This window comes from Caulobacter sp. SLTY (genome assembly GCF_009905535.1).
Classification (GTDB): Bacteria; Pseudomonadota; Alphaproteobacteria; order Caulobacterales; family Caulobacteraceae; genus Caulobacter.
On record NZ_JAAALA010000004.1, the window covers coordinates 109,154 to 163,803 of the forward strand.

Annotated in this window: 54 protein-coding genes and 1 tRNA gene (1 of these 55 cut by a window edge); 36 read left to right on the plus strand and 19 right to left on the minus strand. The window is 69.4% G+C overall.

What is annotated here, in order from left to right:
* Positions 1-335 carry the 5' portion of a helix-turn-helix domain-containing protein gene (locus GVN21_RS03535; protein ID WP_166573328.1) on the minus strand. Its footprint begins 319 nt before the window's first position, so 335 of the gene's 654 nt are visible here — the first part of the coding sequence; the start codon lies at positions 333-335; its stop codon lies beyond the left edge, outside the window.
* 201 nt (positions 336-536) lie between these two features.
* On the opposite strand from GVN21_RS03535, the gene GVN21_RS03540 reads away from it, so the two are divergent.
* From GVN21_RS03540 to GVN21_RS03550, 3 genes are read left to right on the plus strand one after another with little or no spacing between them, the layout of a single operon-like run.
* On the plus strand, positions 537-968 hold the full coding sequence (locus GVN21_RS03540; protein WP_276608479.1) for a host attachment protein: 432 nt from the start codon (positions 537-539) through the stop codon (positions 966-968).
* Positions 969-1,005: 37 nt separating this feature from the next.
* Positions 1,006-2,637 (plus strand): MBL fold metallo-hydrolase, encoded by a 1,632-nt coding sequence (locus GVN21_RS03545; protein ID WP_166573330.1) that lies wholly within the window; start codon positions 1,006-1,008, stop codon positions 2,635-2,637.
* Positions 2,638-2,666: 29 nt separating this feature from the next.
* Entirely contained in the window at positions 2,667-2,975 is a 309-nt protein-coding gene (locus GVN21_RS03550; RefSeq protein WP_166573331.1) for a hypothetical protein, read from the plus strand.
* 87 nt (positions 2,976-3,062) lie between these two features.
* On the opposite strand, the gene GVN21_RS03555 is transcribed toward GVN21_RS03550, so the two are convergent.
* Positions 3,063-4,136, minus strand: a complete 1,074-nt coding sequence (locus tag GVN21_RS03555; protein ID WP_166573332.1) for an NAD(P)-dependent alcohol dehydrogenase — start codon at positions 4,134-4,136, stop codon at positions 3,063-3,065.
* Positions 4,137-4,351: 215 nt separating this feature from the next.
* On the opposite strand from GVN21_RS03555, the gene GVN21_RS03560 reads away from it, so the two are divergent.
* The 4 genes from GVN21_RS03560 (at position 4,352) to GVN21_RS03575 (ending at position 6,654) form a co-directional block, all read left to right on the plus strand.
* Positions 4,352-4,717, plus strand: coding sequence for a c-type cytochrome (locus tag GVN21_RS03560; RefSeq protein WP_166573333.1), 366 nt, complete (start codon positions 4,352-4,354; stop codon positions 4,715-4,717).
* Positions 4,718-4,742: 25 nt separating this feature from the next.
* Entirely contained in the window at positions 4,743-5,579 is an 837-nt protein-coding gene (locus tag GVN21_RS03565; protein ID WP_166573334.1) for a universal stress protein, read from the plus strand.
* A gap of 9 nt (positions 5,580-5,588) precedes the next feature.
* Positions 5,589-6,170: an NAD(P)H-dependent oxidoreductase gene (locus GVN21_RS03570; protein WP_166573335.1), complete on the plus strand. Its 582-nt coding sequence runs from the start codon at positions 5,589-5,591 to the stop codon at positions 6,168-6,170.
* Between the two features lie 88 nt (positions 6,171-6,258).
* Positions 6,259-6,654 (plus strand): cupin domain-containing protein, encoded by a 396-nt coding sequence (locus GVN21_RS03575; RefSeq protein ID WP_166573336.1) that lies wholly within the window; start codon positions 6,259-6,261, stop codon positions 6,652-6,654.
* An 88-nt stretch (positions 6,655-6,742) separates the two neighbouring features.
* Here the strand turns inward: GVN21_RS03575 and GVN21_RS03580 are convergent, their stop codons facing one another.
* Complete coding sequence (locus GVN21_RS03580) at positions 6,743-6,991, minus strand: hypothetical protein (protein WP_166573337.1); 249 nt, start codon at positions 6,989-6,991, stop codon at positions 6,743-6,745.
* 116 nt (positions 6,992-7,107) lie between these two features.
* Here GVN21_RS03580 and ccoN point away from each other — a divergent pair, with 116 nt between their 5' ends.
* The 15 genes from ccoN (at position 7,108) to GVN21_RS03655 (ending at position 22,684) form a co-directional block, all read left to right on the plus strand.
* Entirely contained in the window at positions 7,108-8,760 is a 1,653-nt protein-coding gene (gene ccoN / locus GVN21_RS03585; RefSeq protein ID WP_166573338.1) for a cytochrome-c oxidase, cbb3-type subunit I, read from the plus strand.
* 14 nt (positions 8,761-8,774) lie between these two features.
* Entirely contained in the window at positions 8,775-9,518 is a 744-nt protein-coding gene (gene ccoO / locus GVN21_RS03590; protein ID WP_166573339.1) for a cytochrome-c oxidase, cbb3-type subunit II, read from the plus strand.
* 11 nt (positions 9,519-9,529) lie between these two features.
* On the plus strand, positions 9,530-9,685 hold the full coding sequence (locus tag GVN21_RS03595) for a cbb3-type cytochrome c oxidase subunit 3 (RefSeq protein ID WP_166573340.1): 156 nt from the start codon (positions 9,530-9,532) through the stop codon (positions 9,683-9,685).
* Positions 9,682-10,554: a cytochrome-c oxidase, cbb3-type subunit III gene (gene ccoP, locus GVN21_RS03600; RefSeq protein ID WP_166573341.1), complete on the plus strand. Its 873-nt coding sequence runs from the start codon at positions 9,682-9,684 to the stop codon at positions 10,552-10,554. Before GVN21_RS03595 ends, ccoP begins: the two co-directional genes overlap by 4 nt.
* Complete coding sequence (gene ccoG / locus GVN21_RS03605) at positions 10,551-12,071, plus strand: cytochrome c oxidase accessory protein CcoG (RefSeq protein ID WP_166573342.1); 1,521 nt, start codon at positions 10,551-10,553, stop codon at positions 12,069-12,071. Before ccoP ends, ccoG begins: the two co-directional genes overlap by 4 nt.
* Positions 12,058-12,549, plus strand: coding sequence for a FixH family protein (locus GVN21_RS03610; protein ID WP_166573343.1), 492 nt, complete (start codon positions 12,058-12,060; stop codon positions 12,547-12,549). The genes ccoG and GVN21_RS03610 overlap by 14 nt, the downstream gene beginning before the upstream one ends.
* The gene (locus GVN21_RS03615; RefSeq protein WP_166573344.1) at positions 12,546-14,720 is read left to right on the plus strand and encodes a heavy metal translocating P-type ATPase; all 2,175 of its coding nucleotides are present in this window, start codon (positions 12,546-12,548) and stop codon (positions 14,718-14,720) included. Before GVN21_RS03610 ends, GVN21_RS03615 begins: the two co-directional genes overlap by 4 nt.
* On the plus strand, positions 14,717-14,869 hold the full coding sequence (ccoS, locus tag GVN21_RS03620; protein WP_166573345.1) for a cbb3-type cytochrome oxidase assembly protein CcoS: 153 nt from the start codon (positions 14,717-14,719) through the stop codon (positions 14,867-14,869). The genes GVN21_RS03615 and ccoS overlap by 4 nt, the downstream gene beginning before the upstream one ends.
* 90 nt (positions 14,870-14,959) lie before the next feature.
* The gene (hemN, locus tag GVN21_RS03625; RefSeq protein WP_166573346.1) at positions 14,960-16,348 is read left to right on the plus strand and encodes an oxygen-independent coproporphyrinogen III oxidase; all 1,389 of its coding nucleotides are present in this window, start codon (positions 14,960-14,962) and stop codon (positions 16,346-16,348) included.
* Between the two features lie 91 nt (positions 16,349-16,439).
* Complete coding sequence (locus tag GVN21_RS03630) at positions 16,440-17,090, plus strand: OmpW family outer membrane protein (protein WP_166573347.1); 651 nt, start codon at positions 16,440-16,442, stop codon at positions 17,088-17,090.
* A gap of 202 nt (positions 17,091-17,292) precedes the next feature.
* Positions 17,293-18,342, plus strand: a complete 1,050-nt coding sequence (locus GVN21_RS03635) for a sugar phosphate isomerase/epimerase (RefSeq protein WP_166573348.1) — start codon at positions 17,293-17,295, stop codon at positions 18,340-18,342.
* Between the two features lies 1 nt (position 18,343).
* A complete protein-coding gene (locus GVN21_RS03640) occupies positions 18,344-19,492 on the plus strand; it encodes a Gfo/Idh/MocA family oxidoreductase (protein ID WP_205689908.1) in 1,149 nt (382 codons plus the stop codon).
* Positions 19,489-20,262, plus strand: coding sequence for a TIM barrel protein (locus GVN21_RS03645; protein ID WP_166573350.1), 774 nt, complete (start codon positions 19,489-19,491; stop codon positions 20,260-20,262). The genes GVN21_RS03640 and GVN21_RS03645 overlap by 4 nt, the downstream gene beginning before the upstream one ends.
* Positions 20,262-21,956: a GMC family oxidoreductase gene (locus GVN21_RS03650; RefSeq protein WP_166573351.1), complete on the plus strand. Its 1,695-nt coding sequence runs from the start codon at positions 20,262-20,264 to the stop codon at positions 21,954-21,956. The genes GVN21_RS03645 and GVN21_RS03650 overlap by 1 nt, the downstream gene beginning before the upstream one ends.
* On the plus strand, positions 21,956-22,684 hold the full coding sequence (locus GVN21_RS03655) for a sugar phosphate isomerase/epimerase (protein WP_166573352.1): 729 nt from the start codon (positions 21,956-21,958) through the stop codon (positions 22,682-22,684). Before GVN21_RS03650 ends, GVN21_RS03655 begins: the two co-directional genes overlap by 1 nt.
* A gap of 66 nt (positions 22,685-22,750) precedes the next feature.
* On the opposite strand, the gene GVN21_RS03660 is transcribed toward GVN21_RS03655, so the two are convergent.
* Together GVN21_RS03660 and GVN21_RS03665 are read right to left on the minus strand one after the other, a co-directional pair.
* Positions 22,751-24,739: a phytase gene (locus GVN21_RS03660; protein WP_166573353.1), complete on the minus strand. Its 1,989-nt coding sequence runs from the start codon at positions 24,737-24,739 to the stop codon at positions 22,751-22,753.
* A gap of 4 nt (positions 24,740-24,743) precedes the next feature.
* Positions 24,744-24,833: transfer RNA gene (locus tag GVN21_RS03665), tRNA-Ser, on the minus strand.
* Positions 24,834-25,001: 168 nt separating this feature from the next.
* Between GVN21_RS03665 and msrA the strand changes: the two genes are divergently transcribed.
* Together msrA and GVN21_RS03675 are read left to right on the plus strand one after the other, a co-directional pair.
* The gene (msrA, locus tag GVN21_RS03670; protein ID WP_166573354.1) at positions 25,002-25,655 is read left to right on the plus strand and encodes a peptide-methionine (S)-S-oxide reductase MsrA; all 654 of its coding nucleotides are present in this window, start codon (positions 25,002-25,004) and stop codon (positions 25,653-25,655) included.
* A complete protein-coding gene (locus tag GVN21_RS03675; protein ID WP_166573355.1) occupies positions 25,652-25,996 on the plus strand; it encodes an MmcQ/YjbR family DNA-binding protein in 345 nt (114 codons plus the stop codon). Before msrA ends, GVN21_RS03675 begins: the two co-directional genes overlap by 4 nt.
* Before the next feature lie 12 nt (positions 25,997-26,008).
* On the opposite strand, the gene GVN21_RS03680 is transcribed toward GVN21_RS03675, so the two are convergent.
* The 3 genes from GVN21_RS03680 to GVN21_RS03690 all read right to left on the minus strand — a co-directional run bounded on the left by GVN21_RS03680 (position 26,009) and on the right by GVN21_RS03690 (position 28,931).
* Positions 26,009-26,731 carry a DUF599 family protein gene (locus tag GVN21_RS03680; RefSeq protein WP_346764215.1) on the minus strand — a complete coding sequence of 241 codons (723 nt, stop codon included), beginning with the start codon at positions 26,729-26,731 and terminating at the stop codon, positions 26,009-26,011.
* 4 nt (positions 26,732-26,735) lie between these two features.
* Positions 26,736-28,073 (minus strand): MFS transporter, encoded by a 1,338-nt coding sequence (locus GVN21_RS03685; protein ID WP_166573356.1) that lies wholly within the window; start codon positions 28,071-28,073, stop codon positions 26,736-26,738.
* Between the two features lie 117 nt (positions 28,074-28,190).
* Positions 28,191-28,931 carry a hypothetical protein gene (locus tag GVN21_RS03690; protein WP_166573357.1) on the minus strand — a complete coding sequence of 247 codons (741 nt, stop codon included), beginning with the start codon at positions 28,929-28,931 and terminating at the stop codon, positions 28,191-28,193.
* 205 nt (positions 28,932-29,136) lie between these two features.
* Here GVN21_RS03690 and ptsP point away from each other — a divergent pair, with 205 nt between their 5' ends.
* Both ptsP and GVN21_RS03700 read left to right on the plus strand, forming a co-directional pair.
* Positions 29,137-31,401 (plus strand): phosphoenolpyruvate--protein phosphotransferase, encoded by a 2,265-nt coding sequence (ptsP, locus tag GVN21_RS03695; protein WP_166573358.1) that lies wholly within the window; start codon positions 29,137-29,139, stop codon positions 31,399-31,401.
* A 185-nt stretch (positions 31,402-31,586) separates the two neighbouring features.
* Positions 31,587-32,564 carry a RodZ domain-containing protein gene (locus GVN21_RS03700; protein WP_166573359.1) on the plus strand — a complete coding sequence of 326 codons (978 nt, stop codon included), beginning with the start codon at positions 31,587-31,589 and terminating at the stop codon, positions 32,562-32,564.
* Between the two features lie 3 nt (positions 32,565-32,567).
* On the opposite strand, the gene GVN21_RS03705 is transcribed toward GVN21_RS03700, so the two are convergent.
* Positions 32,568-33,359, minus strand: coding sequence for a folate-binding protein YgfZ (locus tag GVN21_RS03705; protein ID WP_166573360.1), 792 nt, complete (start codon positions 33,357-33,359; stop codon positions 32,568-32,570).
* 62 nt (positions 33,360-33,421) lie between these two features.
* Between GVN21_RS03705 and GVN21_RS03710 the strand changes: the two genes are divergently transcribed.
* Entirely contained in the window at positions 33,422-34,423 is a 1,002-nt protein-coding gene (locus GVN21_RS03710; protein WP_166573361.1) for a glycosyltransferase family 9 protein, read from the plus strand.
* Between the two features lie 139 nt (positions 34,424-34,562).
* On the opposite strand, the gene GVN21_RS03715 is transcribed toward GVN21_RS03710, so the two are convergent.
* Complete coding sequence (locus GVN21_RS03715; protein ID WP_166573362.1) at positions 34,563-36,050, minus strand: amidohydrolase family protein; 1,488 nt, start codon at positions 36,048-36,050, stop codon at positions 34,563-34,565.
* A gap of 268 nt (positions 36,051-36,318) precedes the next feature.
* Between GVN21_RS03715 and GVN21_RS03720 the strand changes: the two genes are divergently transcribed.
* From GVN21_RS03720 to GVN21_RS03735, 4 genes are all read left to right on the plus strand, one after another.
* Positions 36,319-36,669: a YciI family protein gene (locus GVN21_RS03720; protein WP_166573363.1), complete on the plus strand. Its 351-nt coding sequence runs from the start codon at positions 36,319-36,321 to the stop codon at positions 36,667-36,669.
* A gap of 3 nt (positions 36,670-36,672) precedes the next feature.
* Positions 36,673-37,881, plus strand: coding sequence for a DUF6596 domain-containing protein (locus tag GVN21_RS03725; RefSeq protein ID WP_166573364.1), 1,209 nt, complete (start codon positions 36,673-36,675; stop codon positions 37,879-37,881).
* 225 nt (positions 37,882-38,106) lie between these two features.
* Positions 38,107-39,891, plus strand: coding sequence for a feruloyl-CoA synthase (locus GVN21_RS03730; protein ID WP_166573365.1), 1,785 nt, complete (start codon positions 38,107-38,109; stop codon positions 39,889-39,891).
* Between the two features lie 98 nt (positions 39,892-39,989).
* Positions 39,990-40,685 carry a VIT family protein gene (locus GVN21_RS03735; protein ID WP_166573366.1) on the plus strand — a complete coding sequence of 232 codons (696 nt, stop codon included), beginning with the start codon at positions 39,990-39,992 and terminating at the stop codon, positions 40,683-40,685.
* Position 40,686: 1 nt separating this feature from the next.
* Here GVN21_RS03735 and GVN21_RS03740 read toward each other — a convergent pair whose 3' ends face one another.
* On the minus strand, positions 40,687-41,343 hold the full coding sequence (locus GVN21_RS03740) for a lysoplasmalogenase family protein (protein WP_166573367.1): 657 nt from the start codon (positions 41,341-41,343) through the stop codon (positions 40,687-40,689).
* The gene (locus tag GVN21_RS03745; RefSeq protein ID WP_166573368.1) at positions 41,340-42,029 is read right to left on the minus strand and encodes a hypothetical protein; all 690 of its coding nucleotides are present in this window, start codon (positions 42,027-42,029) and stop codon (positions 41,340-41,342) included. The genes GVN21_RS03740 and GVN21_RS03745 overlap by 4 nt, the downstream gene beginning before the upstream one ends.
* 59 nt (positions 42,030-42,088) lie before the next feature.
* Here GVN21_RS03745 and GVN21_RS03750 point away from each other — a divergent pair, with 59 nt between their 5' ends.
* On the plus strand, positions 42,089-43,627 hold the full coding sequence (locus tag GVN21_RS03750; RefSeq protein WP_166573390.1) for an acetolactate synthase large subunit: 1,539 nt from the start codon (positions 42,089-42,091) through the stop codon (positions 43,625-43,627).
* 136 nt (positions 43,628-43,763) lie between these two features.
* Here the strand turns inward: GVN21_RS03750 and GVN21_RS03755 are convergent, their stop codons facing one another.
* Complete coding sequence (locus GVN21_RS03755) at positions 43,764-45,620, minus strand: DEAD/DEAH box helicase (protein WP_166573369.1); 1,857 nt, start codon at positions 45,618-45,620, stop codon at positions 43,764-43,766.
* Between the two features lie 395 nt (positions 45,621-46,015).
* Between GVN21_RS03755 and GVN21_RS03760 the strand changes: the two genes are divergently transcribed.
* Positions 46,016-47,017 carry an LLM class flavin-dependent oxidoreductase gene (locus GVN21_RS03760; RefSeq protein WP_166573370.1) on the plus strand — a complete coding sequence of 334 codons (1,002 nt, stop codon included), beginning with the start codon at positions 46,016-46,018 and terminating at the stop codon, positions 47,015-47,017.
* A gap of 212 nt (positions 47,018-47,229) precedes the next feature.
* Here GVN21_RS03760 and GVN21_RS03765 read toward each other — a convergent pair whose 3' ends face one another.
* On the minus strand, positions 47,230-47,709 hold the full coding sequence (locus GVN21_RS03765) for an N-acetyltransferase (RefSeq protein ID WP_166573371.1): 480 nt from the start codon (positions 47,707-47,709) through the stop codon (positions 47,230-47,232).
* A 188-nt stretch (positions 47,710-47,897) separates the two neighbouring features.
* On the opposite strand from GVN21_RS03765, the gene GVN21_RS03770 reads away from it, so the two are divergent.
* The 3 genes from GVN21_RS03770 to GVN21_RS03780 all read left to right on the plus strand — a co-directional run bounded on the left by GVN21_RS03770 (position 47,898) and on the right by GVN21_RS03780 (position 51,366).
* Entirely contained in the window at positions 47,898-49,172 is a 1,275-nt protein-coding gene (locus GVN21_RS03770) for an MFS transporter (RefSeq protein ID WP_166573372.1), read from the plus strand.
* 67 nt (positions 49,173-49,239) lie between these two features.
* Positions 49,240-50,157 carry an SDR family NAD(P)-dependent oxidoreductase gene (locus GVN21_RS03775; protein WP_166573373.1) on the plus strand — a complete coding sequence of 306 codons (918 nt, stop codon included), beginning with the start codon at positions 49,240-49,242 and terminating at the stop codon, positions 50,155-50,157.
* Positions 50,158-50,166: 9 nt separating this feature from the next.
* Positions 50,167-51,366, plus strand: coding sequence for an acetyl-CoA C-acetyltransferase (locus GVN21_RS03780; protein WP_166573374.1), 1,200 nt, complete (start codon positions 50,167-50,169; stop codon positions 51,364-51,366).
* A gap of 16 nt (positions 51,367-51,382) precedes the next feature.
* On the opposite strand, the gene GVN21_RS03785 is transcribed toward GVN21_RS03780, so the two are convergent.
* The 5 genes from GVN21_RS03785 to GVN21_RS03805 form a co-directional block, all read right to left on the minus strand.
* Positions 51,383-51,664 carry a hypothetical protein gene (locus GVN21_RS03785; protein ID WP_166573375.1) on the minus strand — a complete coding sequence of 94 codons (282 nt, stop codon included), beginning with the start codon at positions 51,662-51,664 and terminating at the stop codon, positions 51,383-51,385.
* A gap of 35 nt (positions 51,665-51,699) precedes the next feature.
* Positions 51,700-52,005, minus strand: a complete 306-nt coding sequence (locus tag GVN21_RS03790; protein WP_166573376.1) for a hypothetical protein — start codon at positions 52,003-52,005, stop codon at positions 51,700-51,702.
* Positions 52,006-52,086: 81 nt separating this feature from the next.
* Positions 52,087-52,941 (minus strand): NAD(P)-dependent oxidoreductase, encoded by an 855-nt coding sequence (locus GVN21_RS03795; RefSeq protein ID WP_166573377.1) that lies wholly within the window; start codon positions 52,939-52,941, stop codon positions 52,087-52,089.
* Between the two features lie 207 nt (positions 52,942-53,148).
* Positions 53,149-54,114, minus strand: coding sequence for an SDR family NAD(P)-dependent oxidoreductase (locus GVN21_RS03800; protein ID WP_166573378.1), 966 nt, complete (start codon positions 54,112-54,114; stop codon positions 53,149-53,151).
* A 49-nt stretch (positions 54,115-54,163) separates the two neighbouring features.
* The coding region (locus GVN21_RS03805; protein WP_205689909.1) for an enoyl-CoA hydratase-related protein at positions 54,164-54,650 on the minus strand (487 nt) is incomplete at its 5' end.

Consider the following 54,650-nt stretch of genomic DNA (forward strand, 5'->3'; position numbering starts at 1 on the left):
CCTTCGTCGCCGTAAAGTTTGAGCGCCGACTTGCGGATCACCATGATCTCGCAATCGCCCAGGGATTCGGCGGAAAAGCGGTGGACCGGGCCAGCCTCCAGCCCCAGCAGATCCCCGCCGAAGTAGAAGTCGCCGATCTGGCGGCGCCCGTCGCTGAGCAGGCGGGTGGTCCGCACCGCGCCGCGCACGATCCGGTAGATCATGTCCGCTTCCTCATCCTGCACGTAGATCTCCTCGCCGGCGGCGAAGGTCATGCGGACGCCGATATGGCCGAAGGCGTCGGCGACAGGGGCGGCGGGTGCGGCGGAAGACGGGCTGAGGCTGGCGGCGGTCATCGGTGTTTCCCCTTGGCGATGGTCAATCGCTAAGGCCGATGTCGACGGGGTGATATTCGTGGCTTGCGCGTAAGGGGCGCTGCTTAAGGACAAGTACCTACGGCCCGGGCGCTCTGCGCGAGGGGACACCGCCCTCCTAACCCACGGCCCGAATCGGGGTTTTGATCTCGATCACAACGGCCAACGCGGCCTTGGCCAACATTGAGGCCAAGGAGCGAAACCATGATCCTCGATGGCAGAACCCTCATCCTCGTCGCCGACGGCCGCAAGGCCCGACTGTTCCAGGAAGCTCGCCTCGGCGGGCCGCTGACCGAGCATCCCGAGTGGGTCGCCGCCATGACGGCCGGCCCCGTTGGCGGCGTCCATGATCACACGGCCCACGCCGCGCGGCGCGACCAGGCCGCGACCGACTTCCTGACCGGCCTCGCAAGGCACATTTCGCAAGTCTTCAGCCACCATGGCTTCGACCAACTGATCCTGATTGCCGCGCCAAGGGCGCTGGGGGTGTTGCGACGTCATCTTCCCGAGGGACTCAAGCAGCGGCTGGTGCTGTCCGAGCCGCATGACCGGGTCTCGGCCGGCCTGGCGGATATCCAGCAGGCCGTGCGGGCCCTGCGCCGGATCAACGCCTGACCCCGCCCCGGGACGGCTTACCGAAAAGGGCTTGTGCATGACCCCGACGATCACCTTCCACGGCGCGGCCGGCTGCGTCACCGGCTTCTGCGCCGAGTTGCGAACGGAGAAGGCCCGGGTCCTGGTCGACTGCGGGATGTTCCAGGGATCAAAGACACTCAAGGCGCTGAACTACGACGACTTCCCCTTCGAGGCGTCCGGGATCGACGCGGTCCTGCTGACCCACGCCCACATCGACCATTCTGGCCTGCTGCCCAAGCTGATGAAGGCCGGGTTCACCGGTCCGATCTACACCACGGCGGCGACCCGCGATCTTTGCGAGATCATGCTGGCGGACTCCGGCGGCATCCAGGAGGGAGAGGTCAACGACCTCAACCGCCGCAACCAGCGCCGGGGGCGGCCCCTGGTTGAGCCGATCTACACGGCCCGGGACGCCAAGCGGCTGATGCCGCAGTTCAGGACCGTCAAGTTCGGCGAGCCCGATGTCATTGCCGGAGATCTACGGGCGACCTGGTGGCCGGCCGGCCACATCCTCGGGGCCGGCTCCATCGCGGTTGAGATCGACGGCGAGGATGGCCCCATGACGCTGCTGTTCTCCGGTGACCTTGGTCCCGGCGGAAGCGAGTTCGTCGCCGAACCGGAGGCGCCGGCCGGGTTCGACCACCTGATCATCGAATCCACCTACGGCGACCGCGACCGCATCGCCACCGACCCCGCCTCCCGCCGCCGCGCCCTGGCCACCGAGCTGCGCGAGGCCCACGCGGCCGGCGGCCCCCTGCTGATTCCCGCCTTCGCCGTTGAGCGCAGCCAGGAACTGCTGATGGACATCCTGGCGGTGATGGACAGCGGCGAGGCGCCGGCCGGAGACGTCTTCCTCGACTCGCCCCTGGCGATCCGGGCGACGGACGTCTTCCTGGAGCGCGGCTGGAACCGCACCACAGGGCTAAACCCCTTCGAGCCCCTGCGCCACTCACCGCACCTGCGCTTCCTGAACAAGCCCGCCGAAAGCGACACCCTGGACCGGCTGAAGGGCTGGCACATCATCATGGCGGCCAGCGGCATGTGCGACGCCGGCCGTATCCGCAAGCATCTCAAGCGGCTCCTGTGGCGGCGCGAATGCACCGTCCTGCTGAGCGGCTACCAGGCCGTCGGCTCGCTCGGCCGGCTCTTGGCCGAGGGCGCCGAGCGGGTCAGCATCCAGGGCGAGGAGGTGAGGGTCCGGGCGCGGGTGCGGATGTTCGACGCCTACTCCGGCCATGCCGACGCCACTGGCCTTGTCGCCTGGGCCAAGGCCCGCGAGCCGGTCAAGGGCGCAACCTTCATCGTCCATGGCGAGCCCCTCGCGGCCACGGGTTTGAGCGGACGGCTCGCGGCGGCAGGCTTCGCCGCCGACCGGCTGATCATCCCGGCGCTGGACGACAGCTATCGGCTGACGCGCGCCGGCGCTGAAACCGAGCAGGCCGGGTCCCGCCGCCTGGCGCCCGAGGCCGCTTCGCGTCTCGACTGGCACAACAACCGCGCGGGTTTCCTGCTGGCCCTCAACGCGGCACTGGAGCAGGCTCCGGATGACAAGGCGCGGGAGGCCCTGCTGAGCCGACTGGCTCAGGCGCTAGGGCAGGGGGCGGTTGACGCAGATCAAGGCGGGTCCCGCCCGGTTCCGGCAATCTGACGTCGCATCAGCGCAAGGAGATCCTGCAGATGAGCAAGTCGATCGCCAAGGAAGTCGCCCACGACATCGATGAAGTCTTCGACGACGTCGTCCACAATCTGAAAAAAATGGTCAAACACCTGAGCGAGGATGCGGGTGACGCGCTGTCGAAATCGGCGACCACTCTCGCCCATTCGGCGGTCGAACTGCTGGACGAGGCCAAGGCTCAGTCGAAAATCCTCGCCGAGAAGACCGGAAAGGAAGCGCGCGAGCATCCGGCCGCCACGGCCGGGATCGCCACAGCGATTGCCGCCGCCGCGCTGATCGGCCTGGCCGTGGCCCAGCGGCGCAAGGCCTGACGAGGTTCCGCCGGCCTCCCCACTCCCCCCAAGACCGGCCGGCGAAACGCCCCGAGGAGTTCACTCCTCGGGGCGAGCTCGTTGTTGCTAAGGGGTGATGGCCACCTTCAGCACACCATCCCGCTGGTGGCTGAACAGTTCGTAGGCCGCCTCGATATCGTCCAGCCGGAATCGGTGGGTGACCATGGCGCCCAGATCCACCCGACCGGAGGCGACGACGTCCATCAGCCGTCGCATCCGTTCCTTGCCGCCCGGACAGAGGGTCGTGACGATGGTGTGGTCGCCCAGCCCTGCCAGGAATGGACCCAGCGGCAGCGTCAGGTCCGATGAATAGACGCCCAGGCTGGACAGGGTTCCACCCGGCCGCAGGACGCGTAGGGCCGCCTCGAAAGTGGCCTGGGTTCCCAGGGCCTCGATCGCCACATCGACGCCCCGGCCGCCCGCCAGGGCCAGGATCGCCTCGACCGGGTCACCATCGGCCGCGTTCACCACGTGATCCGCGCCCATGAGCCGCGCCACGGCCAGGCGAGCCGGCAGCCGATCGACCGCGATGATGGTCGAAGCGCCCAGCAGCTTGGCCCCGGCGGTGGCGCAGAGGCCGATGGGCCCCTGGGCGAAGACGGCGACGCTGTCGCCGATCTTGATGCCGCCGCGCTCGGCTCCGCTGAAGCCGGTCGACATGATGTCCGGGCACATCAGCACCTGCTCGTCGGTCAGCCCGTCCGGAATCGGGGCGAGGTTGGTCATGGCGTCCGGGATCAGGACGTACTCGGCCTGGCAGCCATCGATGGTGTTGCCCAGTCGCCAGCCGCCCAGCGGCTTCCATCCGTGAGGCGAGTCCGGACCGTCCTGGCTGCAGCGCCCGCAAAGGCAGGCGTTAGAGTATCCGCTGGGGGTGATCGCCCCGGCGATCACCCGCTGGCCCTCGCGGTAGCCTCGTACGGACGAGCCCAGCTTCTCGATAACGCCGACAGGCTCATGGCCGACCGTCAGGCCTTTGGCGACGGGGTATTCGCCCTTGAGGATGTGGACGTCGGTGCCACAGATCGTCGTGGTCGTGACCCTCAGGAGGGCGTCCAGCGGACCGACGTCGGGCAGGGGTTTGTCCTGCAGGACGATCCGGCCCGGTTCGGCGAAGACGGCGGCCTTCATCATGGCCATGGCGTAACTCCCTTGGCCCGCGGAACACGGGCGACCGCAGTGTAGGAAGCCGCCGCGAGGCCGTCGTTGACCGGGATCAAGTCGGGACCTTGGGCCAGGAGGCCGCGCCGCTTAGCAGACCCGTTCATTGGAAGAATTGACGCGGATCAAGGCCGAGGCCGGCAATGGCGCGCCCCATGCCCAGAACGAGCACCCCCGCGCCACGGAGGCGACGAATGCGCAACGCCCGATACCTCGCCGTCCCGATGGGCCTGGCCGCCATGATCCTCGTGTCGGCCTGCGTCGCCGGGGGGCGAGCTGCGCCCGAACCCGACGTCGGGATCGGACCGGACGTCCGCACCGAAAGCGGCCTGGTCCTGGCGCGGCGGGAGTGCGCCGGCTGCCACGCCGTCGAGGCGAACGGGGACAGTCCGCGCCCGATGGCCCCGCCGTTCCGGCTGCTGGCCACGCGGCTCAGTGGGCCGAAATTGGATGAAAGCCTGACGATGGTCGCCGACCTGGGGCACGGCGAGATGCCGCCGGCGCGGCTCGACCAAGCCGAGCTGCGGGTTCTCGCCGCCTACATCGACAGCCTGGATTGATCGCTTCGAAACGGAGAACGACCCCATGACCTATCGTGACATCCTGGTGCAGGTGAACGAGGCGCCCGCCGCCCGGCCCCGCGCGGTGGCCGCCGCCGACCTCGCCCGCCGATCCGGCGGGATGGTGACCGGCGTCTTTTTGCGGTCCGATTTCCTCCACGACATGATGGCCACCGAGGCGCTCGCCTACATGTCTCCCCCGGACATCGAGGCTCTGCTGAAGTCCCATGCCAAGGCGGTCGAGACCGCCGCCGAAGCGGCGCGGGAGCTCTTCGAGTCGGCCGCGGCCGAGGCCGGGGTCGCTTCCAGCTGGCTGACAGTGGATGGAGACAGCGACACCGCGCTGGTGGCCTGCGCCCGTCGGGTCGACCTGGTGGTGCTGCCGCCCAGGGTCACCGTCACCATGGCGCGCTGGCGTTATGGTGCGGGGGATCTGGCCATGGCGACCGGCGGACCGGTGCTGGTCGTCGGCGACGAGGGCTGCGCGCCGGACTTCGGCCGCCGAGTGCTGGTGGCCTGGAATGGCTCGAGGGAGTCCGCCCGCGCCCTGCGCGATGCCTGGCCGTTGCTGATCGCGGCCGAGAAGGTCGATGTAGTCATCGTCTCGCCGAAGGGCGACGGCGGGCCCGATGGCCTGCTTCAGCGGCACCTGGAGCGCCATGGCTGCAAGGCCAATATCATCCTCGACCGCAGTCAGGACGACGCGGCCAGCGAGGTGCTGCGCCGCCAGGCGGCCGCGCTGAACTCCGACCTTCTGGTGATGGGGCTGTTTGGCCGGCCCCGTCTGGCGGAGCTGGTCCTCGGCGGTGTCAGCCGCGAGATGATCGAGACCCCGCCCATCCCCCTGCTGCTGTCTCACTAGGCCAGCCGCATGGACACGCGTCGTATCCTGATCATCAACGGCCACCCGGACGCGGCCCCCGCCCGGCTGTGCGCCGCCCTGTCAGAGGCCTACGCCAAGGGTGCGCTGGCCTGCGGGCACGAGGTGCGGCGGGTCTGCCTGGGCAGCCTGGACGTCCCCCTGCTGGCCTCGCAGGCCGAGTTCGACACGGCCCCGCCGGCCCACCTTGCCGCCCTGCAGGCGGAGCTCCACTGGGCCGAGCACCTTGTGCTGGTGTTTCCACTCTGGCTGGGCGGGGCGCCGGCCAAGCTGAAGGCGTTGCTCGAACAGTTGATGCGCGGCGGGTTCGGCTTCCAGACCGAGGCGAAGGGAATGTCCGCCAGACTGGGGGGCCGCTCGGCCCGGCTGATCGTCACCATGGGCATGCCCGCCGCCCTCTACCGGCTCTACTTCGGAGGGCAGGGGGTCATGAGCATCGAGCGCGGCATTCTTCGCCTGACCGGGATCAGCCCGGTGCGGGACACCTTCTTCGGCGGTGTCTCCACCGCCAGCCCCGCGCGACGCCGCGCCTGGCTGGACCGCGTCGAGACGCTGGGCGCCAAGGCTGCCTGAGATCGCGCCGCCCGGGGTTTGACGCTGATCAAGGCGGGGCCGGCGGTTGGTGACCAGATGGAGACGAACGGACAGGAAGGAGTGCGACGTGAAGGGGTTCGTCGACGACATCGAGGATCTCGCGGACGCCAACGAGGCCTTCCGCCGGGTGCTCTACACCGGCCGTTACCTGCAGCTGGTGATCATGCGCCTGCTACCGGGTGAGGAGATCGGGCTGGAGACGCATCTCGAGCACGACCAGTTCTTCCAGTTCATCGACGGCAGGGGGGCGGTCATCATCGACGGGATCCGCACGGCGGTCGAGGATGACCATGTGGTGCTGGCGCCGGCCGGCTCGCGGCACAACATCGTCAATACCGGCGACGAGCCGCTGAAGTTCTACACCCTCTACGGCCCGCCAGAGCATCGCGACGGCGTGGTGCACGATAGCCTTGCCGACGCGGCCCGCGCCCCTGAATCCTTCGATGGCCGTCGGTCCGAATAGGACCGCTCAGGGTGAGTAAGCCGCCGCGGCCAGGGACGGGCAGGGCGGACGCCCGCGGGAGTGGGGTTCACCGCCTGGAGGGTGTGGATCAGGCCGACAACCGCCGGCGCAGGAGCATCCCGCCGCTCATCAGGGCAGCCAGGGTGGCGAAGGCCGCAGGATAGCACAGCGGGCAATGGGCCAGCAGTCGCGGCGTCGTGGTGCAAAGCTCAGGCGCACCCTCCGTGACCATGTAGACCCAGGCCCACAACACCCCTGCCGTGATGGCGAACAGGCCGGTCGCCAGTTCCAGCATATCGCTGGCCGTGACCTGGGGGCGGGTGATGACGCGCGGCATGAGACTGTCCTCGTTTGTCGCCACTCTGCCGACGCCCACGCCGGTCGCCTTGATTCAGATCAAGGCGACCCCCTCCGCCAGGCCCGAAGAAGCCGCGAGCTTTCGGGGATTCTTCCATGTCCACTGCCCTTCTGGATCGCTACCGGCCCGCGCCGGGCGCCATGCTTCTCCTGGCCCTGCTGATCATCGGCGGGCTGATCATGGCCGTCGTCGCAGGCATGACGGACGATCCGCTGTTCCGCATACACAGTTTCATCTTCGTCGCGGCGGCGGTGCTGGGCGGCTTCGCCCTCACCGCCGGCATCAGCGGCGAGCAGCTGCGCGACGAGCCGGACCGCTACATGGACGGCGTCATCCGCGCCGGTGTCATAGCAACCATGTTCTGGGGGGCGGTCGGCATGCTGGTCGGGGTGGTCATCGCCGCCCAGCTCAGCTGGCCGACGATCTTCTACTTCCCGGAGGCCGGCTGGCTGAACTTCGGCCGCTTGCGGCCTCTGCATACCTCCGGGGTCATCTTCGCTTTCGGGGGCAACGCCCTGATCGCCACCAGCTTCTGGGTGGTCCAGCGCACCTGCAGGGCGCGGCTGGCCGGCGGCATCGCGCCCTGGTTCGTCTTCTGGGGCTACCAGCTGTTCATCGTCCTGGCGGCCACCGGCTACCTGGCCGGGGTCACCCAGTCGAAGGAGTACGCCGAACCCGAGTGGTACATCGACATCTGGCTGACCATCGTCTGGGTCGCCTACCTGCTGGTCTTCCTGGGGACGATCTGGAAGCGCAAGGAACCCCACATCTATGTGGCCAACTGGTTCTACCTGGCCTTCATCGTCACCGTGGCCCTGCTGCATGTGGTCAACAACCTCAGCCTGCCGATCGGCCTGCTGAACAGCCGCAGCTATTCGCTGTTCGCCGGGGTGCAGGACGCCCTGACCCAGTGGTGGTACGGCCACAACGCCGTCGGCTTCTTCCTGACCGCCGGTTTCCTGGGGATGATGTACTACTTCGTGCCCAAGCGGGTGGACCGGCCGGTCTACAGCTACCGCCTGTCGATCGTGCACTTCTGGTCGCTCATCTTCATCTACATCTGGGCCGGCCCGCACCACCTCCACTACACGGCGCTGCCGCAGTGGGCGCAGACCCTGGGCATGACCTTCTCGATCATGCTGTGGATGCCCAGCTGGGGTGGGATGATCAACGGGCTGATGACCCTGTCGGGGGCCTGGGACAAGCTGCGCACCGACCCGGTGGTCCGGATGATGGTCGTGGCCATCGCCTTCTACGGGATGAGCACCTTCGAGGGGCCGGTGATGTCGATCCGGGCGGTCAACGCCCTGTCGCACTACACCGACTGGACCATCGGCCATGTGCACAGCGGCGCGCTGGGCTGGGTCGGCTTCATCAGCTTCGGGGCGATCTACTGCCTGGTCCCCTGGCTGTGGAAGAAGGAGCGGTTGTTCTCCAACGCCCTGGTCGAGTGGCACTTCTGGATCGCGACCACCGGCATCGTTCTCTACATCTGCGCCATGTGGGTGTCGGGCATCATGGAAGGCCTGATGTGGCGCGCCTACACGCCTGAAGGCTACCTGGCCTACAGCTTCATCGAGACCGTCTCCGCCAAGCACATCGAGAACATCATCCGCACCGTCGGCGGCCTGATGTTCCTGAGCGGCACGCTGATCATGATCTACAACCTGTGGCGCACGGTTCGCATGCCGTCCGTCCAGGGCGCGGAGGCGACCCCGGCCGCGCTCCCCGCCCCCGTGGCCGCGTAAGGGGAGGGGCCGACATGAAACTCTGGAAACACCACGGCAAGTTCGAGCGTCACTCGCTCATCCTGGTCATCGGCATCCTGGTGGTCGTCTCGATCGGCGGGCTTGTCGAGATCGCCCCGCTGTTCTGGCTGCAGAGCACGGTGGAGAAGGTCGAGGGCGTCCGCCCCTACACCCCGCTGGAGCTGGCCGGCCGCGACATCTACATCCGCGAGGGCTGCTACGTCTGCCACTCCCAGATGGTTCGGCCCCTGCGTGACGAGGTCGAGCGCTATGGCCCCTATAGCCTGGCCGCGGAGAGCATGTACGACCACCCCTTCCAATGGGGGTCAAAGCGCACGGGGCCGGACCTGGCCCGGGTCGGCGGCAAGTACAGCGACGCCTGGCACACGGACCACCTGAAGGATCCGCGCTCGGTGGTGCCGGAATCGGTGATGCCGCCCTACGCCTTCCTGGCCCACAAGGACCTGCGCACGGTCGATCTCAAGGCCAAGCTGAAGGCCATGACGGCGCTTGGCGTGCCCTACAGCCAGGAGGACATCGACGCCGCCCTCACCGACGCCCAGGCCCAGGCTGATCCCTTCTCCACCGATGCGCTCGACCTGCGTCGTCGCTACGGCGCGAAGGTGGTCAACCGCGACTTCGATGGCGATCCCGACCGCCTGACCGAAATGGACGCCCTGGTGGCTTACCTGCAGATGCTGGGGACCGGCGTCGACTTCCAGACCTACAAGGCCGGCGATCCGGCCAACCGGCGATAGGGGGCGGGGCCGTGACCTACGAAACCGTCGCCCGCTTCGCCCAGCAGTTCGGGCTCGTCTACTTCGGCCTGATCTTCCTCGCCGGTTCGGTCTGGGCGCTGCTGCCCCGCCACCGCGACACCTACCGCGCCGCCGCGCGCCTGCCCCTCGAGGAGGAAGACCTATGAGCGGTCCCCACAAGGACGAAATCACCGGGACCGACACCACCGGCCATGAGTGGGACGGCATCCGCGAACTGGACAATCCCCTGCCGCGCTGGTGGCTATGGGTATTCTACGCCTGCATCCTGTTCAGCATCGGCTACTGGGTGGTGATGCCCGCCTGGCCCGGCCTGGCCGGCCACACCCGCGGCCTGCTCGGCCAGTCCGACCGCGCCGAGGTCGCCAAGGCTCTGAAGGACCTCGAACGCCAGCGGGGCAAGGGCGCCGCCGTGCTGCGCGGCGCCAGCCTGCAGCAGATCGAAGCCGATCCCCAGCTGCAGGCCTACGCCCTTCAGGTCGGGCAGTCGGTGTTCGGCGACAACTGCGCCACCTGCCATGGGGCCGGCGGCGCCGGGGCCCGGGGCTATCCCAACCTGCGGGACGACGTCTGGCTGTGGGGCGGTTCGCTGGAGGACATCCACCACACCCTGACGGTCGGGGTGCGCTCGGGCCATGCCGACACCCGTGTGTCGCAGATGCCCGCCTTCGGCCGCGACGGCATGCTGGACCAGGCCAAGATCGCCGACCTGACCGAGTATGTTGTCGCCATTTCCGGCGGCAAGGCCGATCGGGCGGCGGCGGCCCGCGCCGCGCCGCTGTTCGCCGAGCAGTGCGCCTCCTGTCATGGCGCGACCGGTCAAGGAGACGTCAAACAGGGCGCCCCTGACCTGACCGACGGCGAGTGGCTGTACGGCTCCGACCACGCCGCCATCTCCGGCCAGATCCACGCCGGCCGCGGCGGGGTGATGCCTGCCTGGGGTCAGCGGTTCAGCCCCGAGACCCTGAAGGCCCTGGCCGTCTACATCCACGCCAACGCGGGCGGCCAGGACAAATGACCGTTGTCATCGACCGGACCCGCGATCCCCCACTCGACGGCGTGGCCCCCCGCGCCTCGGGTCCGGTCTCCGCCGCCGCCCGCGCCCGTCAGCAGGCAGGCAAGGGCGGCGGCGACCTCTACAAGCCGCGCACGCAGATCTATCCGAAACGGGTCAACGGCCGCTGGCGGATGCTCAAATGGGCCCTGATGGGCCTGATGCTGGCCATCTACTACATCACGCCCTGGATCCGCTGGGAGCGGCCCGGCGCCCTGCCGGACCAGGCGGTGCTGGTCGATTTTGAAGGCGGCCGATTCTACTTCTTCTGGATCCAGCTTTGGCCGCAGGAGGTCTATTTCATCACCGGCCTGCTGGTGATGGCGGCCCTGGCCCTGTTCCTGACCACCGCCCTTTTCGGCCGGCTGTGGTGCGGCTACGCCTGTCCCCAGACGGTCTGGACCGACCTTTTCCTGATGGTCGAGCGGCGGTTCGAGGGCGATCGGAACGCCCGCATGAAGCTGGACGCCGCGCCCTGGAGCTTCGACAAGGCCTGGCGAAAGCTGGGCAAGCACGCCGTCTGGCTGGGCATCGCGTTCGGCACCGGCGGCGCCTGGATCTTCTACTTCCATGACGCGCCGACCCTGATACGCACCTTCTGGATCGGCCAGGGGGCGCTCACCGCCTATGTCTCCTGCGCCCTGCTGACGGCCACCACCTACGTCCTGGCCGGGACGATGCGGGAACAGGTCTGCACCTACATGTGCCCCTGGCCGCGCATCCAGGGCGCGATGCTGGACAAACAGTCCCTGCAGGTCACCTACCGCTACGACCGGGGCGAGCCCCGAGGCCCTCACAAGAAGGGCGCCGGCTGGGAAGGACGGGGCGACTGCATCGACTGCAACCAGTGCGTCGTGGTCTGTCCGATGGGCATCGACATCCGCGACGGCGCTCAGCTCGAATGCATCAACTGCGGCCTGTGCATCGACGCCTGCAATGAGATGATGGCCAAGGTCGACCGGCCACGCGGCCTGATCGCCTACGACACCGACGCCGCCGTGCTTGACCGGTCCCAGGGCCGGAAGGCGACATACCGGTTCCTGCGCTCCCGGACGCTCTTCTACGCCGTGCTGCTCAGTCTGCTTTCGGCCCTGATGGTCTGGGGCCTGGCCAACCGCAGCCCGGTGGAGGCCCACGCCCTTCGCGACCGTAACCCGACCTTCGTGCGGCTGCGCGACGGCTCGGTGCGTGATGGATACACCCTCAAGGTCGCCAACCGCGCGTTCGAGGGCCGCACCTTCCTAGTCACCGTCAGCGGCGTTCCGGGCGCCCGGGTGTGGACCCCCGGCTCACGGACGGGCGCGCCGGTGGCCGTCGACGCCGCCGCCAACGAGGTTACCGCCCTGCGGGTCTTCGTCACCGCGCCCGCCGGCAGCCTGACCGCGCCCAGCCTGCCGCTGACCTTCCATCTCACGTCCGGCGAAACGGCCGTCGAGGTCGAGACCGTGTTTCTTTCAGGAGCCGCCAATGCCGACGACTGACGCCGCCCCCGCCGGGGGCTTTCGGATCACCGGCTGGCACGTGCTGGCCGGGGTGACGCTGTTCTTCCTGATCGTGATCGCCGTGGACGTGCTGTTCATCGTCAAGGCCTACGAGAGCTTCTCCGGCCAGATCGTCAAGAACCCCTATGAAGCCGGGTTGGCGTTCAACCAGCGGCTCCAGGACCAGAAGCACCAGGTCGAACTCGGCTGGCGGGTCGATGCCGGGCTGGAGGAGACAGGCGAGCTGGTCATCCGGGTCCAGGACCGCGGTGGCGCGCCGGTGACCGGCCTATCTCCCACCGCCGTGTTCGAGCGTCCCGCCACGGATCGCGGACGCTTGGAACTGGTGTTCCGGGAGGCGGGCGACGGCGTTTACCGCGCGCGTACGCCGCTTGGCGCCGGAGCCTGGGACATGACCGCGGTGCTGGACGGGCCCGCCGGTCCGTTCCGCGCCCAGCGCAGGATCACCGCGCCATGAGCGAAGCGACGGTCGGCGACCTCAGCGCCTTCATCGCCCGCGACGCCGGCGGCCTGGGGCGGCTCGAGCTGCTGGTGCGCGGCGCCCGCTGCGCCGCCTGTCTGGGCAAGATCGAGCGCGGCGTCGCTGCCCTGCCCGGCGTGGCGGCCAGCCGCTTCAACCTCACCACGGGCAAGCTGACCGTCACCCTGGCGCCCGGCCAGGGCGACCCGGCCGCCGTCCAGCGGGCGGTCGAGGCCATGGGCTATGGCGCCAGCCTGTTCGACCCGGCCCAGGCCCTGGCGGCCGAGGACCGGGCGGGTCGCGAGCTGGTCCTGGCCCTCGGCGTGGCCGCCTTCGGGGCCGGCAACGTGATGATGTTCACCGTGCCCGCCTGGGCCGGCCTGTTCGGCCAGGAGCTGTCGCCGGCCACGCGGGAGATCATGTACTGGCTGGCCGCACTGGTGGCCGCCCCCTGCGCCCTGTTCGCTGGAATGCCCTTCTTCCGCTCGGCCTGGAGCGCCTTGCGGCGGGGCAAGGCCAACATGGACGTGCCGATCTCGATCGGGGTGTTGCTGACCCTGGCGGTCAGTTTCTCCGAGACCTTGCAGCACGGGGCCCACGCCTATTTCGACGCGGCCGTCACCCTGCTGTTCCTGCTACTGATCGGCCGCTACCTGGATCACCGCCTGAAGGCGGCCGCCCGGGGCGCGGCCCGTGATCTACTGGCGCTGCAGGCGCCGGTCGCGGTCCGCCTCGACGCCGCCGGCCGCGAGCATGGCATTCCCGTCGGCGAGGTGGCGGTCGGCGATCGGCTGGCCGTCGCGCCGGGAGACCGCATTCCGGTCGATGCGGTGATCGAGACCGGCGCCTCTGAGATCGACAACGCCCTGGTCTCCGGCGAGACCGCTCCGGTCCAGGCCGGGCCGGGCGCCGCCGTCCAGGCGGGGGCCCTCAACCTGTCCGGACGGCTGGTCCTGCGCGCCATCGCCCGCAGCGAGGATTCCACCGTCGCGGCCATCGCCAGGCTGATGGAGGCCGGCGCCCAGGCCCGGGGCGCCTATGTTCGCCTGGCCGACAAGGCCGCCGCCCTCTACGTGCCCGTCGTCCATACCCTGGCGGCGGCGGCTTTCGTCGGCGGGTGGGCGCTCGGGCTGGGCCCACGCGAGGCCCTGTTGCGGGCCGCCGCCGTGCTGATCGTGACCTGTCCCTGCGCCCTGGGCCTGGCCGTGCCCGCGGTGCAGGTGGCCGCCTCCAGCCGACTGTTCCGGCGCGGGGTGCTGGTCAAGTCCGGTGCAGCCCTCGAGCGGCTGGCCGAGATCGACCATGTCGTGTTCGACAAGACCGGGGTCCTGACCGAGGGCCGCCCCCGGCTGCTGAGCTACCTTCCCGCGGTCATTTCCGCCGCCGCCCCGCTGGCGCGCGCCTCGCGCCATCCGTTGGCCCGAGCCCTGGCCGAGCGGGCCGGCGCCGGGCGGGTGGCGACCGATGTGGTCGAGGTCGCGGGCCTCGGGGTCGAGGGGCTGATCGACGGGCGCCGGGCACGGCTGGGCCGGGCGGAATTCGTCGGTGTCTCGCCCTCTCCGGGCGGCGAGAGCGAGCTGTGGTTCGGCTTCGACGGCGCGACCAAGGTTCGGCTGACCTTCTTCGATCCCGTGCGCCCCGACGCGGCCCGCGCCATCGCCGACCTGCGCGGTCTGGGACTGACCGTCGAGATCCTGTCGGGCGACCTGCCGGCGCCTGTCGGCCGGGTGGCCAAGGCCGCCGGCGTCACCCAATGGCGCGCCGGACTGACCCCCTTCGACAAGTCTGCGGCGGTGACCCTGCTGCAGGGCACGGGCCGCAAGGTGCTGATGGTCGGCGACGGCCTCAACGACGCCGCAGCCCTGGCCCTGGCCCACGCCTCGATGGCGCCGGGCACGGCTCTGGACGCCAGCCAGAACGCCGCCGATCTGGTGTTTCTCAATGGCGACCTCGCCGCCGTCGCCCAGGCGATCCGGGTCGCCCGCGCGGCGCGCGCCCGGGCGATGGAGAACTTCGCCTTCTCGGCGCTCTATAATCTCGTTGCCGCCCCCGCCGCGGTGCTGGGCCTGGTCAACCCCTTCGTCGCCGCGATTGCCATGTCCGGGTCATCCCTGGTGGTGATGCTCAATGCCCTGCGGATGAGCTGGGCGGGAGGACCCTCGCGATGACCATCCTGCTGCTGCTGGCCCCGATCTCCGTCGGCCTGGCCCTGATCGGTCTCGGCGGCTTCTGGTGGACCGTTCGGGCCGGCCAGTACGAGGACCCCAGGGGCGACGCCGCCCGCATCCTCGACGACGCCCACGACAGCGCGCCCTGACGCGCGGCGCACGGCGGCGGATTGACCTCGATCAAGGCCGGGTCGCTTTCGGCGCGTCATGCGGGACATCCACGCTTCCGGAGTCCCGCCATGGCCGTTCCCGCACTCTCCGCCGCCCCGGCCCCGCTCGACCGGCGCGGTCTGGTCGAGCGCTTCAGCGGCCGGGCGCCGCGCTACACCAGCTATCCGACGGCGGTGCAGTTCACCGAGGCGGTCGACGCCGGCGTTTATCGGGGCTGGCTGGCGGCCCTGCCGGCGGCGGAGGCGGTGTCGCTCTACGTCCACCTGCCGTTCTGCGCCCGGCTCTGCTGGTACTGCGGCTGCAATACGCGGGCGGTGAACCGGCCAGAGCCGGTCAGCCGCTATGTCGATGGCCTGATCGACGAACTGGCCCTGCTGGAGGCGGCGCTGCCGGCTCGCCTGCCGGCGCGAGCGCTGCACCTGGGCGGGGGGACCCCCAACCTGCTGTCGCGGGACGACATGAGCCGGCTGTTCGAGGCCCTGCGCCGGGTCTTCCAGTTTCCGCCGGCGCTGGAGGTGGCGGCCGAGCTGGACCCGGCGGTCCTTACCCGCGAATGGGTCCTTGCCGCCGCCCATCACGGCCTCAACCGCGCCAGCCTGGGCGTGCAGGACCTCTCCCCTGCGGTGCAGCGGGCGGTGAACCGCATCGAGCCCTTCGAGGTCGTCGCCCGCGCCGCCGGGTGGCTGCGAGAAGTCGGGGTTCGGTCCCTGAATCTCGACCTGATGTACGGCCTGCCCCGCCAGACACAGGCCGATGTCCTGACCACCTTGCGACAAGTCCTAACCCTCCGGCCCGAGCGCCTGGCCCTGTTCGGCTACGCCCACGTCCCCTGGATGAAGAGCCACCAGCAGCTGATCGACGAGGCCCTGCTTCCCGGGCCCGCCGAGCGGCTCGACCAGAGCGAGGCCGCCGCCGAGCTGCTGGCCGTCGAGGGTTACGTCCGCATCGGCCTCGACCACTTCGCCCTGCCCACCGACGACCTCGCCATCGCCCAGCGGGTAGGGCGCCTCCACCGCAATTTCCAGGGCTACACCACCGACGGGGCCGACACCCTGATCGGCCTCGGCGCCTCCGCCATCGGCCGCCTGCCCCAAGGCTTCATCCAGAATCAGGGACGGGAGCTGGCCTGGCGCCAGGCCGTCGCGGCAGGCGACCTGCCCGTCGCGCGCGGCGTCGCCCTGACCGACGACGACCGGTTTCGCGGCGAGATCATCGAGCGGTTGATGTGCGACCTGGCCGTGGACCTCGCCGCGGTCTGCGCCCGGCATGCCAGGCCCTACCAGGACCTGGCCCCGGCGCTGGCCGACCTGGCCCCGCTGCTCGAAGACGGCCTGGTGGTCCTCGTCGACCAGCGGCTGGGGGTCACTCAGGACGGCCGGCCGGTCGTTCGTTCAGTGTGCGCCGCCTTCGACCGCTATCTCGACGGCGCGGCGGGCCGCCACGCCAAGGCTCTGTAACACCCAGGTTTGACCCCTATCAAAGCCGGACGGTCGCCGACGGACCATGATCCCCACGCCTCCCAGTGAGGCCGACAAAAAGGGGATAGCCATGATCAGACACACCGCCCTGGCCGCCGCCGGCCTGCTCCTCACAGCCGTTGCCAGCCCCGCGTTGGCGCAGGAATTCACGCCGAAGGAAAAGGGGACCTGGCTGGTCACCGCCCGGGTCAGCGATGTCGCCCCGGACGCGTCGGGCGACATCCGCACCGCCGCCGGCGTCGACACCGGCCTCGACGTCGAGGTCAGCGACTATGTCGTCCCCACCCTCGGCTTCACCTACTTCGTCACCGATCACATCGCCGTCGAGGCGATCCTGGGGACCAGCAAGCATGAGATCAGCGCCAAGGGCCCCGCCGGCTCGGTCCGCGTCCACGACACTTGGGTGATCCCGCCGGTGGTCGCCGTGCAATACCACTTCAACCCCAAGGGCCGGGTCAGCCCGTACGTCGGCGCAGGGCTGAACGGCATGATCTTCTACGGCGGCGAAGACAAGGGCGGCTTCAAGGTCGATGTCGAGGACGGCATCGGCTACGCCCTGCAGGCGGGGGTCGATGTCGCCCTGAAGGGCGACTGGTCGCTCAACCTGGACGCCAAGAAGGTGTTCTTCGAGACCGACGCGGACATCAACAACGGCGCGCTCAAATCCGACGTCACTCTGGACCCCTGGGTCCTCTCCGTCGGCGTCACCCGGCGGTTCTGAGGCCGGGCCGGCCTGGCCGGCGGTGCGGGCGGTCACGCCCGCACCGTTCTCCGGCGCGACCTCGGCCAGGGCTTCCTCGATCGAGACCCTTGACGTTCCTCGGCTTGGGCGAACAGCCGCTCGCCAAAGCCTCCGTGCATGCTAGCTTCGGGGGAACAAGGGATGGGCAGCCCGATGCAGGCGGCCCCTCGAGGGAGGATGCATGAAGGGCCCGGCCATTTTCCTGGCGCAGTTCGCCGGAGACGAACCGCCGTTCAACAGCCTGGAGGCCATCGCGGGCTGGGCGGGCGACCTTGGCTACAAGGGCGTGCAGATCCCGACCTGGGACCGGCGATTGTTCGATCTGGCCCTCGCCGCCGAAAGCGACGCTTATTGCGACGAGGTCAAGGGCGTGCTGGCCGCCGCCGGGCTTGAGGTGTCGGAGCTGTCGACCCACACCCAGGGGCAGATGGTGGCGGTGCATCCGGCCTATGACGAGATGTTCGACGGCTCCGCCCCCGCCCGAGTGCGCGGCAATCCGGCGGCGCGGCAGGCCTGGGCGGTGGAGCAGGTTCTGCTGGGGGCCAAGGCCTCACGCCGGATGGGGCTGGATGCCCATGTCACCTTTTCGGGCTCCCTGGCGTGGCCCTATCTCTATCCCTATCCGCAGCGTCCGGCCGGCCTCATCGAAGAGGCGTTCGACGAGCTGGCCCGGCGCTGGCGGCCGATCCTGGACGCCTTCGAGGAGGCGGGGGTCGACCTTTGCTACGAGATCCACCCGAGCGAAGACCTGTTCGACGGGACGACCGTGGAGATGTTCTGGGACCGCGTGGATCACCATCCTCGCGCCTGCCTGCTCTACGATCCCAGCCACTTCCTGCTGCAGCAGCTCGATTATCTCGAATACATCGACCTCTACCACGAGCGGATCCGGATGTTTCACGTCAAGGACGCCGAGTTCCGGCCCACGGGGCGGCAGGGCGTCTACAGTGGGTACGCGCCCTGGAAGGAGCGGGCCGGACGGTTCCGGTCGCTGGGTGACGGCCAGATCGACTTCAAGGCCATCTTCTCGAAGTTCGCCCAGTACGGCTATCGCGGCTGGGCGGTGCTGGAATGGGAGTGCGCCCTGAAGGACCCGGTGGACGGGGCCCGGGAAGGCGCGACCTTCATCCGCGACCACATCATCAAGGTCACGGGCAAGAGTTTCGACGATTTCGTGGCCACCGGCGTCGATGCGGCGACCAATCGCCGACTGCTGGGCCTCGACCGCTAGGATGCGCCTCGCGCTAGGCATGATCGGGGGCGGGGAGGGCGCCTTCATCGGGGCGGTGCATCGCATGGCCGCCCGGCTGGACGACCGCTGGACCCTGGCCGCCGGGGCGTTCAGCGGCGATGCCGGACGCTCGCGGGCGTTCGGGCAGTCGCTCGGCCTGGCCGAAGACCGCTGCTACGGCGACTGGCAGGCGATGGCGCGGGCGGAAGGCGCCCGGCCGGACCGAATCGACGCGGTGGCCATCGTCACCCCCAACCACCTGCACCACGCGCCGGCGCAGGCCTTCCTGGAAGCCGGTATCGCCGTGATCTGCGACAAGCCGCTGACGACCAGCTTGGCCGATGCGCTCGACCTGGCGGGAACGGTGGCGCGCACCGGGACCCCGTTGGTTCTGACCCACAACTACAGCGGCTATGCGATGGTCCGGCAGATGCGGGCCATGGTGGCGGCGGGAGACCTGGGCGCCATCCGGGTGGTCCAGGCCGAGTATGCGCAGGACTGGCTGGCCGCGCCCCTGCCCGGCAACAAGCAGGCCGACTGGCGGGGCGATCCGGCGAAGGCCGGACCCGGCGGCGCGCTGGGCGACATCGCCACCCATGCCTACCACCTGGCGACCTTCGTCCTGGGGGCGGCGGCGGACCAGGTCAGCGCGGAGACTTCGCGGTTCGTGGCCGGGCGGGTGCTGGATGATGACGTGCAACTGCGCCTGCGCTGGGCTGGTGGTGCGCGCGGCCAGCTGTGGGCCAGCCAGGTGGCGGTCGGGGCGGCGAACGGGCTGCGGCTTCGGCTCTATGGAGAGCGCGGCGGGCTGGAGTGGTCGCAGGAGGATCCGGATATCCTGCGGTTCACGCCGCTGGGCGAGCCGCCGCGACTCTTGCGGCGCGGAGGCCCCGGTCTGTCGGCGGCGGCGCAGGCGGCGACCCGCATCCCGGCCGGGCATCCCGAAGGCTATCTGGAAGGCTTCGCGCGGATCTACGCCGATGCGGCGGACTTGGTTTCGGCCCACAGGAGCGGCCAGTCGCCGCCCCCGACGGCCCTGGACCTGCCCGGCGTGGACGCCGGGGTCCAGGGAGTTCAGTTCATCGAGGCGGCGGTGCGTAGCGCCGCGGCGGACGGCCGCTGGACGTCGCTTGGGGAGACGGGTGCATGATCCGGCAGAGCTTTGCCTGGTGGTCCTTCACGGCTGGCCGTGAGGTCGAGCCCGCTGTGCTGCTGCGCGAGGCGGCGGCCGCGGGCGCCATGGGGGTGGAGATGCTGCCGGAACCGCTCTGGCCGGTTGCGCGGGATGCGGGGCTCTCCCTGGTCACCCTGACCGGCCACACCCTGGAGCGCGGCTTCAACGATCGATCCCTGCATGCCGCCCTCAGCGACGAGGTCCGCCGCAACATCGACAGCGCCGCCGCCGGCGGGGTCGAGGCGGTGATCGTCTTCTCCGGCAACCGCATCGGCGACGGCGCCGACGCGCCCGCCATCGACGCCTGTATCGAGGGCCTGGCCCCGGTCGTGGCCCATGCCGAACAGGCCGGGGTGCGGCTGCTGATGGAGCTGCTCAACAGCAAGGTCGACCATCCGGGCCACCAGTGCGACCGCACCGCCTTCGGAGCGGCGGTGGTCCAGGGCGTGGGTTCGCCGGCCCTGCGGCTGCTCTACGACGGCTATCACATGCAGCTGATGGAGGGGGATCTGAGCCGAACCATCCGCGCCCATTTCGACCTGATCGGCCATGTCCACACCGCCGGGGCGCCCGGCCGGCGCGACCTGGATGACCGGCAGGAAATCAACTGGCCGGCCATCGCCGGGCTGCTGCGCCATCTGGGATACCAGGGCTGGGTGGGGCACGAGTTCGTGCCGCGCGGCGAGCCGGTCCCGGCGCTGCGGGCGGCGCTCGCCCAGTTCGAAGACCCGGCGGAGGCGGCCTGATGTTCGATGCGATCGTTGTCGGGTCCGGGATCAGCGGCGGCTGGTCGGCCAAGGAGCTCTGCGAGCGGGGCTTGAAGGTCCTGCTGCTCGAGCGCGGCCCCGAGGTGGCCCACGGTCCGGGCTACAGCCATGACCAGGCGGCGGGGCTCCGGCGGCGGGACGACCAGATTCCGCAGGCGGAGCGAGACCTCCACTACCCCTATCACGTCGGGGTCTCCTACGCCCTGTTCAATTCCAACAAGGCCTTCTGGGCCAGCGACCACGACTATCCCTACGAGACCGTGCCTGGCCGACCCTACCGCTGGATCCGCGGCTATCAGCTGGGCGGACGGTCGCTGACCTGGGGGCGGCAGTCCTACCGCTGGGCGCCGCAGGATTTCCTCTCCAACCTCCAGGACGGCCACGGCGTCGACTGGCCGATCCGCTATGAGGACCTGGAGCCCTGGTACGACCACGTCGAGGCCTTCGCCGGGATCAGCGGCGATTTCGACGGCCTCGAACAGCTCCCCGACGGCGACTTCCTGCCGGCCTTTCCGTTCAACGACGTCGAACTGGCCGCCAAGGCCCGGATCGAGGCCGACTGGCCGACCCGCCGGATGATCATGGGCCGCACCGCCCACCTCAGCCGCGTCGCCAAGCCCCAGATGGACCTTGGCCGAAAGCGCTGCGAACAGCATATGCGCTGCTATCACGGCTGCCCGCTGGGCAGCTATTTCTCCAGCCAGGCCGCCACGCTTCCGGCCGCCCAAAACACCGGCAATCTGACGGTCCTGACCGATCGGATTGTCGAGAGCGTCATCCACGATCCGGCGACCGGCCGGGTGACCGGGGTGCGGACGATCCGTCGGCTGGACAAGGGAGGGGAGACCTTCGAGGCGCGGATGGTCTTCCTCAACGCCTCGACCATCAATACCGCCGCCCTCCTCCTGAACTCGAAGTCGGAGGCGTTTCCCCGCGGCCTGGCCAACGGCAGCGACCAGGTCGGCCGCAACCTGATGGACCACGTCAGCAGCAAGCCCATCGTCGGCAAGATGCCGGGTTTCGGCGACGTCTACGACCAGCGCGACCGGCCCACCGGCCTCTACATTCCGCGCTACGGCAATGTGACCGAGACGGACAAGCCCTACCTGCGCGGCTTCGGCATGCAGGGCGGCGCCGCCCGGTCCCGGCGCATGGAGGGGGCCGTCCAGGGGTTCGCCGGCGGCGATGAGGAGGACACCGGCTTCCGGGGCTGGAGCTTCTCGCTGCTGCCGTTCGGGGAAGTGCTGCCCGACCCGAACAATCGCGTCACCCTGTCGGAAACCCGCCGGGACAGCTGGGGAGTGCCCGTGCCGGTCATCGACGCCGCCCATGGTCCAAACGAGGCCGCGATGATGAGGGCGGCGGCGCGCGATGCAGCCGAGATGCTGCGGGCGGCCGGCTGCACCGACATCACCCCCTGGGAAGAGGCCGGCGAGCAGCTGACGCCGCCCGGCGACCGCATCCACGAGATGGGGACGGCGCGCATGGGACGCGATCCGGCCACCTCCGTGCTGAACCGCTGGGGACAGGCCCATGAGGTGGCCAACCTCTTCGTCTCCGACGGCTCGGTGATGGCCTCCAGCGCGTCGATGAACCCGTCGCTGACCTACATGGCCATCGCCGCCCGGACGGCGAACCATGCGGCCGATCTGCTGGAACAGGGAGCCTTGTGATGAGACCGATCGGCCTTCAGCTCTACACCCTGCGCAAACCCTTCGCGGCCGACCCCCTTGGCACGCTGGAGCGCGTCCGTGAGGTCGGCTACGACGCGGTGGAGTTCGCCGCGCCGCTTGGCTCCGATTTCGCGGGCTTTTCCGCGCGGATGCGGGACATCGGGCTCGATTGCCCCTCAGCCCATGTGGGCCTCGTCGACATGGCTGAGCGGCCTGACGAGGTGCTGGCCATGGCCGAGACGCTCGGCTGCCGGTACTTGGTGATGCCCTATGTGCTGCCCGACCAGCGCGACTGGCAGGCCGTCATCTCGACCCTTGGGGCCTTCGCCCGGCGGGCGCGGGACGAGGGGCTCCGGGTCGCCTACCACCACCACGATTTTGAGTTCGAGACGACCGACGGCGTTCGGCCGTTCGACCGCCTGGTGGCCGAGACCGACCCGGACCTCGTCGACTTCGAGCTCGACGTCTATTGGCTCAAGAAGGGCGGCGAAGATCCGGCGGCGGTCATCGAGCGGATGGCCGGACGGGTGAAGCTGCTCCACCTCAAGGACATGGCTCTCGATGGCGGCATGGCCGATGTCGGAGAGGGAACCTTCGACTTCGCGGCCCTGATCCAGGCCGCCGACACCGCCGGCGCGCAGCACTACTTCGTCGAACACGACTTCCCGCCGGCCCCCTACTGGCCGAGCGTTGAGGCCAGCCTCGGGCATCTGCGAACGCTCGACTAAGTTTGCGACGAGCGCCGCTGGCGGTGCGAGCCGTCACGCCCGCACCATTCTGGGGCCTGACCTCGACTAGGGCTTCACCACGCCCAGCTTCAGGGCTTCCTCGATCGAGATCCAGGGGGTGATTTTGAAGTTCTGGGGCTCGGGAGGGCTGACGTTGCGGCCGTCCTGGGTGACCAGGGCGCCATTGGGATAGAGCGGTCCCATCGGGCGGCTGGTGACATCCAGGCCGTCGGTCTCCGAGGAGCCGTCGATGCCGGCCGGGCCATTGGCCACGATGGCGAAGGAGCCGACATACTCGTGGGCGCCGTCGCGGCGGAACAGCGCGTAGCTGTTGTTCCCTTGACTGGAGAGGACGATGTAGCCCTTGCCGCCGGGCTGCAGGTAGAGGCTGACCCCTTCCAGGTCGTCCTTCAGCGCCTTGTTGCTGGCGACGCTGGTCACCTGGCTACGCTTTTCCGGGCCCTTGGGCTCGGCGTTCAGCTTCCAGAGGGCGATGTCCTCCTCGGCCACGTAGAGCCAGCCGGTTTCGTCATCGGCGACACAGCCCTCCGTTTGCGTGGCGAAGGCAAATTCGCGGACCAGAGTGGCCTTGACCTTGCCGGCCTTGGTCCCGTCCAGCCGCCATTGGCGCATCTTGCCGTCGGTGTCGTTGATGTAGACGTAGGTCTTGCCGCCCTTGCCCCGGTACATGCACAGGCCATAGGGATCGCCCAGGCCTGTGCCCTGCACCCCGTCGGAGACGTTGGTCAGGGTCCCGGTGGCGCCGTCGAGGCTGTAGATGGCGATGGCGTTGCGAGTGCGGTCGCTGGCGGTGACCAGGGTCACCGGGGCGCCGTTCAGCATGAAGCCGTCGCGCAGGTCGACGTTGTTCATCTTGCCGTCGGCGGCGAAGGACAGCCGCTTGCCGGTCAGGTCATAGACCCCAAGGCCCGCCTGCTTGTCGGTGCCGATGACCAGGCTGCGGGCCGGGTCGGTCGGATTGACCCAGTTGGCCGGATCGTCCGCCGCGTCGCCGCCCTGGCCGACTGGCTGGGTCTCGGCGGTGGGCCGGACGATCGGCATCGGCTGAGGCAGGACCGCGCGCGGATCGGCCGGGGCGCCGAGGGCGAGATTCAGCGGCGCGGCCACGTCGGCGAAGCGCAGCAGCTTGTAGTTGGCGCCGCCCTCGTTCTCGTCGTCCATGGCCAGCAGCAGGCCCTTGCCCGCAGCCAGGCCGCCGGCGTTCTCGACCCCGGCGGCGGCGAAGGTTCCGCGATAGCCGTGGTCGGCCTCGCGGTCGAAGACGTGGAAATTGTTCGCCGAGGCATTCGATACGATCAGGTATCGCGCGCCCGGACCCTGATCGACCACGGCCACGCCGCCGACCTCCTCGGTGATCCGGCCCAGCCGCACCGCGTCGATCAGCATCGGGATGGTTTCGGCTTCCGGCTCAGCGTCGAACTTCCAGACTCCGACCGCCTGTTCGGAGACATAGAGGGCGCCGCTGGCGTCATCGACGGTGCAGTAGCTGGCTTCGGAGGCGATGTTCAGCTTGCGGACGAGGCGGCCGTCGAGCTTGCCCTGACCATTGTCGAAGATCGACCACTGCTCGATCTCCCCGGCCGCGCCGAGGGCGAACATATAGAGGCTGCCGTCCAGCGGGCTCTTGTAGAGGCAGGAGGCCTCGGCCGACAGGCCGGCGGGCAACTCGCGGGCGCCGACCTCGGTCAGGCCCGACTCGACGGTGAAGAAGCGCATCTTGGCGCCCTGGGCGTCCATGGCGCCAAGGACCGTCACCGACTGTCCGCCGAGCGGCACGTTGTAGCGGACATCGACGCTGACCACCTCGCCGGCCGGCGTGGCCGACAGCCGCGCGCCGGCGGCGTCATAGAGCTCGATGCCGCTCAGTCCTCCGCTGCCGGCGATACGCACCGTTCCATCGGCGTCGAAGATCAGGGCGCCGGCGTTGGCGTCGTTGCGGGTGGTCGGGGCGGTCTGGCCCACCGGAGCCACGGCGACCGGCGGCGCGGCCTGGGCAAACGCCGTTCCCGCCAGCGCGCGGGCAGGATAGCGCACCGGCTGGCGGTGAGAGAGGGATTCGAACCCTCGATAGAGTTTCCCCTATACACGCGTTCCAGGCGTGCGCCTTCAACCACTCGGCCACCTCACCGCATGCCGCGAGGGCGTGCGCTGCGCCGCTGGAGCTCTTCAGCCCCCGGCGCGGGAAGGCGCGCAATATACTCAGGGCGCCCTTCGGAGCAAGCGGACTTATGGATTGGGTGAAATCGGTCGCGGGACGTCCTATCTTAGGCGTCGATCGATCCGCCGGAGCCTCGCCATGTTCTTCAAGAAGTCCTCGGAAATGCCCACCGCCGATACCGCCCTGCCGGGCCGGGCCCAGCCGGTGCTCGGCGAGCACGAGCGCCACTTCGTCAACGGCCGCCCGCTGCACGGCCCCTGGCCCGAAGGGCTGGAGACGGCGGTGTTCGCCATGGGCTGCTTCTGGGGCGTGGAGCGAATCTTCTGGCAGATCCCAGGGGTCTATTCGACCGCCGTGGGTTACGTCGCCGGCTTTACCCCCAACGCTACCTATGACGAGGTCTGCTCGGGCCGCACCGGCCATACCGAGGCGGTGCTGGTGGTCTACGACCCCAGGGTCGTCACCTATGAGGCGCTGCTGAAGGCCTTCTGGGAAAACCATGACCCGACCCAGGGCATGCGCCAGGGCGGCGACATCGGCACCCAGTATCGCTCGGGCATCTACCCGCAGAACGACGCCCAGGCCGCCGCCGCGGTGGCCTCGAAGGAAGCCTATGCCCAGGCCCTGTCGGCCGCCGGCAGGGGTGCGATCACCACCGAGATCGCCGAGGCCGGCCCCTTCTACTACGCCGAGGACTACCACCAGCAGTACCTGGCCAAGAACCCCGGCGGCTACTGCGGCATCGGCGGCACCGGCGTGGAGTGCCCGATCGGCCTGGGGGTTGAGGCTTGACCCCTGAGGCCTTCGACAAGGCCTGCCGCGCGTTGCCGGGCGTGACCATGGACGTCCAGTGGGGCGACGACCACGTCTACAAAGTCGGCGGCAAGATGTTCGCCGTCTACGGGCCGGCGGCGGACAATTTCTCGTTCAAGGCCAGCGACATCGCCTTCGAGGTTCTGACCGAGACAGGGCGCGGCAGCCCGGCCCCCTATCTGGCGAAGGCCAAATGGGTCTGGTTCGCCTCGCTCGAAGCGCAAAATGCCGCCGAGGTGGAAGGTTGGCTCACGTCTGCCCACGGCCTGGTCGCAGCCAAATTGACCAAGAAGCTGCGGGCCGAACTCGGCGTCGGCTGAGCCGACGACGGGCTACTCCCGCCCGCTCTGGTCGAGGGTCTTGCGCAGTTCGCGCACCGCCATCGCCGCGGGGCTGTAGGTCTGACGCCAGGCCAGCAGCAGCACCGCCCCAAGGGTGGCGCCGGCAAAGGCCACGGGGCCGAACATCCAGGCGGCCGCCGCCAGGGCGAAGTAGTAGCCGCGAACTCCCGCGTTGAAGGCGGTCAGAGAGCCGTTCAGCACCCGCGCCGCCGCCTGGGCGACCGCGTCGACCACCGCCGGGTCGGCCGGCGGTCCGCCTTCGGGCGATTCCGGCGCGGCCCCGACGATGGTCAGGGTGTAATTCATCTGGCGGATCGACCAGATGAAGTCGAGCAGGCCGCGCGACAGGGTGACAAGCACCACGGCCAGCTGGATCTCGAACAGCAACCGGGTGCTGGTGCGGATGACGTCCAGGGAAGAGACCGAGGCGAAGCTGTCCTCGCCGCCGAACAGCACCCCCGCCGCCGCCGCGATCAAAAGCAGGTTGGAGCTGGCGAAGAAGCTGGCCGAGTTGAGGGCGTGGCCGAGCAACTGGCCGTCCATGAACCTGCTCTCGCGGCGGCTCATCTCCAGCATCCAGGCGACCCGCACCCGGGCCATGTCGCTGTTCAACACCCCGCCCGGCCCCCGCAGGGCCCGCAGGGCCGGCTCGTAGAAGACCCAGCAGAGGATGAAGAAGGCGAGCGCGGCCAGGTCCGGTATCGGAATGCCCACGGCGTCAGTCCTCCTTGATCAAGCTGGTCTTCTGGGTGTCGCGCAGCAGGGCCGAGATGCCCAGCGCCACCACCATGACGGCTGCCACATACCAGTAGAAGCCGCTCTCCATACCCTGTTGCTTGAACCACAGGGCGACCATTTCGGCCGTGCCCCCGAAGGCGGCGTTGCCGATGGCGTAGGGGAGGGCCACGCCCAGCGCCCGCACATGGGCGGGGAACAGCTCGGCCTTCACCACCGCGCTGATCGAGGTGTAGGCCGACTGGACGGTCAGGGCGGCCAGGATCAGGCCGAACGCCGCAAAGGGGTTGCCGCCGCTGGCGGCGATCAGGCTGAACACCGGCACGGATGCCAGCGCCCCGCCGCCGAAAGCGATGACCAGCATCCGCTTGCGCCCCAGCCGGTCCGACAGCCAGCCGAACAGCGGCTGGATCAGCATGAACACCACCAGGGTAGCCAGGTTGATCGCCCCGGCCGCCTCCTTGCTGAAGCCGGCCGTGTTCTCCAGGAACTTCAGCATGTAGGTGGTGTAGGCATAGAAGCCGAGCGAGCCGGCGGCGGTCAGCCCCATGATCGCCAGCGTCTCCTTCGGGAACTTCAGGAACAGCAGCATGGTCCGCCCACGCGGCAGGCCCTCGGCCTTCGCGGCCTCGAAGCTGGCGCTCTCCTCCATGCTCCGCCGCATCCAGAACACCACGACGGCCAGGCCCGCCCCGATGAAGAAGGGGATGCGCCAGCCCCAGGCGGCGAGATCGGCCTTGTCCATGGTCTGTTGCAGCACCACCAGCACCAGAGCCGCCATCAGCTGACCCATGATCAGGGTCACGTACTGGAAGCTGGACCAGAAGCCGCGCCGGGCCTTGCCGGCCATCTCGCTCATATAGGTGGCGCTGGCGCCGTACTCGCCGCCCACCGAAAGGCCCTGCAGCAGCCGGGCGATCACCAGGATGTAGGCCGCCGCCTCGCCGATCTGCGCATGGCCGGGGGTCAAGGCGATGATCAGCGAGCCGACGCACATCATCGCAACGGACAGGGTCAACGCCGCCTTGCGCCCAGCCTTGTCGGCATACATCCCCATCAGCCAGGCGCCGAGCGGCCGCGCCCCGAATCCGACGGCGAAGACCACGGCGGTCTTCATGTACTGGGCGGTCTGGTCCCCCTCGGGGAAGAAGATCTTGGCGAAATAGATGGCGAAGGCCGAATAGGCGAACCAATCGTACCATTCGACCAGATTGCCCGCCGACCCGCCGAGGATGGCGCGCAGCCGCTGCAGCGGCGTGAGCCCGGGCCGCGCGGCCTCCGGCGGCAGCTGGGCGTCGGCCCCCGTTTCAGTCGCGCTCATCCCACTCCCCTTATTTTGGAGGAGGTTAGGCGAGCCTTGGGCGAAAGGGGAGGGGGTTACCCCAAACGAAAAACGCCGGCCCGAAGGCCGGCGCTCTCGAAACCGTTGGATCCACGCTTAGCGGAGGATCCAGGCGCCCCGGCCGGTGGAGGGCAGGATCCAGGTCTGGCCGATATCGTCCTCGTCCGGCAGGCCCAGCAGGGCGTTCAGCGGCGGACGGACGGTCGGGGGCAGGTTGTCGTCGCCCACCACATAGGGCGTGTCGATCAGCAGGAAGGCCAGCGACTGGTAGGCGCGGCCGCCGGTCAGAACGGGGCCGGGCTGTTCGCCGCCGGTCATGTCCGGGGCGGTGGCGGTGATCACCGGCGCCACCGGGGTGAAGTCGATCACCGGACGGCCGAAATCGGTCAGGTCGATGTCGCCCAGCGCGCCGGCCAGCGGTTCGCCGGCGTCCTGGTTGATGAGCACCAGCGGCTCTTCGGTCTTCTCGGACACCGTGCGGGTCAGGGCGGCTGGCGCGTCTTCCTCGACCGTCACGGCCGGGGCGGCGGCGTCCTGGTCGCCTTCGGGCTCGGCGGGCGGCGGCAGTTCGACCAAGGTCAGCTCGGAATTGTCGCCGAGGTCGTTCTGGTCGAACGAAATGGTGTTGAGCGCGCCCTGCGCCGCTTCCAGCGGCTGGATATGCTCAAGGCCGAGCTCGTATTCGCTGAAGTCGCCGACATAGAGGGCGCCCGGCACCCGGCCGACGATCACGATCTCGCCGGCATCGTAGCGACTCGGGCCGCCGATCAGGTCTTCAAGCGAGCCCAGGCCGTCGTTCCCCCAGCGGCCGTAGGCGTATTCGTCGTCGAACAGCATCAATTCAGTCCCCACCTTCGTCCGCACGTCTGGACGATCAACGTTACAGCTACCACGCCCTGTGCAAAACGCCAGCCCCGCGAGAGCGCTTTACGCCTCCAAACGCGGCGGTTTGTGGCTTCCGCGCCAACAGGTCGCATTGGTCACCGTTCCCTCACGGAAAGTCTGATACAACACTTGGCCTAAGACGGGAGTTAACAAGAACATGGGCCCCACCGGCCTGGCAGTCCGCGGTTCACGCGGTCTCCTGAAGCAGATCCGGGAAGCGATGGCCGGGGCCGGGCCGGCCCAGGCCAAGCTCGACATGGTCGTGCGGATCATCGCCCGCTCGATGGTGGCCGAGGTCTGCTCGATCTATCTGCGCCGTTCGCACAACGACCTGGAGCTTTTCGCCACCGAGGGCCTGGCCCGCGAGGCCGTTCACGTCACCCGCCTCAAGGCAGGCGAGGGCCTGGTCGGCGAGATCGTGCGCCAGGGCCGGCCGCTGAACCTGTCCGACGCCCCGAACCACCCGGCCTTCGCCTATCGCCCGGAAACGGGGGAAGACCCCTACCATGCCTTCCTCGGTGTGCCGCTGCTGCGCGGCGGCCGGGCGATCGGGGTGCTGGTGGTCCAGAACGCCACGACCCGCACCTACAGCGAGGAAGAGGTCGAGGACCTGCAGATCATCGCCATGGTGCTGGCCGAGCTGGTCGGCTCCGGCGACATCCTGGGCGAGGCCGAGCTCCGCGACGTCGAGATCGCGCCCCATCGGCCCGAACGGCTGAAGGGCGCCAAGTTCGCCGACGGGCTCGCCTTCGGTGTGGCGGTGCTGCACGAGCAACCGGTGGCCGTCGGTCATCTGCTCAGCGAAGACCCGGTGGCCGAGGAAGCGCGGCTGAAGACGGCCATCGCCGCCTTGCAGAGCCAGATCGACCATCTGCTGGAGGGCGAGGGCGGGCTGATCGGCGCCTCCTACGAGGTGCTGGAAACCTACCGGATGTTCGCCCACGACCGGGGCTGGAACCGCTCGCTTGAAGAGGCTGTGCGTTCGGGCCTCAGCGCCGAGGCGGCGGTCGAGCGGGTGCGCTCGGAACACCGCGCCCGGCTGGGCAAGGCCAAGGACCCCTATCTGCGTGAGCGCCTCCATGACCTGGAGGACCTCAACGACCGGCTGCTGCGCCATCTGGCCGGGGACGTGGACGTCAAGCGCGAGCTGCCGCATGACGCGATCCTGATCGCACGTAACCTCGGCCCCGCCGACCTGCTGGAATACGACCGCACCCGGCTGAAGGGCATCCTGCTGGAAGAGGGCTCGACGGCCAGTCACGCAGCCATCGTCGCCCGGGCGCTGGATATCCCCTGCGTCGGCCGCCTGGCGTCCTTACGAGACCGGATCAACCAGGGTGACCCGGTGATCGTCGACGCCGAGAGTGGCGAGGCCTTCCTGCGGCCCCGACCCGACGTCATCAAGGCGCTGAACGCCCGGCTGGAGGTGCGCACCCAGCGCAAGGCCGAGTTCGCCAAGCTGCGCGACACCCCGGCCTTCACGCGCGACGGTCACAAGGTGACCTTGCTGATGAACGCCGGCCTGGCCATGGACCTCGACATCCTGCGGGAGACCGGCGCAGAGGGCATCGGCCTGTTCCGCACCGAATTCCAGTTCATGGTCGCCGAGGAGCTACCCCGGCTGGAAGCCCAGACGGCGCTCTATCAAAAGGTGTTCGACGCCGCCGACGGCCTGCCGGTCACCTTCCGCACCCTGGACCTGGGGGGTGACAAGCTGCTGCCCTACATGGAGGCGGAGCGGGAGGAGAACCCGGCGCTGGGCTGGCGCGCCGTGCGCATGGGGCTGGATCGCCCGGCCCTGCTGAAGATGCAGCTGCGCGCGCTGATCTGGGCCTCCAAGGGCCGGCCGCTGCGGATCATGTTCCCGCTGGTCGCCAGCGTCGATGAGTTCCGCGCCGCCCGCGCCATGGTCGACAACGAGGTCAGCTGGGCCCTGCGCCGCGGCCGCCCGGCTCCCAGCCGCCTGGACGTCGGGGCGATGATCGAGGCGCCCTCGCTGGTCTGGCACCTGGACGCCCTGCTGCCGATGACCGACTTCGTCAGTGTCGGCACCAACGACCTGATGCAGTACCTGTTCGCTGCCGACCGGGGGAACCCCCGCGTCGCCGACCGCTACGACCCGCTGTCGCCCCCGGCCCTGCGCGCGCTGAAGATGATTCAGTCGGCCTGTGCCGAAACGGGAACGCCGGTATCTGTTTGTGGCGAAATGGCCGGCCGGCCGCTAGAGGCGTTCGCCCTGACCGCGCTCGGCTTCGACCGGCTGTCGATGCCGCCGGCCGGCATCGGTCCCGTGAAGCAGATGGTGCTGAGCTGCGACAGAGAAGCCGCTTCCCGTGGCGTCAACGCCCTCATAAAAGGCGCGGCGGGATCGATCCGGAACGAGATCGAGACCCTGGCCCGGAAATTGTATGTGGCCGTGTGACGTTTGACCACGGCGGGGGTTACTGCATTGAAATCCGGGCTTTATTTTGTTATCCACAAAAGATCGTTAATGCTTCCCGCGCTACGGGAAGTTGACGGCGGGAGTCTCGCCTCGAGCGCGAACTCCGGGGTGCGTTTCGAGTGGGGGCTGTCTTAGCCATGGCGCGGGATACCGGGATTACGTCATTGTACCGACCGGGCGAATACGATCCTACGGCGCCGCTGAGCGACGTGCCTGGCCTCTACGATGGGGCCGACATCGGCGCGGCCCTGAAGGCCGTGCGCGAATTCCATGGCGTCACCCTGCAGGACCTGGCCGACGCCACCCGCATCCGCCAGACCTATCTCGCGGCCCTCGAGGACATGCGGCTGGAGGAGCTGCCCTCGCGGCCGTTCGCCATCGGCTATGTGAAAGCCTACGCCAAGCACCTGGGCCTCGACGCCGACGCGGCGGTCGAGCGCTTCCGCCAGGAGCATCCCGATCACGAGGAGGGCCTGCGCGCCCCGGTCGGTATGCGCAAGCAGCGGGATTCCCGCCTCAGCCTGATCCTTATTGCCGGTATCCTGGTCTTCGCCGCCTTCGTGCTGTGGAACATCGCCCAGCGGGCGATCACCGCTCAGGCCGCCCCACACAAGCCGACCATCGCCGCGGCCGCGCCGGCTGCCGCGCCATCGTCGGACGGCGGTGGTCCGATCCAGGTCGGCGGCGCCCTGCCGCCGCCGGTGGAATCCACCACCCCGCCGCTCTACGAGACCCCCGGCCTGGCCAACAGCACCGACGGCTCCGCCGACGCGGTGGACGCCGCCGCCAAGGCCCGCAAGGCCACCGAAGCGGCCCAACCGGTGCTGCCCAGCATGCCGGTCGGCTCGGTGTTCAAGCCCCAAGGCGCCATTCTTGGCGCGCCCGCCGGCCCCGGCGCCACCCAGGTGGTCATCCAGGCCCGCCGCAACGGCGTCTTCGAGGTGCGCGGCGCCGATGGCTCCAGCTACTTCACCCGCGTGTTGCAGGCCGGCGAAGCCTACCGCGTGCCGGCGCTCAAGGGGCTCAGCATCACTGTTTCCGACCCGGCCGTCTTCGACGTCTTCGTCGCCGGCCGCTACACCGGCCCTCTGCCGGCGACGGTCAGCAAGGCGGACGCGCTGGTTCCCAAGCCGGTTCCTTAGGGCTCAGATCGCGCGCTTGATCCAGTCCGGCGGCTCCACGGCCGCCGGCCGCCCATCCACGGTCAAGGCCCCGTCGATCCGGTCCAGCCGCATCAGGCCCAGCGCCAACCCCTCGCCCGCCGATGTCACCACCCCGGCCCGCAGCTCGCCGTTCAACACCTCGGCCCCGGCCGTCGCGCCCTCGACCCGCAGCGGCAGCATTCGGCTCTTCACCTGGCCGCGCCGCTTCATCCGGCTGGTCGTCTCCTGCCCGACGAAACAGCCCTTCTTGAAGTCGATGGCGTTCAACAGGTCGAGGTTGGCCTCGATCGGATAGGTCTTGTCCTCGCCGAAGTCGGCCATGTCCGGCACAGCCAGGGCCATCCGGCGGTCGATCCACTCGCCGGCCGTCGCATCATCCCCGGTCGGCTCGTAGCACCGCCAGCCCAGCGCCGGGAGCCGGGGGTCGGCGATCCAGCCAGGTCCGGGGTCGCCCTCACCGAACGCCACCGCCGGGCGCCCCTCCCGAGGGGCGATCTGAGCCTTGGCCCGCAGGCGATACATCGTCAGCCGCCGGATCAGGTCGTCCCGCCTGTCGGCCGCCACGTCGAGCAGGGCGCCCCCCTCGGCACCGAGAATGAACAGGTCGACCAGCAGCCGCCCTTGCGGTGTCAACAGCGCGCCATAACGCAGCTCGCCCTGGCTCAGGGTCTCGACGTCCTGGGTCAGAAGCCCCTGCAGGAAGCTTCGCCAGTCCTCGCCGGTCACCGAAACGAGGGCGCGGTCGGTCAGGGTCAAGTGAGAGAGTCGCGACATGCGTCCATAAGTGGCTGCGCCTCGCCTGGAGCGCCAGGGTCATCCGGGCTATCTTCCGCCAAATGGCCCCCAAGCCCTTTCCGATTCTGTTCATTGGCCCCGGCCGCATCGGCGACGCCGTCCTAACCTCAGGCCTGATCGCCAAGCTGGCGCGTGAGGTTCCCGGCGCCCGCTTCACCATCGCGGTCGGCCCGGCCGCCGCGCCGCTGTTCGCCGATACGCCCAATCTCGACGCCCTGATCCTCTTTGAGAAGCAGAAGGGCAGCGGCCACTGGTTCAAGCTTTGGAACCAGGTGCGCGGCACGGCCTGGGGGCTGGTCATCGACACCCGTGGCTCGGCCATCACCGGCTTCCTTCGTCGTCAGCGCCGGGCGGTGCATAAGCGGAACCTCGGCGAGCCGGTCCACAAGGTGCTTGAGGCCGCCCGGCTGCTCGGCCTCGAGGACGACCCGCCAGCGCCCTATCTCTATGTCTCCGACGAACGCCAGGCCGAGGTTGACGCCCTGCTGGGCGAGGGCGGCCCGATCCTGGCCATGGGCCCGGCCGCCAACTGGTTCGGTAAGACCTGGCCGATCGACCGGTTCTCGAGCACGGCCAACCGCCTGCTGGCCGACGACGGCCCCATGGCGGGCGGCCGGCTGGTGATCTTCGGCGGCCCCGAGGACATCCGCTACGTCGACGACCTGCGCCGCTCGGTTCCCAAGGCCCACTGCCTGGACCTGACCGGCAAGCTGGACCTGCTCAGCGTCCATGCCGCCCTTAAGCGCGCCCGGCTGTTCATCGGCAACGACAGCGGCCTGATGCACCTGGCCGCCGCCGCCGGCTGCCCGACCATCGGCCTGTTCGGGCCGTCGGACGATCGCCTCTACGCCCCCTGGGGACCGCACGGTCGTGTGGTCCGCGGCCCGCGCGCCTTCGAACAGTTCAAGGAGGTCGACCCCGGCCTCAACCAGACCATCGGCCACATGATGGACCTGAAGGTCGAACCGGTGCTGGAGGCGGCGATTGAGCTGCTGCGGGAAACCGAACCCCCACTCGCGCCGGCCCAATCCCCGTCATCCTAGGCCTTGTGCCTAGGACCCATTCGTCCGCTTGCACGAACCGTGGGATGGAGGCGCGGCAGCGCCTCTAGGGCATCCGTTCGCGGCGGCTGCGCCATGGGTCCTAGGCACAAGGCCTAGGATGACGGATGTGGGAGGGCCGCTAAGCCGCCCGCCGCCGCAGCAGCTGCGCCACCTTCTCCGCCTGGTCCGGCGTCTTGGCGCACGCCCATTCGGCCACCGCGTCGATGTCGTAGAAGCGCACCGCCTCCATGAAGATCCGCGCCTCGGTCCAGGCATCCCCGTCGACGATCGGCATGAACAGGTCGTGGATGTTGTCGATGCCGAAGTAGGTGCGGACCCCCGCTTCCTTCATCTTCACGTACGGGGCGATGGAGTTGTGCAGCGGGGCCTGCATCGGCAGCTGCTTCATGCTGATCGCCGCCGAGGGGCAGATGATGATGCCCATGTCCGCTTCCTTCACCTTGGCGATGATGCGGTCCTGCTCTTCCTCTTCCTTGGCGCTCACCGAGATGGCGTGGACCCCGAACACCCGGCCCTGCATGCCGTGCTCGATGGTCTTCATCGCCAGCATCTCGGTCTCGATTTCCTCGGGATTGTTCTCCTGGTCGACGTGGACGTCGACGCATTTGCCCAGCTTCTTGGCCAGCTTCAGGATCACGTCCATATGCTCGGCGGCCTTCTCCAGGTCGCGGACGCCGGTCTCGGCCCGGGTCTTGTCGCTGTCCCGGGAGGGCAGGCCGCCGCAATAGTCGGCCAGCTCGCAGGCCTCGTGGTACTGCTCATAGGTGGCGCTATCGAGAACGCCCTCCAGCGGCTGCACACCCACCTCGAAGACGATCTGGCCCTCGTAGCGCTTCTTGACCTCCATCGCCGCCTTGACCGGCAGCAGGCCGACGATGCTGTCGGCGTCGACCATGGTGCGGCTGTAGGTCATCCCCTGGGCGATCATCATCTCGACGCCGCGGCCGATGCGCTCGACCAGGGTCTCCATCGTGTAGCTCTCTTTCAGGTTCCGATAGAGCTTCCACTTGTACTGCATGTCGACCTGACTGAGCTTCAGGTACTCCTTGGTGATCAGATAGGCCTTGTCGAGGTGGGCGTGATGGCTGGCGAGGCCACCCAGCGGCCCGACCTGTTCCTTAAACGCCCGCTCCAGGTTCCAGGGCTCCGACGCATCGTTCAGCTTGTAGCGGTTGGCCCCGCTGCGCGCCCGGCTCACCACCTGCGCCAGGGTCTCGATGGCCACGTCCACGTCGGTGACCAGCGGGCTCATGTTGCGCACCGCCAGGCTGCGGATCAGCTTCACGTCCGACGCCTCGTCATAGTCGCGGTCGCCGGTGAGGATGTTGATCACCAGGTCGAACCGCTCCTCGTTGAGGAAGGTCAGGATGTTGGGGGTGCGCCCATCGCTGATCTTGTTGACCTCCTGGCTGTCGATCCCCTTCTCCTTCAGGAACCGGTAGGTGCCGGGCGTGGCGTAGATGCCCGCGTTCAGCTCCTGCAGCTGGCGGATGGCCGGCAACAGCCGCTCCTTGTCGGCTGGCGACCCGGCGCTGACCAGCACCCGGGTGCGGCCCCCGGAGCGGAAATCGAAGGCAAGCAGTTCGAGGGACTGGGCGTTGGTCACGGCGACTCTCCAGCTTCGGACGCCGCGGCGCCCGCGCGAAAACGTGGCCGGAGAAGGCCCCATCGGGCCGATCGCCTGCACGCACGCTTTGATTTGTGTTCTGAAAGATCAGCCTATCGAAGAATCGGGGCGGGCGAAAGGCGCGGGTGATCGCGGCAAAAAATCCTCGCGGGAAAATGACCGGCCCTGTCGAATCCCTTGCCGCCCGCCCGTCTGTGCTATCAGACGCCTGCGCTGGGCTGGCGTCACAGCGCCGTTGGAGGGCGACATGCAGTACATGGTCCTGATCTACGAACCGGAAGAGAAGTACGCGGGCCTCAACGAAACCGCCCTGACCGAGGTGGTCGCCAAGCACATGGCTCTCAGCGCGGAGATGCGCGAGGCCGGCGTCCTGCTCGGCGGCGACGGGCTGGAGGGGGTGGCCACCGCCACCACGATCGTCACCGGCGCGGGCGGCGCCCAGACGCTGCATGACGGCCCCTTCGCCGAGACCCATGAGCAGCTGGGCGGCTACTACCTGCTCGACGTCGCCGACCTCGACGCGGCCATCGCCTGGGCTCGCCGCATGCCGGTGGTCGAGGGCGGTAAGGTCGAAGTCCGCCCGGTGATGACCTACTGATCCATGGAGGGCCGGCTGATCGAGGCCGCGCGGGCCAAGGTGGTGGCCGCCCTGGCCGCCCGGTTCCGCGACCTGGACCTGGCCGAGGAGGCCTTCGCCGAAGCCGCCGCCAGCGCTGTCACAGCCTGGCGGCGCGACTTCCCGGATAGTCCGCCCGGCTGGCTCTGGCGCACCGCCTATCGCAAGGCGCTGGACATCCGCCGCCGCGCCGCCACCCGCACCCAAGCCGTCTTTGACGAGCCCCCGCCTCAGGAAACGCCGGAGGAGGCCATGATCGCCGCCGACCAGCCGATCCCCGACGAGCGTCTGCGCCTGATCTTCGTCTGCTGCCACCCGGCGCTGGACGGGGCCAGCCGCATCGCCCTGACCTTGAAGGTGGTGCTGGGCCTCGCCACCGATCGCCTGGCCCGCGCCTTCCTGGTCACCGAATCGGCCATGCTCCAGCGTCTCACCCGCGCCAAGAAGAAGATCGCCGCCGCCGGCGTGCCGTTCGAGATCCCCGGCCCCGCGGCCTGGCCTGAACGGCTGGACGCTGTCCTGACCGCCCTGGAGATCGCCTACGCCCAGGCCTACGAAGACGCCGCGCTTGCCAACGACACCGCCGGCTTCGCCGCCGAGGTGCTGCGCCTCTCCGGCCTGCTCGCCGAACTCCTCCCCGAGGAGCCGGAGGTCCTGGCCCTGGCCGCCCTGGTCCGCTTCGCCGAGGCTCGCCGCCCCGCCCGCCTCGACGCTGCCGGCGCCATGGTCCCCATCTCCTTGCAGGAGCCCCACCTCTGGCGCGGCGACCGAATCGCCGAGGGCGCCCACCTGCTCGACCGCGCCGCCGACCTCGCCCGCCCCGGCCCCCGCCAGATCCTCGCCGCCATCCACGGCGCCCATCTCTCGCGCCAGGAGACGGGCGTCACCCCCTGGGGCGATATCGTCCGCCTCTACGACGCCCTGCTGATGGTCCGTCCGGGCGCGGTCACCGCCGTCAATCGCGCCGTGGCCATCGCCGAAGCCTACGATCCGGAGGAAGGCCTGCGCGCCTTCAACGCCATCACCGGCGAACGGCTCGCCTCCTGGCTCCCCTGGCAAGCCGCCCGCGCCTGGCTCCTCGACCAGACCGGCCAGCGCCTCGCCGCCGCGTCCGCCTACGACGCCGCCCTGGCCCTGAACCCGCCCCCGGCCGAGCGGCTGTACCTGGAATGCCAGCGGCGGCGCCTGGGCTGAATACGCCGCACTTTGCTCTCCCCCATCGAAGATGGGGGAGTGGCTTTGGCGAGCGCTGCAAGCGAGCCAAACCGAGGGGGTCCCCACCGCCGGTGGACCGCTAACCCCTGACGCCAGCGCTGCCCCGCCTCCTGGTCCGTCGCGTTCGCTCCGAACCGTCCTCCGCCCCCTCGCGGGGGCGGAGAGCGACTACCCCGGCGCCGTCACGCGTGGCATAGGAATCCCATGGACGGCAGCCAGACCCCCGCACCCTTCCGCGACGCCCGCTACGCCCCGCGCCGGCTCGACGTCGAGCGCCGCGACGACGGCTCCATCGTCCTGACCAACCCCACCCCCTGGTCGGACAGGTTCCTCACCACCTACGCCGCCCTCGACCACTGGGCCGCCGCCGCCCCCGATCGCGTCTGGCTGGCCGAGCGGGACGGGGAGGGCTGGCGCACCGTCACCTACGCCGCCGCCCGCGACCGCGTCGCCGCCCTGGCCGGCGGCCTCAAAGCGCTGAACCTCGAACCCGGCCGCCCGCTGCTGATCCTGGCCCGCAACGGCATCGACCACGCCCTGATCGCCTACGCCGCCATGGCGCTCGTCCACCCGGCCGCCCCGGTCTCCCCGCAGTACGGCCTCAAGGGCGCCGATCTCGCCCGCCTGCAATACGCCTGCGAAGTCCTGCAGCCCGCTGCCGTCTACACCGATGACGCCGCCGCCTTTTCGGACGCCCTCAAGGCCGACTTCCTCGCAGGCCTGCCGATCATCGCCAGCCGCAACGGCCGCCCCGGCCACTACGCCTTCAGCGCCCTGCTGGCCTCGCCCTTCGCCGAGTTCACCGCCACGCCGGACGATACCGCCAAACTGCTGCTCACCAGCGGCTCGACCGGGCGGCCCAAGGCGGTCATCGGCCTGCACCGCAATGTCTCGCTCAACGCCGCCCAGATCGCCGCCTGCTTCGACGATCCAGACCCCCCGGTGGTGGTCAACGCCGCCCCCTGGAGCCACAGCCTGGGCGCCAACGCCATCCTGCACATGGTGCTGCATCGGGGCGGGACCCTCTACATCGACGCCGGCCAGCCCGTGCCCGGCCGCTTCGACGAGACCGTCCGCAATCTGAAAGAGGTCTCGCCGACCTACCACAACATGGTCCCCGCCGGCTGGGCGCTGTTCGTCACCGAGCTTGAACGCGACGAGGACCTGGCCAAGACCTTCTTCGCCCGCGTCCGCGTCCTGCAATACGGCGGCGCCTCCATGGCCCAGTCGATCCTCGACCGAGTCCAGGCCGTGGCGACCCGCGTTGCGGGCGCACGCATTTCGTTTGCGACGGGGTATGGCTCCACCGAGACCGGCCCCACCGCCTGCAACATCCACTGGCACAACGCCCGCTCCGGCATGTGCGGCCTGCCAGTCCCCGGCACCTCGGCCAAGCTGGTCCCGGTCGGCGAAAAGCACGAGATCCGCGTCAAGGGCCCCCAGATCAGCCCCGGCTACCTCGGCGAGCCCGAGCTCTCCGCCGCCGCCTTCGACGAGGAAGGCTACTACCGCCTCGGCGACGCCGCCCGTCTGGCCGACGAGGCCGACCCCTCTGCGGGCCTGGTCTTCGACGGCCGCCTGGTCGAGAACTTCAAACTGGCCAGCGGCACCTTCGTCGCCGCCGGCGCCCTGCGCGTGGCGGCGGTCTCCGCCATCGGCGGCGCCGCCAGCGACGCCATCGTCTGCGGCGAAGGCGAGGAAGGCGTCGGCCTGATGCTGTTCCTCGACCCCGCCTACAACGCCCGCCACACCCCCGAAGAAACCCGCGCCGCCATCGAGGCCGGCCTGTCGAAGATGAACGCCGCGGCCAAGGGCGGCGGCGGCCGCATCTGGCGCGCCCTCATCCTCGACGGCGCCCCCGACGCCGCGAGCGGCGAACTCACCGACAAGGGCTACATCAACCAGGCGATGGCGCGGGGGAGGCGGCCGACGGAACTGGCGCGGCTGTTCGCGGCGGCGCCGGATGATGGGGTCATCGTTTTCGCCTGACCCGTCAGCTGCCGTCGCAGAAGCAGGCTTTGAGCCAGATCATGGCGCGGAACCCCCAGCCGTGCTCTGAAGGGAGCGACCCCGTATCGGAACCCGCCATGGCCCGCCTTCACCGAGAGTCCCACCGCATCGACCGCGTCGGCTGGCTGCGGGCCGCCGTGCTGGGGGCCAATGACGGGATCGTCTCGACGGCCAGCCTGATCGTCGGGGTCGCCGCCGCATCGCAGGGGCGCGGGCCCATCCTGGTGGCGGGGGTCGCTGCCCTGGTCGCCGGGGCCATGTCGATGGCGGCCGGCGAGTACGTTTCGGTCAGCTCGCAGTCCGACACCGAGCGCGCCGACCTGGCCAAGGAACGCGGCGAACTGGAGACCCAGCCCGAGATGGAGCTGGAAGAACTGACCCAGATCTATGTCGCCCGCGGCGTCGAGCCCGATCTCGCCCGCCAGGTGGCGCAGCAGATGACCGCCCGCGACGCCCTGGCCGCCCACGCCCGCGACGAGCTCGGCATCTCGGAGTTCACCACCGCCCGGCCCATCCAGGCGGCCCTCACCTCGGCGGCCACCTTCGCCTCCGGCGCCGCCCTGCCGCTGCTGCTGGCCGCCGTGGTCCCGCTGAGCGCCCTGGTTCTGGCGGTGTCGCTCGCCTCCCTGCTGTTCCTGGCTCTTCTCGGAGGGATCGGCGCCCGGGCCGGCGGCGCGCGGATGCTCAAGCCGGTGCTGCGGGTGACCTTCTGGGGCGCGATCGCGATGGCCCTGACTGCCGGGGTCGGCGCCCTGTTCGGGGTCGCCGCCTGAGCTACCGCCCCTCCTCGGCCAGCTTGCCGCTGACCCCCAGGCAGATCATCACCTGCCCGGCGAAATACAGCCCCCACACCGCCAGCCCGACCTCGAAGCTGGGCGCGATCTGCCCCATCCGGGCGAAGATCAACAGGTCCGACACCAGGAACATCACCGCTCCCAGCCCGACCCAGAACCTCGGAAACCGGCTGATCCAGGCGCAGGCGGCCATGGCCGACAGCCCCGCCGCATAGAGGGCCACTCCCGGCGCGGCTGTCCGGTCGGTGGGCAGCAGGAAGGCGATGGTCACCGTCGCCGGGACCAGCACCACGGCCAGCAGCAGCTGGCTGCGGCTCAACACCGGCCGGCGGTTGCGCAGGAACAGCCCGATGGCCACCAGATGCCCGACCAGGAAGGCCAGCGCCCCGGTGATGAAGTTCACCCCCAGCAGCACATCGCCCAGCACCCCGAACAACATCACCGCCGCCAGCAGCCAGCCATCCACGCTCCGCGCCCGCAGCGCCGCGAACAGGGTGAGAAAGCCGACGCCCGTCCCCTTCCACGCCAGGTCCCACCCCTGCGGCAGGTCCATCCCCCAGGCCAGCACATAGCTCGTCCCGCCGATCAGGGCGGCGATCAGCATTGCCTTGGCGGCGTTGGGCGCGCCTTGGCTCATGCGCATTCATAGACCAGTTCGAGGGGCGGGCTGCCGTCGAGCGGAAGCGCGTACAGAACGAATGCGTCGAACAGATCGGACGGATGCCTACCCTCTTCCGACGCATACTCCTGCAGTTCGTCGAGCTCGATGTTATAAATGAGGGTGATGGTGACCGCGGAGGCGCCAACGATCGGGGCTTCCCCGGAATCCCCACTTTCGGTTGCCCCGCCGCCGTTCAGGACGCCGTCGTAGCCGTCCGTGCGGATGTCGAAGAGGGTGTGAATCTCCCCGCAGCCCTCGCATGCCAGACGATGGGGAGGCCGATTGAAGGTGTCCCCGGGCTCAAGCCCGTAATACGGCGAAGGATCTGGCGCGATCAGAGGAAAGGCGAAGACCCGGAAGTGCGCGCCGGCACAGGTCCGGCATGCCACATCGAAACTGACGCTGTCCGATGCCCTTCTACCGGACGGCGGCCTAGTGGAGAGCGCAAAGGCGGAAAGACTCGATGGCGGCCGTTCGGCCGCGAGCGCGGCGGCCGGGCTCCAGGCTGCCGGGGTCGCAGGGCGCGCAACGGCGGCTCTTGGTTCAACGCCGATCAAGTCGGCGACGGAGCCAATCAACCTGGTGATCAAGTTCCCGCGTCGGTTCATTCCACATCGCTCCCCCTGGATGAAACCATAGGACTGACGGCGGATGTCTGTCACCGCCGCCATTCCCTCGCCCGCCGGAATCCGGCATGACCCCTCTCAACGAGGAGACAGCCATGAACGGCGCCGACGCCCTGATCACCACCCTCTGCGACAACGGCGTTACGGCCTGCTTCGCCAATCCGGGCACCAGCGAGATGCAGTTTGTCTCCGCCCTCGACCGTGAGCCGCGCATGCGCCCGGTCCTCTGCCTGTTCGAGGGCGTGGCCACCGGCGCCGCCGACGGCTACGGCCGCGTCGCCGGCAAGCCGGCCTGCACCCTGCTGCACCTGGGCGCCGGCTACGCCAATGGCGGGGCCAATCTCCACAACGCCCGCCGGGCAGCCACCCCGGTGGTCAACGTCATCGGCGACCACGCCACCTATCACCGCCAGTACGACGCCCCGCTGAACAGCGACATCGCCGGCTGGGCCGCCCCCAACAGCCTGTGGGTCAAGTCGGCCGAGACCCCCGACGAGGTCGGCCCCCTGGCCGCCGAGGCGGTGCAGGCGAGCTTCGGCGCCCCCGGCGGCTGCGCCAGCCTGATCCTGCCGGCCGACACCGCCTGGCTGGAGACCACCGTCACCGGCCCGGTCCTGCAACCCGCCCCGCGCGCCCAGGTCACCGCGGACCAGGCCGCCGACATCGCCGCCCGCATCAAGGCGGCCAAGAAGCCCGTCATCCTGATGGGCGGGTCCTGCACGCAGGAGGCCGGCATCGCCGCCGCCGCCCGCGTCTCCACCGCCGGGGTCCGCATTCTGATCGACACCTTCGTCGCCCGACATTCGCGCGGCGCCGGCCGCTTCGCCCCGGACCGCCTGCCCTATTTCGGCGAGATGGCCATCGCCGACCTCGAGGGCGTCGACCTGATGGTGCTGGTCGAGACCAGCATGCCCGTCGCCTTCTTCGCCTATCCGGACCGCCCCAGCGTCCTGGTCCCCGAAGGCTGCGACGCGGTCACCCTCTGCGGCAAGGAGGCCGACGGTCCCGCCGCCCTCACCGCCCTGGCCGACGCCCTGGGGGCCCCCGCCCACGGCCCGGTCGTCGAACAGGCCCTGCCGCCCGCCCCGGCCGGCCGCCTCGACCCCTATTCCATCGGCGCCGCCATCGCCCGCCACATGCCGGAAGGGACCCTGATCTCCGACGACGCGGTCACCGCCGGCCTGCCGATCTTCACCCAGACCAAGTCCGCCCGCGCCCACGAGTGGATGTGCCTGACCGGCGGCGCCATCGGCCAGGGCATCCCCCTGGCCATCGGCGCGGCCGTCGCGGCGCCGAACGCCAAGGTGCTGTGCCTGACCGGCGACGGGGCGGGGATGTACACGGTCCAGGGCCTGTGGACGATCGTCCGCGAACAGCTGGACGTCACCGTGGTGGTCTTCGCCAACCACGCCTACCGGATTTTGGGGATCGAACTCGGCCGCACCGGCGCCGGCAACCCCGGCCCGGCGGCCAAGACCCTGCTCGACATCGGCAACCCCCGCATCGACTGGCTGCAGATCGCCGGCGGCATGGGGATTTCGGCGGAACGGGCGACCACGGCGGAGGAATTCGACGCGGCGTTCGAGCGGGCGATGACCCAGCGCGGGCCGCGCTTCATCGAAGCGGCGCTGTAGGACAAAAGATCCTCCCCCTTCGGGGGAGGTGGCAGCCGCGTAGCGGCTGACGGAGGGGGTCCTCAACCGCCGTGAGCGGACCCCCTCAGTCGGCTTCGCCGACAGCTCCCCCGAAGGGGGAGCAACTTAGAACCGCCTACGGCTTCCGCTTCTTGAACCCAGGCTTCCCGCCAGGCGGGCCCTTGAACGGCGGCTTCTTGTCGAAGGGCTTCTTCCCCTCGAACGGCTTCTTCTCGCCATACGGCTTGCGCGGACCCCCCGGCCCGGCCCCCGAGCGCGTGGCGGGACGCGGCGCCGGCCTACGGGGCGCGCGCACGTCGTTCTCGCCCGGCGCCATCGACGGCTCGATCTTCACGTCGTCGCGCGAGGTCGCCCGCGCCGCTTCGGCGAACCGCACCGAAGCCTCGGCGCTGATCTCGAACTTGGTCTCGTTCTCGAAGATGCGGATCGAGCCGACGTCCTTCTTGGTCACGTGACCCAGGCGGCAGATCATCGGCAGGATCCACTTGGGGTCGGCGTTCTTGCCCCGGCCGACGTTCAGCCGGAACCAGATGCCGTCGCTCATCGCCCCTTCGCGCGGCGTCCGGTCGGGCCGGTCATACGCCGGGCGTTCGGGACGGTCATAGTCGCCCCGGTCCGCCCGCTCGCGCGGCGCCCCTTTGGACGGCCGGGGGTCAGCCCCGCGCCCATCGTCGTAAAGCTCTTCCGGCTCGGGCAGTCCGCCCCGCTGCAGCCGCATGAAGGCCCCGGCGATCTCTTCCGGCGACTTCTGCTCGAGCAGCAGCTTGCCCAGCGCCATGTCCTCTTCGCCCACCGGCTCGAAGGTCATCGCCGTTTCCAGCAGCCGCGCCTTGTCCCGCTCGCGGATTTCATCCGCCCCCGGAGGGCCGCTCCAGCCCGCATCGATGTTGGCCGAGGCGAACAGCATCTCGGCCTTGCGGCGCCGGGTATAGGGCACGATCAGCACCGCCGTGCCCTTGCGCCCGGCCCGGCCGGTGCGGCCCGAGCGGTGCATCAGGGTGGCCTTGTTCTGCGGCAGCTCGGCGTGGATGACGAGGCCCAGATCCGGCAGGTCCAGCCCGCGCGCCGCCACGTCGGTGGCCACGCACACCCGCGCATGGCCATCCCGCAGCGCCTGCAGCGCGTCCGACCGCTCCCGCTGGGAAAGCTCGCCCGACAGCCCGACGACCGCGAAACCGCGCTCCTTCAGGCTGGCTTGCAGGTGCCGCACCGCTTCGCGCGTATGACAGAAGACCAGCGCCCCCGGCGCCTCGAAGTAGCGCAGCACATTGACCACCGCGTGCTCGATCTCGTTCGGCGCCACGCGCACGGCGCGGTAGTCGATGTCGCCGTGCGGCTGATCGCGGGTGGTGGTGTCGATGCGCAGGGCATCGTTCTGGAACCGGCGGGCCAGCACGGCGATGTCCTTGGCGATGGTCGCCGAGAACAGCAGGGTGCGGCGCTCCGGCGGCGCGGCCTCGAGGATGAACTCCAGGTCCTCGCGGAAGCCCAGGTCCAGCATCTCGTCGGCCTCGTCCAGCACCACGGCCCGGGCGCTGCCCAGTTCCAGGTTGCCGCGTTCCAGGTGGTCGCGCAGGCGCCCCGGCGTGCCGACCACGATGTGGGCGCCGGTGTTCAGCGCCCGCGCCTCGGCCCGCGCATCCATGCCGCCGACGCAGGAGACGATCTTTGCCCCGGTCTTGGCATAGAGCCAGGTCAGCTCGCGCTGCACCTGGATGGCCAGTTCTCGGGTCGGGGCGATGATCAGGGCCAGCGGCGCATCGGCCCGGCCGAACCGCTCGGCATCCCCCAGCAGGGTCCCGGCCATGGCGATGCCGAAGGCCACCGTCTTGCCCGAGCCCGTCTGGGCGCTGACCAGCAGGTCGCGATCGCCCTCGGCCTCCAGCACGGCGGATTGGACAGGGGTGGGAACTTCATAGCCGCGCTCGAGGAGCGCCGCGTCGAGGGCGGGGTGACTGGCGGGGAAGGTCATCGGAGTCGTTTCATGTTGCAGTGCACAATGGTGCGCGCAGGAGGGCGGGGCTCATACGCCCAATTGACGCAAAACGCCAGCTTTGCGGAAGGGGGCGACAATTCTACCCGGGTGAAATTGTCCGGCGTTCGAGGCGCCCGGGTTGACGGTTGTGGCTGCACCGCTGTGCGGCATCGGCGGGACCTGGGCCGGACCTGTGTCAAATATCGGTCGAACCGTTGGACGATCCTGGTCCCGCCTTGGTCTGACCGTTGATCATAAGTAGTGGAATATATTGAGAAAAATTTCCGCCCCGCTTCGTCATCCGGGGTATAATACCGCGTCGGATCACCCGCTTCTCTCTCGCCACCCATCTTTGGGGATGCGCCCCGCCACTCCGTCCCTATATGCAACCCATGACCCAGCTCTCCGTCCTCGACCTCGCCCCCATCGTCCAGGGCGGCGATGCGGCCCAGGCCTTCGCCAACAGCGTCTCCCTGGCCCAGCATGCCGAGCGGCTTGGCTACCAGCGGTTCTGGCTGGCCGAGCACCACAACATGAAGGGCATCGCCAGCGCCGCGACCAGCATCGTCATGGGTCATGTGGCGCAGCAGACCAAGACCATCCGCATCGGCGCGGGCGGCATCATGTTGCCCAACCACGCCCCCCTGGTCATCGCCGAACAGTTCGGCACCTTGGCCAGCCTCTACCCGGACCGCATCGATCTCGGCATCGGCCGCGCCCCCGGCACCGACCAGCTGACCGCCCAGGCCCTGCGCCGCACGCTCAGCGGCAACATCGACCAGTTCCCCCGCGATGTGATGGAGATCCTCGCCTACCTCGGCCCAGACAGTCCCGACGCCCGCGTCCGCGCCGTGCCCGGCTACGGCACCAACGTCCCGGTCTGGATCCTCGGCTCCAGCACCTACGGCGCCCAGCTGGCGGCCGCCCTTGGCCTGCCCTACGCCTTCGCCTCCCACTTCGCGCCGGGCGAGCTCGACTTCGCCATCGAGCTCTACCGCCGCCAGTTCCGCCCGTCGGAATACCTCGACAAGCCCTACGTCATGGCCGGCTTCAACATCTTCGCCGCCGACACCGACGCGGAGGCCAAACTCCTGTTCACCTCGCTCCAGCAGGCCTTCGTCAACCTGCGCACCGGCAACCCCGGCCAGCTCCCGCCGCCCGTCGAAGGCTTCGGCGAACGGCTCGACCCCGCCGCCGCCGGCATGCTGGCCAACGCCCTCAGCTGCTCGGCCGTCGGTTCGCCGGAAACGGTGCGCCAGGGCCTCGCCGCCTTCATCGCCCGCACCGGCGTCGACGAGGTGATCGTCACCGCCCAGATCTTCGACCACAAGGCGCGCCTACGCTCCTTCGAGATCGCGGCCGAGGTGCACGCGGACCTAGCGAAGGCGGCGTAGGGCGTAGCGCAGCCCCTCTACATCAACTCTCCCCCCGCTTTGCGGGGGGAGGACAGCTCTGGAGCCTTCAAGCGACAGAGCAGGAGGGGGGCAAGTCTGTCTGAAGATTATCCCCTACCGCCGGTGGGGCCCGCCTCCTGGTTTCTCGCTTAGGCTCGAAACCTGTCCTCCTCCCGCTTCGCGGGGGGAGAGTTGAACAGCGTCAACCCCGCCTAAACCCGCGCCATCCCCGCCGGCGCCGCGGCCCCCTCGGCCAGCGGCTTCCACAACACCCGGCGCTGGTCCACCGGCCCCGGCATCCGCACGTCCGGCGCCGCGGCGAACCCCATCCGCCCGAAGTAGGGCGCATCCCCCACCAGGAACACGCACCCCCAACCCGCCTGCGCCGCCGCCTCGCAACACAGCTCCACCAGCCGCTGGCCGATGCCGTGCTTGCGCGCATCGGCCTCCACCGCGATCGGCCCCAGGAACACCGCCTCGCCGTCGCCGACCTTAACCGGCCACATCCGCACCGAGCCCAGCAGCGCCTCACCGCGCCAGGCGCTGATCGACAGCGCGCGCAGCACGGTGTTGCCCTCGCGCAGCCGATCGGCCGCCTTGGCGAAGCGGCCCGGACCGAAGGCCCGGTCGGTTAGGTCGAGGATGGCGGCGGCGTCTTGCGGCGCCTCGGGGCGGTAGGTGATGTCGGTCATGGTCTCGGCGGCAGCGAACAGGAAAACGGCCCCGCCGGCGGCGCCGGGGAGCGGGCTATCGGCGCCCGGTTCGGACGCGGAAGATGGTTCGTCGCAGAGACTTCATCGCGCGCGGCCAATAGGGCCGTAACGGAGACGCGTCAACGCCGTTGCAGCGGCCCCCGCCAGCGGCCTAGCTTCGAGCCCAGATGAGTGAGTCCCCCACTTCCGATGGCGAGGCCCAGGCGGCCCCCGACACCTCGATGCGCGCCCTGCTGCGGCAGCGCGATTTCGTCTTCTTCTGGTGCTCGCGGTGGACTGCGGTGCTCGGTGTCCAGATCATGAGCGTGGCGCTCGGCTGGCATGTCTACGACATCGCCCGCCGGACCATGGGGGTGAAGGAATCGGCCTTCATGGTCAGCATGATCGGCCTCGTTTCCTTCGTGCCGGTCCTGTTGCTGGCCCTGCCCGCCGGCGAGACCGCCGACCGGCATAACCGGCGCAAGATCCTGCTGTTCTGCTACAGCGGCGAGATCGCGGTGGCGCTCGGCCTGACCCTGGCCGCTTTCTTCAATCGCGAAACCATCCCCCTGCTGCTGGGCGCGGCCGTGCTGTTCGGGGTGGCGCGCGCCTTCTTCGCCCCGGCCAACACCGCGCTCGGGCCCATGCTGGTGCCGCGCGAGCTGCTGCCCCGCGCCATCGCCTGGAACAGCCTGGCCTGGCAGACCGCCTCGATCATCGGCCCGGCCGTCGGCGGCCTGCTCATCGTGGTCTCGCTCAGCGCGCCCTACGCGGTCGCCGCATGCCTCTATGTGGTGGCCATGGGCTGCATCCTCATGGTGCGCGGCAACGCCCAGCCTCAGGTTCAGCCGGGCTCCCGCTGGGCGCTGATGAAAGAAGGCCTGTCCTACGTCTGGAACAACAAGATCGTCTTCGGCGCCATCAGCCTCGACCTGGCCGCGGTCATCCTGGGCGGGGCGACCGCCCTGTTGCCTGTCTTCGCCCGCGACGTGCTGCATGTGGACTCCTGGGGGTTCGGCATTCTGCGCGCCGGACCGGCCATCGGCGCCGCGGCGGTGGCGGTCTATCTGGCCGCCAACCCGATCCGCTCCCGCGCCGGGCTGATCATGTTCGCCTCGGTGGCCCTTTTCGGCCTCGGGACCATCGCCTTCGGCCTGTCGAACTACCTCTGGCTCTCGGTCGCCGCCCTGATCCTGCTCGGTGGGGCCGACATGGTCAGCGTCTATGTCCGCCAGACCCTGATCCAGCTGGCCACCCCCGACCACATGCGCGGCCGGGTGGCGACCGTCTCCTCCCTGTTCATTGGCGCCTCCAACGAACTGGGCGAGTTCGAGAGCGGCGTTGTCGCCCGCTTCCTCGGCCCTGTCGGGGCGGCGGTGTTCGGCGGGGTAGGGGCCCTGGCGGTGACCGGGATCTGGGCCTGGATGTTCCCGGCCCTGCGCAAGGCCGACCGGCTGGTCTGAGGCCCTTGCATCACCTTGGGTCCAGCGCTTAGACCCGTTCCCAACAATCGTTTGAGGGAGAAGGCGCATGGGCGTTCTGTCGGGCAAGGTCGTGATCGTCACCGGCGCGGCCGGTGGTATCGGCAAGGAGTGCGCCCTGCTGGCGGCGCAAGAGGGCGCCAAGGTGGTGGTCAACGACCTGGGCGGATCGGTCGCCGGCGGCGACGCCGGGGACGCCGGCCCCGCCGAACAGACGGCCCAGGAAATCCGCGCCGCCGGCGGCGAGGCGGTCTCCAATTCCGACAGCGTCACCGACATGAACGCCGTGAAGGCCATGGTCGAACAGGCCAAGGACACCTTCGGCGGCCTGCATGCCATCATCAATCCGGCCGGCATCCTGCGCGACGGCATGTTCCACAAGATGAGCGAAGAGGACTGGGACCGGGTCATCGAGGTGCACCTGCGCGGCGCCTTCAACGTCACCCGCGCCGCCGTGGAACTGTTCCGCGACCAGCAGGAAGGCAGCTTCGTCCACTTCACCTCGACCAGCGGCCTGATCGGCAACATCGGCCAGGCCAACTACGCCGCCGCCAAGCTGGGCGTCATGGGCCTCTCGCGCATCGTCGCCATGGAAGGGGCGCTGAAGAACGTCCGCTCCAACATCATCGCGCCCTTCGCCTGGACCCGCATGATCGCCACCATCCCGGTCAAGGACGAGGCCTCGGCGCAGCGGGTCGGCCGAATGAAGAACGCCATGCGCGCCGACCAGGTGGCCCAGCTGGCCATCGCCCTGGCCTCGCCGGAATCGAAGGAGTGCAGCGGCCAGGTGTTCTCGGTGCGCGGCAACGAGGTGGTGCTGTTCGACCAGCCCCGCCCGGTCCGCAACATGGCCAACACCGAGGGCTGGACCCCCCGCTCCCTGCTCGACGTCGCCCTGCCGGCGATGAAGAACAGCTTCACCGACCTCGGCGCCACCGCGGCCGTCTTCCCCTACGAGCCGATCTAAGGAACGCCCATGCGCCGCGCCGCTATCGTCAGCCCCCTCCGCACCGCCGTCGGCAAGTTCCAGGGCGGGCTCGCCAGCATGACCGCCGGGGAGATCGGCGGGACCATCATCAAGGCCCTGGTCGAGCGGACCGGCATCGATCCCGAGCGGATCGACGACGTGACATTCGCGCACGGCTACCCCAACGGCGAGGCGCCCTGCATCGCCCGCTGGTCCCTGCTGCAGGCGGGCCTGCCCATCGGCATTCCCGGCGTCTCCATGGACCGGCGTTGCGGCTCAGGCCTGCAGGCGGTGATCGACGCCGCCATGCGCATCCAGACCGGGGCGGCCGACGTGGTCATCGCCGGCGGCTGCGAGAGCATGAGCAACGTCGAATACTACTCCACCGACATGCGTAACGGCGCCCGCGCCGGCAGCGTCACCATGCACGACCGCCTGGCCCGCGGCCGGGTGATGAGCCAGCCGGTCGAGCGGTTCGGCGTGATCAGCGGCATGATCGAGACCGCCGACAACCTGGCCCGCGACTATCAGATCAGCCGCGAGGAAAGCGACGAATACGCGGTGATGAGCCATCAGCGCGCCACCGCCGCCTGGGCGGCCGGCAAGTTCGCCGATGAGCTGGTCCCCGTCTCGGTCAAGCAGCGCAAGGGCGATCCGATCATCTTCGACCGCGACGAGGGCATCCGCCCCGACGCCACCATGGAAACCATGGGCAAGCTGCGCGCCATCGAGAAGGACGGCGTCGTCACCGCCGGCAACGCCAGCCAGCAGAACGACGCCGGCGCCGCCTGCCTGGTCGTTGCGGAAGATAAGTTGGAGGAGTTGGGCCTGGAGCCCATCGGCTGGTTCCACAGCTGGGCCGCCGCCGGCTGCGAGCCCTCGCGCATGGGCATCGGCCCGGTCCCGGCCGTCGAGCGGCTGTTCGCCCGCAACGGCCTGGGCTGGAGCGACATCGACCTGGTCGAACTCAACGAGGCCTTCGCGCCGCAGGTGCTGGCCGTGCTCAAGGGCTGGAACTGGGACGACCGCGACAAGCTGAACGTCAACGGCGGCGGCATCAGCCTGGGCCACCCCATAGGCGCCACCGGCGGCCGCATCCTCGCCAACCTGATGCACGAGATGCAGCGCCGCGAGGTCCGCTACGGCCTCGAGACCATGTGCATCGGCGGCGGCCAGGGCATCGCAGCGGTGTTCGAGCGCGCCGCCTAAGGCGCGCTCTAAACCCCTACATCCGGGGCGCGGACTGCAGGGCGCGCCGGCTGGTATCGTCCAGGGTTTCCTTGGCGGTCTTCTCCTCGGCCGCCCATTCGCCGGCCGTGCGGCAGATCTTCTTGCCCGGCGTGCGCGAGCCGGTCGGGGCGATCCGCTTGCAGACCACCCGCGACTTCTCGTCGGCCTGCTTGGCGCTTTCGACCGACACAGGGGTGACGGTGGTCGGCTGCTGGGCGAGGGCGGCGGCGGGTGCAAGCAACAGCGCTGCGGCCAGCGTGGCGCGAACGAGGATCATGACGTCTGCTCCCTAATGTCCTGGCCGGGGCGTGATCAGCCGCCCGCGGCGCCCTGGATCTTGTTGGTCGTGCTGTTCATGCGGATCTGGTTCTTCAGCTCTTCCTGAGCCTCCGCTTCCTGCTTGGCCCATTCCTCGGCGGTCTTGCAGACCTTCTTCTGAGGCATGCGGCTGCCGGTGATGACCATCCGCTTGCAGAGGCGGCCGTCCTTGTCCTTGAACTTGCGGCCGTCATGGCCGACGCCGGCCTTGTCGGTGATGGTGGTCACCGGCTGGGCCAGCACGGCGCCGGTCGGGACCAGCAGGGCGGCGGAAATCGCCAGGGCGAGGTGAAGCTTCATGGTAACCCCCAGAAAGATCGGATGCTGAGCCTGCGGCAAACCCGCGTTCTCGGCAACCCAGTGCGGCGAAATCGTCCAGACTCAGCCGATTTTGACGCCTGGCGGAGCCGGAATGCTCTCCGGAACGAAGAAATCGGGCATCAGCGGCCGGCTGGGATCGACCCGGTAGGGTTCGAAGTCCCGCACCCCCTGTTCGTAGAGGAAGCTGTCGTCGATCAGGAAGTTGCCGGTGAACTCGGCCGCCGGCTTGTTGAAGATGGCATAGGCGGCGTCGGCCATGATCTCCGGCGTGCGGCACATCCGCATGCCCTCGTCCCCGGCCAGGGCGAACTGGATGGCGGCGGTGGCGATCCCCGTGCGCGGCCACAGGCCGTTGAAGGCGATCTGGCCCCGGTACTCGTCGCTCATCCCCAGCATGCACAGGCTCATCCCGTACTTGGCCATCGAATAGGCGACATGCCGCCCGAACCAGTGGGGCGCCAGATCCAGCGGCGGCGACAGCGCCAGCACATGGGGATTGGCCGCCTTCTTCAGGTGCGGAATGCAGGCCTTGCTGGTCAGGAAGGTGCCGCGCGCGTTGACTTGGTTCATCAGGTCGAACCGCTTCATCTCGGTCGCCTCAGTCCCGGTCAGCTGGATGGCCGAAGCGTTGTTGACGCAGATGTCGATGCCCCCGAACGCCGCCACACACTTCTCGACACCCTCGTAGACCGAAGCCTCGTCCCGCACGTCGACGATCAGCGGCAGCGCCTTGCCCCCCGCCGCTTCGATCTCCTCGGCCGCCGAATAGATGGTGCCGGGCAGGTGCTTGTGCGGCTCGGCGGTCTTGGCCGCGACGGCGATATTGGCCCCGTCCCGAGCCGCCTTCAGCGCGATGGCCAGGCCGATGCCGCGGCTGGCGCCGGTGATGAACAGGGTCTTTCCGGCAAGGCTCATGGTCGAAGTCTCCGTTATCTCAACTCTCCCCCCGCTTTGCGGGGGGAGGACCGATTTGGAGCGTGAGCGACAAAGCAGGAGGGGGGCAAGTCTGCTTGGGGATTATCCCCTACCGCCGGTGGGGCCCGCCTCCTGGTTTCTCGCTTGCGGCTCGAAACCTGTCCTCCTCCCGCTTCGCGGGGGGAGAGCGGGTTTTTCCGGCCAGGCTCAACCCGCCCCCGTCGTCTCGACGCTCATCGCCCACAGCCGCTCGGCGCTGTCGGGGTTCAACGCATGCGGCATCACCCCGGCGCGGGGGTTTTCCTTCGACCAGGGCACGGCCTGGGCGCAGTCCTCCAGATAGAGGCCGCCGACGCCCTCCAACTCCGGCCCGACCGCGGCCCAGACGCTGGTGCTGGCGCCCTGCTCGGTGGTCTTGAAGCCGGTGACCGCGTTGTCGTTCTCGTCCAGCCAGCCCATCGCCCGCTGCTCCTCGATAGGCAGGTGGCGCTGCAGCGGGGTGAGGATGCCGCCTGGCATTACCGCGTTGGCACGCACGCCCTGGTCCTTGAACCGGCGGTCGAAGCCGACCGCGAACAAGGCGTTGGCCGTCTTGGCCTGGCCATAGCTGGCCCACTTCTCATAGTCGCCGTTGCGGAAGTGCGGGTCGTCCCAGCGGATGTCGCTGCGCACATGGCCGATGGAGGACAGCGAGACCAGCCGCGAGGTCTTCCCCGACGCCTTGGCCCCGGCGACCAGCGCGGGCGCCAGCAGCACCGACAGCAGGAAGTGGCCGAAGTGGTTGGTGCCGATCTGCATCTCCAGCCCGTCCTTGGTGGTGTCGGGCGGACAGGCCATGACGGCGGCGTTGTTGATCAGGATGTTCAGCGGCCGCGTGCCCCACCGCTCGCCGAACGCCCGCACCGAGGCCATCTCCGACAGGTCGAGCATCTCGAAACTCACCTTGCCCTTGGCGGTCTTCTCGATGTCGGCGATGGCCGCCGCCGCCAGGTCCGGCTTGCGGGCGGCGATGACCACGTCCGCCCCCTGCTCGGCCAGGGCCCGCACGGTCTCGACCCCGATCCCGGTCGCCGCGCCGGTGACGATCGCGGTCAGGCCCGAGAGGTCATGGCCGGCGGCCACCTCCCGGGCGGTCGAGTAGCGCTGGAAGGGCGAGGTGATGCGGTCGGTCATGGCGTTCCCCTTGTTGTTCCCGCCAGTGTGGCGCGACCGCTGTTCGCTGTCACCCGACCTTGGAGAAGTCCGCCGGCCGTTTCTGGAAGAAGGCGGCGAAGGCCTCCGCCGCCTCGGCGGTCTGCAGCCGCTCGCCGAAGTAGCGGCCTTCGATATCCATCAGCTCGGAGATCCTGGCCGCGTCGCGCATCAGCCGCTTGGTCACCTTCAGCGCCCCGATCGGCCGCTTGGTCAGGGCCACCGCCGCCGCCTTGGCCGCCGCCTCGACCTCGTCCTTGGGCAGGCAGCGGTAGGCCACACCCAGCCGCTCGGCCTCCTCGCCGCCCATCGCCTCGCCCAGGGCGAACATCGCATAGGCCCGCGCATGGCCGATGCGCTGCGGCAGCAGCAGGCTGGAGGCCGCCTCCGGCACCAGCGCCAGGCCCACGAACGGCGTGGTCAGCTTGGCCTCCGGCGCGACGAACACCAGGTCGCAATGCAGCAGCATGGTGGTGCCGATGCCAACCGCACGCCCCTGCACCGCCGCCACCAGCGGG

Coding starts and splice junctions, on each gene's coding strand:
- GVN21_RS03545 (WP_166573330.1), top strand. CDS start 1,006: ATGACCCCGACGATCACCTTCCACGGCGCGGCCGGCTGCGTCACCGGC.
- GVN21_RS03550 (WP_166573331.1), top strand. CDS start 2,667: ATGAGCAAGTCGATCGCCAAGGAAGTCGCCCACGACATCGATGAAGTC.
- GVN21_RS03555 (WP_166573332.1), bottom strand. CDS start 4,136: ATGGCCATGATGAAGGCCGCCGTCTTCGCCGAACCGGGCCGGATCGTC.
- GVN21_RS03560 (WP_166573333.1), top strand. CDS start 4,352: ATGCGCAACGCCCGATACCTCGCCGTCCCGATGGGCCTGGCCGCCATG.
- GVN21_RS03565 (WP_166573334.1), top strand. CDS start 4,743: ATGACCTATCGTGACATCCTGGTGCAGGTGAACGAGGCGCCCGCCGCC.
- GVN21_RS03570 (WP_166573335.1), top strand. CDS start 5,589: ATGGACACGCGTCGTATCCTGATCATCAACGGCCACCCGGACGCGGCC.
- GVN21_RS03580 (WP_166573337.1), bottom strand. CDS start 6,991: ATGCCGCGCGTCATCACCCGCCCCCAGGTCACGGCCAGCGATATGCTG.
- ccoN (WP_166573338.1), top strand. CDS start 7,108: ATGTCCACTGCCCTTCTGGATCGCTACCGGCCCGCGCCGGGCGCCATG.
- ccoO (WP_166573339.1), top strand. CDS start 8,775: ATGAAACTCTGGAAACACCACGGCAAGTTCGAGCGTCACTCGCTCATC.
- ccoP (WP_166573341.1), top strand. CDS start 9,682: ATGAGCGGTCCCCACAAGGACGAAATCACCGGGACCGACACCACCGGC.
- ccoG (WP_166573342.1), top strand. CDS start 10,551: ATGACCGTTGTCATCGACCGGACCCGCGATCCCCCACTCGACGGCGTG.
- GVN21_RS03610 (WP_166573343.1), top strand. CDS start 12,058: ATGCCGACGACTGACGCCGCCCCCGCCGGGGGCTTTCGGATCACCGGC.
- GVN21_RS03615 (WP_166573344.1), top strand. CDS start 12,546: ATGAGCGAAGCGACGGTCGGCGACCTCAGCGCCTTCATCGCCCGCGAC.
- ccoS (WP_166573345.1), top strand. CDS start 14,717: ATGACCATCCTGCTGCTGCTGGCCCCGATCTCCGTCGGCCTGGCCCTG.
- hemN (WP_166573346.1), top strand. CDS start 14,960: ATGGCCGTTCCCGCACTCTCCGCCGCCCCGGCCCCGCTCGACCGGCGC.
- GVN21_RS03630 (WP_166573347.1), top strand. CDS start 16,440: ATGATCAGACACACCGCCCTGGCCGCCGCCGGCCTGCTCCTCACAGCC.
- GVN21_RS03635 (WP_166573348.1), top strand. CDS start 17,293: ATGAAGGGCCCGGCCATTTTCCTGGCGCAGTTCGCCGGAGACGAACCG.
- GVN21_RS03640 (WP_205689908.1), top strand. CDS start 18,344: ATGCGCCTCGCGCTAGGCATGATCGGGGGCGGGGAGGGCGCCTTCATC.
- GVN21_RS03645 (WP_166573350.1), top strand. CDS start 19,489: ATGATCCGGCAGAGCTTTGCCTGGTGGTCCTTCACGGCTGGCCGTGAG.
- GVN21_RS03650 (WP_166573351.1), top strand. CDS start 20,262: ATGTTCGATGCGATCGTTGTCGGGTCCGGGATCAGCGGCGGCTGGTCG.
- GVN21_RS03655 (WP_166573352.1), top strand. CDS start 21,956: ATGAGACCGATCGGCCTTCAGCTCTACACCCTGCGCAAACCCTTCGCG.
- msrA (WP_166573354.1), top strand. CDS start 25,002: ATGTTCTTCAAGAAGTCCTCGGAAATGCCCACCGCCGATACCGCCCTG.
- GVN21_RS03685 (WP_166573356.1), bottom strand. CDS start 28,073: ATGAGCGCGACTGAAACGGGGGCCGACGCCCAGCTGCCGCCGGAGGCC.
- GVN21_RS03690 (WP_166573357.1), bottom strand. CDS start 28,931: ATGCTGTTCGACGACGAATACGCCTACGGCCGCTGGGGGAACGACGGC.
- ptsP (WP_166573358.1), top strand. CDS start 29,137: ATGGGCCCCACCGGCCTGGCAGTCCGCGGTTCACGCGGTCTCCTGAAG.
- GVN21_RS03705 (WP_166573360.1), bottom strand. CDS start 33,359: ATGTCGCGACTCTCTCACTTGACCCTGACCGACCGCGCCCTCGTTTCG.
- GVN21_RS03710 (WP_166573361.1), top strand. CDS start 33,422: ATGGCCCCCAAGCCCTTTCCGATTCTGTTCATTGGCCCCGGCCGCATC.
- GVN21_RS03720 (WP_166573363.1), top strand. CDS start 36,319: ATGCAGTACATGGTCCTGATCTACGAACCGGAAGAGAAGTACGCGGGC.
- GVN21_RS03725 (WP_166573364.1), top strand. CDS start 36,673: ATGGAGGGCCGGCTGATCGAGGCCGCGCGGGCCAAGGTGGTGGCCGCC.
- GVN21_RS03730 (WP_166573365.1), top strand. CDS start 38,107: ATGGACGGCAGCCAGACCCCCGCACCCTTCCGCGACGCCCGCTACGCC.
- GVN21_RS03735 (WP_166573366.1), top strand. CDS start 39,990: ATGGCCCGCCTTCACCGAGAGTCCCACCGCATCGACCGCGTCGGCTGG.
- GVN21_RS03740 (WP_166573367.1), bottom strand. CDS start 41,343: ATGAGCCAAGGCGCGCCCAACGCCGCCAAGGCAATGCTGATCGCCGCC.
- GVN21_RS03750 (WP_166573390.1), top strand. CDS start 42,089: ATGAACGGCGCCGACGCCCTGATCACCACCCTCTGCGACAACGGCGTT.
- GVN21_RS03755 (WP_166573369.1), bottom strand. CDS start 45,620: ATGACCTTCCCCGCCAGTCACCCCGCCCTCGACGCGGCGCTCCTCGAG.
- GVN21_RS03760 (WP_166573370.1), top strand. CDS start 46,016: ATGACCCAGCTCTCCGTCCTCGACCTCGCCCCCATCGTCCAGGGCGGC.
- GVN21_RS03765 (WP_166573371.1), bottom strand. CDS start 47,709: ATGACCGACATCACCTACCGCCCCGAGGCGCCGCAAGACGCCGCCGCC.
- GVN21_RS03770 (WP_166573372.1), top strand. CDS start 47,898: ATGAGTGAGTCCCCCACTTCCGATGGCGAGGCCCAGGCGGCCCCCGAC.
- GVN21_RS03775 (WP_166573373.1), top strand. CDS start 49,240: ATGGGCGTTCTGTCGGGCAAGGTCGTGATCGTCACCGGCGCGGCCGGT.
- GVN21_RS03780 (WP_166573374.1), top strand. CDS start 50,167: ATGCGCCGCGCCGCTATCGTCAGCCCCCTCCGCACCGCCGTCGGCAAG.
- GVN21_RS03785 (WP_166573375.1), bottom strand. CDS start 51,664: ATGATCCTCGTTCGCGCCACGCTGGCCGCAGCGCTGTTGCTTGCACCC.
- GVN21_RS03790 (WP_166573376.1), bottom strand. CDS start 52,005: ATGAAGCTTCACCTCGCCCTGGCGATTTCCGCCGCCCTGCTGGTCCCG.
- GVN21_RS03795 (WP_166573377.1), bottom strand. CDS start 52,941: ATGAGCCTTGCCGGAAAGACCCTGTTCATCACCGGCGCCAGCCGCGGC.
- GVN21_RS03800 (WP_166573378.1), bottom strand. CDS start 54,114: ATGACCGACCGCATCACCTCGCCCTTCCAGCGCTACTCGACCGCCCGG.